This window comes from Pseudomonas sp. F007 (assembly GCF_057814275.1).
This window is the reverse complement of record NZ_JBVATA010000001.1, coordinates 559,692-617,362: the sequence shown is the minus strand read 5'-3', so window position 1 is coordinate 617,362 and position 57,671 is coordinate 559,692. Positions and strand designations below refer to the sequence as shown.

46 protein-coding genes (1 of these 46 only partly in view) are annotated in these 57,671 nt (G+C 61.8%); 17 read left to right on the top strand and 29 right to left on the bottom strand.

The window, feature by feature from the left end; genetic code table 11:
* The 6 genes from cmoA to ACZYR5_RS02895 form a co-directional block, all read right to left on the bottom strand.
* Positions 1-356: the 5' portion of a carboxy-S-adenosyl-L-methionine synthase CmoA gene (cmoA, locus tag ACZYR5_RS02920; protein WP_489087980.1), read on the bottom strand. It extends 388 nt beyond the left edge of the window; 356 of the gene's 744 nt are visible here — the first part of the coding sequence; its start codon is at positions 354-356; its stop codon lies beyond the left edge, outside the window.
* A gap of 188 nt (positions 357-544) precedes the next feature.
* Entirely contained in the window at positions 545-1,180 is a 636-nt protein-coding gene (locus ACZYR5_RS02915) for a lysoplasmalogenase (RefSeq protein WP_489087981.1), read from the bottom strand.
* Entirely contained in the window at positions 1,180-1,572 is a 393-nt protein-coding gene (locus ACZYR5_RS02910; RefSeq protein WP_489087982.1) for a protease inhibitor I42 family protein, read from the bottom strand. Before ACZYR5_RS02910 ends, ACZYR5_RS02915 begins: the two co-directional genes overlap by 1 nt.
* 202 nt (positions 1,573-1,774) lie before the next feature.
* A complete protein-coding gene (gene lon / locus ACZYR5_RS02905) occupies positions 1,775-4,195 on the bottom strand; it encodes an endopeptidase La (protein ID WP_489087983.1) in 2,421 nt (806 codons plus the stop codon).
* A 160-nt stretch (positions 4,196-4,355) separates the two neighbouring features.
* Complete coding sequence (locus ACZYR5_RS02900) at positions 4,356-6,767, bottom strand: glucose/quinate/shikimate family membrane-bound PQQ-dependent dehydrogenase (protein WP_489087984.1); 2,412 nt, start codon at positions 6,765-6,767, stop codon at positions 4,356-4,358.
* Between the two features lie 271 nt (positions 6,768-7,038).
* Positions 7,039-8,415 carry a carbohydrate porin gene (locus ACZYR5_RS02895; RefSeq protein ID WP_489087985.1) on the bottom strand — a complete coding sequence of 459 codons (1,377 nt, stop codon included), beginning with the start codon at positions 8,413-8,415 and terminating at the stop codon, positions 7,039-7,041.
* A 279-nt stretch (positions 8,416-8,694) separates the two neighbouring features.
* Between ACZYR5_RS02895 and ACZYR5_RS02890 the strand changes: the two genes are divergently transcribed.
* Together ACZYR5_RS02890 and ACZYR5_RS02885 are read left to right on the top strand one after the other, a co-directional pair.
* Positions 8,695-8,925, top strand: a complete 231-nt coding sequence (locus ACZYR5_RS02890; protein WP_027619688.1) for a VF530 family protein — start codon at positions 8,695-8,697, stop codon at positions 8,923-8,925.
* A 6-nt stretch (positions 8,926-8,931) separates the two neighbouring features.
* Positions 8,932-9,564: a Pr6Pr family membrane protein gene (locus tag ACZYR5_RS02885; protein ID WP_489088472.1), complete on the top strand. Its 633-nt coding sequence runs from the start codon at positions 8,932-8,934 to the stop codon at positions 9,562-9,564.
* Positions 9,565-9,622: 58 nt separating this feature from the next.
* Here the strand turns inward: ACZYR5_RS02885 and ACZYR5_RS02880 are convergent, their stop codons facing one another.
* On the bottom strand, positions 9,623-10,408 hold the full coding sequence (locus ACZYR5_RS02880) for a siderophore-interacting protein (RefSeq protein ID WP_489087986.1): 786 nt from the start codon (positions 10,406-10,408) through the stop codon (positions 9,623-9,625).
* Positions 10,405-10,983 carry a PadR family transcriptional regulator gene (locus ACZYR5_RS02875; protein ID WP_489087987.1) on the bottom strand — a complete coding sequence of 193 codons (579 nt, stop codon included), beginning with the start codon at positions 10,981-10,983 and terminating at the stop codon, positions 10,405-10,407. The genes ACZYR5_RS02880 and ACZYR5_RS02875 overlap by 4 nt, the downstream gene beginning before the upstream one ends.
* Before the next feature lie 551 nt (positions 10,984-11,534).
* On the opposite strand from ACZYR5_RS02875, the gene ACZYR5_RS02870 reads away from it, so the two are divergent.
* The 6 genes from ACZYR5_RS02870 to ACZYR5_RS02845 all read left to right on the top strand — a co-directional run bounded on the left by ACZYR5_RS02870 (position 11,535) and on the right by ACZYR5_RS02845 (position 18,559).
* Entirely contained in the window at positions 11,535-12,011 is a 477-nt protein-coding gene (locus tag ACZYR5_RS02870; RefSeq protein ID WP_489087988.1) for a CS1 type fimbrial major subunit, read from the top strand.
* Between the two features lie 111 nt (positions 12,012-12,122).
* Positions 12,123-14,645 (top strand): CS1-pili formation C-terminal domain-containing protein, encoded by a 2,523-nt coding sequence (locus ACZYR5_RS02865; protein WP_489087989.1) that lies wholly within the window; start codon positions 12,123-12,125, stop codon positions 14,643-14,645.
* A 35-nt stretch (positions 14,646-14,680) separates the two neighbouring features.
* Complete coding sequence (locus tag ACZYR5_RS02860; RefSeq protein ID WP_489087990.1) at positions 14,681-15,949, top strand: hypothetical protein; 1,269 nt, start codon at positions 14,681-14,683, stop codon at positions 15,947-15,949.
* A 44-nt stretch (positions 15,950-15,993) separates the two neighbouring features.
* Positions 15,994-16,737 (top strand): molecular chaperone, encoded by a 744-nt coding sequence (locus ACZYR5_RS02855; protein WP_489087991.1) that lies wholly within the window; start codon positions 15,994-15,996, stop codon positions 16,735-16,737.
* A 63-nt stretch (positions 16,738-16,800) separates the two neighbouring features.
* Complete coding sequence (locus tag ACZYR5_RS02850) at positions 16,801-17,304, top strand: CS1 type fimbrial major subunit (RefSeq protein WP_489087992.1); 504 nt, start codon at positions 16,801-16,803, stop codon at positions 17,302-17,304.
* 40 nt (positions 17,305-17,344) lie between these two features.
* Entirely contained in the window at positions 17,345-18,559 is a 1,215-nt protein-coding gene (locus ACZYR5_RS02845; RefSeq protein WP_489087993.1) for a hypothetical protein, read from the top strand.
* A gap of 63 nt (positions 18,560-18,622) precedes the next feature.
* On the opposite strand, the gene ACZYR5_RS02840 is transcribed toward ACZYR5_RS02845, so the two are convergent.
* Both ACZYR5_RS02840 and ACZYR5_RS02835 read right to left on the bottom strand, forming a co-directional pair.
* Positions 18,623-23,344, bottom strand: a complete 4,722-nt coding sequence (locus ACZYR5_RS02840) for a dermonecrotic toxin domain-containing protein (protein WP_489087994.1) — start codon at positions 23,342-23,344, stop codon at positions 18,623-18,625.
* Between the two features lie 162 nt (positions 23,345-23,506).
* Positions 23,507-26,620, bottom strand: a complete 3,114-nt coding sequence (locus ACZYR5_RS02835; protein WP_489087995.1) for a transglycosylase domain-containing protein — start codon at positions 26,618-26,620, stop codon at positions 23,507-23,509.
* 474 nt (positions 26,621-27,094) lie between these two features.
* On the opposite strand from ACZYR5_RS02835, the gene ACZYR5_RS02830 reads away from it, so the two are divergent.
* Positions 27,095-28,516, top strand: a complete 1,422-nt coding sequence (locus tag ACZYR5_RS02830; protein ID WP_489087996.1) for an amino acid permease — start codon at positions 27,095-27,097, stop codon at positions 28,514-28,516.
* 159 nt (positions 28,517-28,675) lie between these two features.
* On the opposite strand, the gene ACZYR5_RS02825 is transcribed toward ACZYR5_RS02830, so the two are convergent.
* Positions 28,676-28,981: a putative quinol monooxygenase gene (locus tag ACZYR5_RS02825; protein ID WP_489087997.1), complete on the bottom strand. Its 306-nt coding sequence runs from the start codon at positions 28,979-28,981 to the stop codon at positions 28,676-28,678.
* 57 nt (positions 28,982-29,038) lie between these two features.
* Positions 29,039-30,655: an FMN-binding glutamate synthase family protein gene (locus ACZYR5_RS02820; RefSeq protein ID WP_489087998.1), complete on the bottom strand. Its 1,617-nt coding sequence runs from the start codon at positions 30,653-30,655 to the stop codon at positions 29,039-29,041.
* Between the two features lie 219 nt (positions 30,656-30,874).
* Between ACZYR5_RS02820 and ACZYR5_RS02815 the strand changes: the two genes are divergently transcribed.
* Both ACZYR5_RS02815 and ACZYR5_RS02810 read left to right on the top strand, forming a co-directional pair.
* Entirely contained in the window at positions 30,875-31,297 is a 423-nt protein-coding gene (locus ACZYR5_RS02815) for an NUDIX hydrolase (RefSeq protein WP_489087999.1), read from the top strand.
* Between the two features lie 24 nt (positions 31,298-31,321).
* Positions 31,322-31,954 (top strand): LysE family translocator, encoded by a 633-nt coding sequence (locus tag ACZYR5_RS02810; protein WP_489088000.1) that lies wholly within the window; start codon positions 31,322-31,324, stop codon positions 31,952-31,954.
* Between the two features lie 158 nt (positions 31,955-32,112).
* On the opposite strand, the gene ACZYR5_RS02805 is transcribed toward ACZYR5_RS02810, so the two are convergent.
* The gene (locus tag ACZYR5_RS02805) at positions 32,113-32,796 is read right to left on the bottom strand and encodes a hypothetical protein (protein WP_489088001.1); all 684 of its coding nucleotides are present in this window, start codon (positions 32,794-32,796) and stop codon (positions 32,113-32,115) included.
* Between the two features lie 133 nt (positions 32,797-32,929).
* The gene (metR, locus tag ACZYR5_RS02800; RefSeq protein WP_489088002.1) at positions 32,930-33,847 is read right to left on the bottom strand and encodes a transcriptional regulator MetR; all 918 of its coding nucleotides are present in this window, start codon (positions 33,845-33,847) and stop codon (positions 32,930-32,932) included.
* A 106-nt stretch (positions 33,848-33,953) separates the two neighbouring features.
* Here metR and metE point away from each other — a divergent pair, with 106 nt between their 5' ends.
* Both metE and ACZYR5_RS02790 read left to right on the top strand, forming a co-directional pair.
* Positions 33,954-36,263 carry a 5-methyltetrahydropteroyltriglutamate--homocysteine S-methyltransferase gene (gene metE, locus ACZYR5_RS02795; protein ID WP_489088003.1) on the top strand — a complete coding sequence of 770 codons (2,310 nt, stop codon included), beginning with the start codon at positions 33,954-33,956 and terminating at the stop codon, positions 36,261-36,263.
* Positions 36,264-36,397: 134 nt separating this feature from the next.
* A complete protein-coding gene (locus tag ACZYR5_RS02790) occupies positions 36,398-37,432 on the top strand; it encodes an alpha/beta fold hydrolase (protein ID WP_489088004.1) in 1,035 nt (344 codons plus the stop codon).
* Positions 37,433-37,436: 4 nt separating this feature from the next.
* Here the strand turns inward: ACZYR5_RS02790 and ACZYR5_RS02785 are convergent, their stop codons facing one another.
* The 11 genes from ACZYR5_RS02785 to ACZYR5_RS02735 form a co-directional block, all read right to left on the bottom strand.
* Positions 37,437-37,775, bottom strand: a complete 339-nt coding sequence (locus ACZYR5_RS02785; RefSeq protein WP_489088005.1) for a GlpM family protein — start codon at positions 37,773-37,775, stop codon at positions 37,437-37,439.
* 18 nt (positions 37,776-37,793) lie between these two features.
* Positions 37,794-39,122 carry a two-component response regulator AauR gene (gene aauR / locus ACZYR5_RS02780; RefSeq protein WP_489088006.1) on the bottom strand — a complete coding sequence of 443 codons (1,329 nt, stop codon included), beginning with the start codon at positions 39,120-39,122 and terminating at the stop codon, positions 37,794-37,796.
* On the bottom strand, positions 39,119-41,020 hold the full coding sequence (gene aauS, locus ACZYR5_RS02775) for a two-component sensor histidine kinase AauS (RefSeq protein WP_489088007.1): 1,902 nt from the start codon (positions 41,018-41,020) through the stop codon (positions 39,119-39,121). Before aauS ends, aauR begins: the two co-directional genes overlap by 4 nt.
* A 172-nt stretch (positions 41,021-41,192) precedes the next feature.
* Positions 41,193-41,927, bottom strand: a complete 735-nt coding sequence (locus ACZYR5_RS02770; protein WP_489088008.1) for an amino acid ABC transporter ATP-binding protein — start codon at positions 41,925-41,927, stop codon at positions 41,193-41,195.
* Positions 41,924-42,595, bottom strand: a complete 672-nt coding sequence (locus ACZYR5_RS02765; protein ID WP_489088009.1) for an amino acid ABC transporter permease — start codon at positions 42,593-42,595, stop codon at positions 41,924-41,926. Before ACZYR5_RS02765 ends, ACZYR5_RS02770 begins: the two co-directional genes overlap by 4 nt.
* On the bottom strand, positions 42,595-43,341 hold the full coding sequence (locus ACZYR5_RS02760) for an amino acid ABC transporter permease (RefSeq protein WP_489088010.1): 747 nt from the start codon (positions 43,339-43,341) through the stop codon (positions 42,595-42,597). Before ACZYR5_RS02760 ends, ACZYR5_RS02765 begins: the two co-directional genes overlap by 1 nt.
* Positions 43,342-43,532: 191 nt before the next feature.
* The gene (locus ACZYR5_RS02755) at positions 43,533-44,447 is read right to left on the bottom strand and encodes a glutamate/aspartate ABC transporter substrate-binding protein (RefSeq protein ID WP_489088011.1); all 915 of its coding nucleotides are present in this window, start codon (positions 44,445-44,447) and stop codon (positions 43,533-43,535) included.
* A 340-nt stretch (positions 44,448-44,787) separates the two neighbouring features.
* The gene (gene glpD, locus ACZYR5_RS02750) at positions 44,788-46,323 is read right to left on the bottom strand and encodes a glycerol-3-phosphate dehydrogenase (protein ID WP_489088012.1); all 1,536 of its coding nucleotides are present in this window, start codon (positions 46,321-46,323) and stop codon (positions 44,788-44,790) included.
* 199 nt (positions 46,324-46,522) lie between these two features.
* Complete coding sequence (locus ACZYR5_RS02745) at positions 46,523-47,278, bottom strand: DeoR/GlpR family transcriptional regulator (protein WP_489088013.1); 756 nt, start codon at positions 47,276-47,278, stop codon at positions 46,523-46,525.
* Between the two features lie 94 nt (positions 47,279-47,372).
* A complete protein-coding gene (gene glpK / locus ACZYR5_RS02740; RefSeq protein ID WP_489088014.1) occupies positions 47,373-48,878 on the bottom strand; it encodes a glycerol kinase GlpK in 1,506 nt (501 codons plus the stop codon).
* 77 nt (positions 48,879-48,955) lie between these two features.
* Positions 48,956-49,807 (bottom strand): MIP/aquaporin family protein, encoded by an 852-nt coding sequence (locus ACZYR5_RS02735; protein WP_489088015.1) that lies wholly within the window; start codon positions 49,805-49,807, stop codon positions 48,956-48,958.
* 369 nt (positions 49,808-50,176) lie between these two features.
* On the opposite strand from ACZYR5_RS02735, the gene ybaK reads away from it, so the two are divergent.
* Together ybaK and ACZYR5_RS02725 are read left to right on the top strand one after the other, a co-directional pair.
* Positions 50,177-50,647 (top strand): Cys-tRNA(Pro) deacylase, encoded by a 471-nt coding sequence (ybaK, locus tag ACZYR5_RS02730; protein WP_489088016.1) that lies wholly within the window; start codon positions 50,177-50,179, stop codon positions 50,645-50,647.
* Positions 50,648-50,746: 99 nt separating this feature from the next.
* Positions 50,747-51,529 (top strand): PhzF family phenazine biosynthesis protein, encoded by a 783-nt coding sequence (locus ACZYR5_RS02725; RefSeq protein ID WP_489088017.1) that lies wholly within the window; start codon positions 50,747-50,749, stop codon positions 51,527-51,529.
* Between the two features lie 128 nt (positions 51,530-51,657).
* Here ACZYR5_RS02725 and ACZYR5_RS02720 read toward each other — a convergent pair whose 3' ends face one another.
* Positions 51,658-52,767 (bottom strand): ABC transporter ATP-binding protein, encoded by a 1,110-nt coding sequence (locus ACZYR5_RS02720; RefSeq protein ID WP_489088018.1) that lies wholly within the window; start codon positions 52,765-52,767, stop codon positions 51,658-51,660.
* Complete coding sequence (gene argF / locus ACZYR5_RS02715) at positions 52,764-53,684, bottom strand: ornithine carbamoyltransferase (RefSeq protein ID WP_489088019.1); 921 nt, start codon at positions 53,682-53,684, stop codon at positions 52,764-52,766. The genes ACZYR5_RS02720 and argF overlap by 4 nt, the downstream gene beginning before the upstream one ends.
* Before the next feature lie 452 nt (positions 53,685-54,136).
* Here argF and ACZYR5_RS02710 point away from each other — a divergent pair, with 452 nt between their 5' ends.
* Together ACZYR5_RS02710 and grxD are read left to right on the top strand one after the other, a co-directional pair.
* Complete coding sequence (locus ACZYR5_RS02710; RefSeq protein ID WP_489088020.1) at positions 54,137-56,245, top strand: molybdopterin oxidoreductase family protein; 2,109 nt, start codon at positions 54,137-54,139, stop codon at positions 56,243-56,245.
* 97 nt (positions 56,246-56,342) lie between these two features.
* Positions 56,343-56,678 (top strand): Grx4 family monothiol glutaredoxin, encoded by a 336-nt coding sequence (gene grxD, locus ACZYR5_RS02705; RefSeq protein ID WP_489088021.1) that lies wholly within the window; start codon positions 56,343-56,345, stop codon positions 56,676-56,678.
* Between the two features lie 86 nt (positions 56,679-56,764).
* Here grxD and bfr read toward each other — a convergent pair whose 3' ends face one another.
* Complete coding sequence (gene bfr / locus ACZYR5_RS02700) at positions 56,765-57,241, bottom strand: bacterioferritin (protein WP_489088022.1); 477 nt, start codon at positions 57,239-57,241, stop codon at positions 56,765-56,767.
* Between the two features lie 198 nt (positions 57,242-57,439).
* Complete coding sequence (locus ACZYR5_RS02695; RefSeq protein WP_489088023.1) at positions 57,440-57,658, bottom strand: bacterioferritin-associated ferredoxin; 219 nt, start codon at positions 57,656-57,658, stop codon at positions 57,440-57,442.
* Between the last annotated feature and the right edge of the window lie 13 nt (positions 57,659-57,671).

Below are 57,671 nucleotides of genomic sequence, written 5' to 3'. Positions count from 1 at the left end.
ATCACCTCCACCGGCAGCAACTCCTGGAACATCGAATCCTGGCCATTCAGGTACTCGCGGCAGCGCTCGACCATGGCCGCCGAGTTATCCACCGCGATCACCCGGCAACCGTCGGTACGCACGTGACGGCGCAGGGCCTGGGTCACCGCGCCGAGGGACGAGCCGAGGTCGTACAGCACGCTGTTGGGCTGGGCGAACTGCGCGGCGAGTACGCCGAGGTTCTCGACAATGGTCGGATAACCCGGCACCGAGCGCTTGATCATGTCCGGGAACACCCGCACCACATCCTCGTTAAAGGCGAAGTCAGGCACCTGGGCCAAAGGCTGGGCGAAAAGGCGATCGGGTTCTTTGCTCACGGCGGTTCCAGCGGCGGATATGGAAAGGCCGGCATTTTAGCCAAGTTGGCGAGGGGATGCGCGGCTTGTCTGATAAAGCGGTGGGGCCAGTCCGGATTCTTTGTTGTCAGTGAGACCGCTTTCGCGAGCAGGCTCGCTCCTACAAAGATTGCGCTGTACCTGTGGGAGCGAGCCTGCTCGCGAAGAACTCAGCGCGGTTTTGTGGCAAATGCTGACGCCGCAATACCCCATTGCCCCAGCCAGTAACTGATGATGATCACATAAGGCGCGGCCGAAAACGGCAGGGCAAAGCGGTCGATGCCGATCACACTGTCGGAAAACACAAAGGCCAGGGCACCGCCGGCGGCCAGCAAGGCCGAGCGCTTGGGCACGTCGGTTCCGAGCCGGGCCAGGGCGCGCCAGAGCATGGCGCTGATGGCGGTGCCGTAGACAATCACCGGGATCAGCAGCGGGCCGAGGCCGTGGGCAATCAGGATCCCCAGCAGTATTGCGCCGACACCGAGGGCAATGATCAGCGCGGGCAGCGCCGGACGCCGGCAATCGCTCAAGTAAGCCTTCAGATAGGCCAAGTGCGCCACCAGGAACGCGCCCAGGCCAAACACGAACAAGTCGCCCGGCCAGGCCAGCAGCACGTCGCCGAGCAGGGAGAAGATCAGGCCCAGGCTGATCCAGCGCCGGTATTCACTCGGCGGTGCATCGTGCAGCCAGCCGAGCAGTGCCAGTACCGGCAGCGGCTTGACCAGCAGGCACAGCAGTTCGGCGTGCACGCTTACCCCGTAAAGGAAGGTCACCGCCCCCATCAACGCCAGAATGAACCAGCCCATCAGTTCACCGTGATCGCGCAGTCGAAGGTCTCGACCGGATCCACTTCCGGTGCCCAGGGCTGCTGCGAGGTCAGGCGCAGGCGGCCGTTACCGCTGCTGAACGCCTGGAAGCGCCAGGTGGAAATGCCGGCGCTGCCCACCAGACCGCTGTTTTCCGGGTTGCTATAGACCTCGGGGCTGATCGCCCGCAACACCCCGCCGGCCGAATCCTGGATTGCCCAGCGATAACCCGTGGTCGGGTTGCTCGGCAGGGTCAGGATCAGGTTTTGCCCGGTGTGCAATTGCACCGGGCACTGGCTCTGCTTCTCAACCGTCAGGTTTTGCTTCGGTTGCGAGGCACAGGCGGCCAGCAGGGCAAGGCTCAGGGGCAATAACAGGCGGGTGGGGGACATCAAAATCAGGCACTCCGGAATTTCGCGACGAACGGCGAGCATAACCGAAGATGAGACAAATTGTGACAGTGGGACATGGATGTCTGGGAAATGGATTAGCAGGTCAGGCCTCTCGCGGGCAAGCCCGCTCCCACAGGGTAAGCATGGACCCTGTAGGAGCTGGCTTGCCAGCGAAAGCGTCGGAGCAGGTACTACATGATCATCAGAACAACACCTTCGCCACATCCGCAAAGCGCTTGGCAAAGTGCACGGTAATCCCTTCCTTCAGATAGTCCGGCAGTTCTTCGAAGCTGCCGCGATTAGGCTCCGGCAGGATCAACTCATGGATCTTCTGCCGCCGCGCCGCGATCACCTTCTCGCGCACTCCGCCGATCGGCAGCACATGCCCGGTCAGGGTCAGTTCGCCGGTCATGGCCACGCCTTTTTTCGGCGGCTGGTTGCGCGCCAGCGAGAGCAGGGCGCTGGCCATGGTCACGCCGGCGCTCGGGCCGTCCTTGGGCGTGGCGCCTTCCGGTACGTGCAGGTGGATGAAGGCTTCGTCGAAGAACTTGGCATCGCCACCGAACTGCTTGAGGTGCGAGCTGACGTAGCTGTAGGCGATCTCCGCCGATTCCTTCATCACATCACCCAATTGCCCGGTGAGCTTGAAGCCACGGTTGAGGGTGTGGATGCGCGTGGCTTCGATCGGCAGGGTGGCGCCGCCCATGCTGGTCCAGGCCAGGCCGGTGATCACCCCGGTGCCCGAGAGCACCTGCTCGTTGCGGAACACCGGGATGCCCAGGGACGCTTCCAGGTCCTTGGGTGCGATCTTGATCACTTGCTGCGGATCATCCATCAGCTTGATCACCGCCTTGCGCACCAGTTTGCCCAGCTGTTTTTCCAACTGACGCACCCCGGCTTCACGGGCGTACCCGTCGATCAACGCCTTGAGCGCGCTGTCGCTGATGGACAGGCTGGTTTTTGCCACGCCTGCTTTCTCCAGCTGCTTGGGCCACAGGTGACGCTTGGCGATCGCGACTTTTTCTTCGGTGATATAGCCCGACAGGCGAATCACTTCCATGCGGTCGAGCAACGGCCCGGGAATCGAGTCGAGGGTGTTGGCGGTGCAGACGAACAGCACCTTCGACAGGTCGAGGCGCAGGTCCAGGTAGTGGTCGAGGAATTCGACGTTCTGTTCCGGGTCGAGGGTTTCCAGCAGCGCCGAGGCCGGGTCGCCCTGGAAGCTCTGGCCCATCTTGTCGATCTCGTCGAGCATGATCACCGGGTTCATCACCTCGACGTCTTTCAACGCCTGCACCAGCTTGCCCGGCAGCGCGCCGATGTAGGTGCGGCGGTGGCCCTTGATCTCGGCTTCGTCGCGCATGCCGCCGACGCTGAAGCGATAGAACGGCCGCCCAAGGGATTCGGCGATGGACTTGCCGACACTGGTCTTGCCCACGCCCGGCGGGCCGACCAGCAACACGATGGAACCGGCGATTTCGCCCTTGTAGGCGCCGACGGCGAGGAATTCGAGAATGCGGTCCTTGATGTCATCCAGGCCCGCGTGGTGTTTGTCGAGCACCTTGCGTGCGTGCTTGAGGTCGAGCTTGTCCTCGCCATAGACGCCCCAGGGCACGGCGGTCGCCCACTCCAGGTAGTTGCGGGTGACCGCGTATTCCGGCGAGCCGGTTTCGAGGATCGACAGCTTGTTGAGCTCTTCTTCGATGCGTTTTTGCGCCTGCGGCGGCAGGACTTTACCGGTCAGGCGCTGTTCGAACTGCTCGACATCGGCGCTGCGGTCGTCCTTGGTCAGGCCCAGCTCCTGCTGGATGACCTTGAGTTGTTCCTTGAGGAAAAACTCGCGCTGGTGTTCGCCGATCTTGCGGTTCACTTCGGCGGAAATTTCTTTCTGCAGGCGCGCGACTTCGACTTCCTTGCGCAGCATCGGCAGGACCTTTTCCATGCGCTTGAGCATGGGCACGCAGTCGAGCACTTCCTGCAGGTCATTGCCGGTGGCCGAAGTCAGCGCGGCGGCGAAATCAGTCAGCGGCGAAGGGTCGTTGGGGCTGAAGCGGTTGAGGTAGTTCTTCAGCTCTTCGCTATACAGCGGGTTGAGCGGCAGCAGCTCCTTGATCGCGTTGATCAGCGCCATGCCGTAGGCCTTGACCTCATCGGTCGGCTCGCTCGGCTGGTGCGGGTATTCGACTTCCACCAGGTACGGTGGGCGATGGTGCTTGAGCCAGGTCTTGAGGCGGACACGGGTCAGGCCCTGGGCGACGAACTGCAGTTTGCCGTTCTCACGGCTGGCGTGGTGAACCTTGACCAGGGTGCCGTAGAGCGGCAGGGCGCTGGTGTCGAAATGCCGGGGATCTTCCTGCGGGGTGTCCATGTAGAACAGCGCCAGGGAGTGGTGCTCGGACTTGGCGACGAGGTCCAGGGTCTCGGCCCAGGGCTCTTCATTGACGATGACCGGCAGCACTTGCGCCGGGAAGAACGGCCGGTTGTGGATCGGGATGATGTAGACCTTGTCCGGCAGGTTCTGCCCGGGCAGGGCCAGGCCTTTGCCGGAGTGGGCGGGGTGTTCGGCGTTCTGCGGATCGGCGTATTCGCTGAGGTCTTCGGGGAATGCTTGCTGGTCGCTCATGGGGCACCTGCGCAATGGGGTATGGGTCTTAGATGGGGCAGGTGGCCAGTGGTTTCAATGGTGGGCGAGGGTTTGTTTGGTAAGCGTTTTGTTACGCGAAGCGCGCAGAAAAAAGGCGACTACCTCGCGGTAGTCGCCTTTTTCATCGCGCCGGGGAAGCTTATTCCGGCAGTTTGTAGGCGATCACGTAGTCGCCCATTTTGGTGCCCAGGGAGCCGTGACCACCGACTACCAGCAGCACGTACTGCTTGCCGTCCTTGCCGGTGTAGGTCATTGGTGTCGCTTGACCACCCGCTGGCAGGCGGGCTTTCCACAGTTCCTTGCCGCTGTTGACGTCATAGGCGCGCAGGTACTGGTCGAGGGTGCCGCTGAGGAAGCCGACGCCGCCGGCGGTGACGATCGAACCGCCCATGCTTGGCACACCAATCGGCAGGCCGATAGGCAGTGGCGAGCTGTCGCGGCTGGTGCCGTTCTTGCGTTTCCACACCACTTTGCCGTTGGTCAGGTCGATCCCGGCCACGTAGCCCCAGGCCGGCGCCTGGCACGGCACGCCGAATGGCGACATGAACGGGTGCATGATCACGGCGTACGGCGCGCCGGTGTTCGGTTGCACACCAGCGGTTTCGCTCTCGCGCTTGCTGCCGGCGGCGACTTGCGCACGCGGCACCATTTTCGAGACGAAGGCCATGTAGTTCGGGCTGGTGAACAGCATCTGGCGCACGGGGTCGACCGACACGCCGCCCCAGTTGAACACGCCAACGTTACCCGGGTAGATCAGGCTGCCCTGCTCCGACGGCGGGGTGTACTGGCCTTCGTAGCGCAGTTCCTTGAACTGGATGCGGCACAGCATCTGGTCGAACGGGCTGGCGCCCCACATGGCTTTTTCGGTCAGTTCCGGGGCCAGCAGGTTGAGGTCCGAACGGGCCTGGGTCGGTGCGGTGTGGTCACCTTTCACCGCGCCCTGTGGAACCGGGATCTCGCGGATCGGGATGATCGGCGTACCGTCACGACGGTCGAGCACGTACAGGCTGCCCTGTTTGGTCGGGGCGATCAGCGCCGGTTTCACACCGTCGGCGGTTTTCATGTCCAACAGGGTTGGCTGGCTGCCAACGTCCATGTCCCACAGGTCGTGATGGGTGAACTGGTAGTTCCAGCGCACCTTGCCGGTGGCCAGGTCGAGGGCTACCAGGCCGGCGCTGAATTTCTCGGCGCCCGGGGTGCGATCGGCGCCCCACTGGTCAGGGGTCTGGTTGCCCAGTGGCAGGTAGACCATGCCGAGTTTTTCGTCGACGCTGGCCAGCGACCACATGTTGGCCGAGTTGCGGCTGTAGTGCTCGCCGGCTGGCAGCGGCTCGGTGGCGTCCGGGTTGTTGCTGTCCCAGTTCCATACGAGGTGACCGTCGTGAACGTCAAAGGCGCGGATCACGCCGGACGGCTCGTTGGTCGATTCGTTGTCGGTCACGTGGCCGCCCATGATCACCAGGTTACGGGTGATCGCGGCTGGCGAGGTGGCGTAGTAGCCGCCCGGAGTGAACGGGCCGATACCGGTGGTCAGGTCGACCACGCCCTGGTTGCCGAAGCCTTCGCAAACCTTGCCGGTGTCGGCATTCAGGGCGATCAGGCGCGCGTCGGCGGTGGGCAGGTACAGGCGGCGCGGGCAGGCCTGGGCCACGGCCTTGCCGGCCTCGGAAATGGCTACGTTGGAAACGACATCCGATTGGGCGTAGGCGTTTTCGTCATAGTAGGAAACGCCACGGCAGGTCATGTGGGCAAAGCCCTTGAAGCCCACCGGGCTCTTGATCTGCGGGTCGAAACGCCAGATTTCCTTGCCGGTGTCCGGGTCCAGCGCCAGCACCTTGCTGTGGGCGGTGCAGGCATAGAGCATGCCGTTGACCTTCAGCGGGGTGTTTTCGTTGGTCAGCTCCACCGGGTCGCCTGCGGTTGGCAGGTCGCCGGTGCGGATGCGCCAGGCTTCCTGCAGCTTGCCGACGTTTTGCGGGGTGATCTGCTTGAGCGGCGAGTAGCGGTCGCCGAACTCAGTGCGACCATAGGCCTGCCAGTCGCCGTCCGGCATGGCCGGGGCGGTGCTGGTCATGTCGGCGCTGTCGCGACCCAGTTCGCCGAGCACTTCGCCCGGGTTGGTGAACTGACTGCCCACGGCAGCGGCGCCGGCGATCACCACGGCCACGCTCAAGGCGGCGGTGCCCAGCGGTGCCGGGCCCTGGCGCAGCAGCGGACGACGGAACCACGGCAGCAGCAGGACCACGCCAAGGGCGAACCACAGCGACAGACGTGGCACCAGTTGCCACCAGTCCAGGCCGACTTCCCACAAGGCCCACACGGTGCTGGCGAACAGCACCAGCGCGTACAGGCCCAGCGCCGCACGACGGGTGGCCAGCAACAGCAGGCCGGTCAGCGCGATGCCAATACCGGCCAGCAGGTAGTAGAGCGAGCCGCCGAGCAAGCTCAGCTTGATCCCCCCGGCCAGCATGGCCAGGCCCATTAGCAGAAGCAGAATGCCGAGCAGCCGCGGTAGCAGACGGCTCTGACTCGAAGCACCTTCAGTGCTCATAGTGTGGTTCTCCGTGACGTTTCAAATTGTTTCGCGCAAGTTCACTGTAGATGACGATCTTGCGCAGGCATGGTTCAGATGAATCGGGTGTGGCCAATGCAAGCTCCCCTGTAGGAGCGAGCTTGCTCGCGAAAAACCTGAGAACGACGCGTGCCTGAACGTTGCGCGTTATCGTTCGCGACCATCGCGACCATCGCGACCATCGCGACCATCGCGACCATCGCGACGGTGCGACGATTCGACAGGCTCGCTCGCACAGGGGGCCTCAGCATCAGAACGAAGACTGAATCTTGATCCCGCCGATCAGCGCGTCATCCACCTCGTTCACGCCACCGGGATGGCGGATGTACTGCAGGTTCGGGCGCACGGTCAGCCAGTTGGTCAGGTGCACGCCGTAATAGAGTTCGGCGCTGTACTCGGTGTCCTGCGGCGGCAGGTAGGCCGGGTTGTCGTAGTCGAACACCGCATGGGCCTGGTTGCTGGCTTCGGCGTTCTTGCGATAGGCCGGGTTGACGTGGACGCGGGCCATGGCAAAGCCGATATCGTCTTTGGCGCGGGCATCGAACAGGCCTTTGTAGACCAGACCCGCCTGGACGTAGTTGTCGATGGCGTTGGTCTTCTTGTCGTGCATCGTGCCGTTGGCGAACAGGCTCAGGCCGCGCGAGTGGTCGCTGGCAACGCTGGTCACCTGTTGCTGCACGCCCAGCCACACCCCGTGTTTGCTCGATGCGCTGCGATACGCCTCGCCGCTGAGGGCGGCGGGCTGGCCGTGGCTGTCTTTATAGACGTCGCTGGCCTTGGCGCTGCTGTAGTAGTAACCCGCGCGGTATTCGCCCGGCAGGCCGTTAAGTTTCGGCGTCCACACCAGTTCCACCGGCACCACGGTGCCCTGGGTGCCACTGCCGCTGAGCTTGAAGCTGTTGTCCTTGTCGAGGTTGGACGGGTTCTGCTCGTAGGCGCCGATCTGCGCGTAGAGCTCAGGGGTCAGGTGATATTTGGCCCGCAGCGCCCATTGGCTGACCGGCCAGTTGTACCAGATGGACCCGGCCCAGTTGCCGACCTGGGAACCGCAGAACGCCAGGTTCTGGAAGTCGCAGGGGAAGCTGTTGAAATCTTCGCCCTGGCCGAAGCGACCGGCCTTGATGTCGAGCTTCTGGTCGAGGAATTTCTGCTGGTACCACATCTGCGTCAGGCGCGTGGTCTGGCCTCGGCCCCAGACTTCCTGGGCCGAGGTGAAACCGCCGACGCGCGGGTCGTTGATCCGGTCGTTACTGATGTTGTTGCCGCTGCGCTTGGTGATCGTCAGCTGAAACTCGGCGTCGTCCCAGCCGAGGATCTTCTGCAGGTCCAGATGGGTGCCCAGGCCGAACTGGTCGCTGTAGCGCGCGGTGCGATCATGGTCGTAGCCGCCGTGCAGGTTGCTGCCCATCTCGCCGGTGTAGTCGAGCTTGAACTCGTAGCCCTTGGCGGCGAGTTCACTGCGCGTGCCATTCCAGTCACCGAGCATCCACGGCGAGCTGCTGTCGAAGGCCGGTGCCGCCTGGATACCGCTCGCCAGGCCAAGGGCGGTGGTGCCGGCGATCAGGCTCAGGGTCTTTCGGCGGGCTGTTGAGACAGCGCTGTCTCGGGAAATCTGCAAGTAAGGCATAAAGAACAATGTCGGGGTCTTTTTCTAATGGAATGAACTGCGCGGGCAGGGCATGCAGTGTCTGGCGGAAGCGTTTCAGCTTGAGGGTGCAAAGGATAATGTTCTGTTACAAATAGAGAAAGGGCTTTTCTCGACATGCTGCCTTTCGTAATCGGTAACAGTCGTCGAGTGTCCGGCGGTGGCCTACATTGAGTGAATTGCGCACAGAATCCTTCCACCGGGAGGGGGCGTCGGCTAAGGTGCGCGCCTTTCCGTCCATTCTTCATCCATAGGCCCGGCATGACCGAACACAACACCGACCCGCTGCACGGCGTGACGCTGGAACAGATCCTCAACGCGCTGGTGCAGCACTACGAGTGGTCGGGGCTGGCCGAACGCATCGACATCCGTTGCTTCAAAAGCGACCCGAGCATCAAGTCGAGCCTGACCTTCCTGCGCAAGACCCCCTGGGCGCGCGAGAAAGTCGAACGGCTCTACGTCAAACTGATGCGTACCAAGCGGCCGGTCTGAGGTGTGTTGACGCGACTTTCACCGCTCGAGCAGCGCTGCGTCCAACTCGCTGCGGTGCTCGGCTGGCTGGGCCTGAGCATTCAGTTGTACCTGGTGTTTTATGCGCGCTGGAGTGTCGAGGCCAGCCTGTTGGGCGGGCTGGTGAGTTACTTCAGTTACTTCACGGTGCTGAGCAATACGCTGGTGGCGGCAGTGCTGACTTGCGCCGTGACCACCCGTGAATCGCGAGGGCGTCGCTGGTGGCTGCAAGCCTGGGTCAGCAGTGGCATTGCCGTGAGCATTGTCGTGGTCGGGCTGGCCTACAACCTGTTACTGCGCCACCTGTGGCACCCGCAAGGCTGGCAGTGGCTGGCGGATGTGTTGCTGCACGATGTCATGCCCGTGCTGTTCCTGCTCTATTGGTGGCGTTGCGTGCCCAAGGGCCGGCTGCGGCTGGGGCATGTCGGATTGTGGGTGATCTATCCGCTGGTGTATTTCGCCTACACCTTGCTGCGCGGACATTTACTGGCGGTGTATCCCTACCCGTTCATTGATGTGCAGAAGCTGGGTTATCTGCAGGTGTTCATCAATGCCGGGGGGATACTGCTGGGGTTTGTTGCCGTGGCGCTGGTGGTGATCGGAGTGGACCGGCGTCGTTGAGCGCAATGCTGTTTCGAATTGGCTTTTTGTGGGAGCAGGCTCGCTCCCACAGGGGGCCTTATTCCTCCGGTGAATCGTCCAGGCGCCAGTAACCCGCGGCCTTGACGAACTGCTCATCCAGCCCGTGCTCATCGAGCAGCACCCGGCGAATCTGCCGCGACAGCTTGCTCTCGGTGGCGACCCAGGCGTACAGGCTGCCGCCGGGTAGCTGAATCTGGCGGACGGTGGACAGTAAGTGGTCCTTGCCACCCTCACGCAGGACCCAGATCACATTGACCTCGGCGGCGCTCTCCAGCACTTGCTGCTCCTTGCCATTCTCCACCTCGATAATTACCAGCGCCCGACGATTCGCTGGGAGGCCTTCAAGGCGGCGGGCGATGGCGGGCAGGGCGGTTTCGTCGCCGATCAGCAGGTAGCTGTCGAACATGTCCGGCACCACCATCGAGCCACGCGGCCCGGCAATGTGCAGGAACTGGCCGGGCTGCGCCTGCTCGGCCCAGGTCGAGGCAGGGCCGTCGCCGTGCAGGACGAAATCGATGTCCAGCTCCAGGCGGTCGAGGTCATAGCGGCGCGGGGTGTAGTCGCGCATCGCCGGCTTCGGTCCCTGATCCTTGCTGGCGCCCGGAGCGAAGCTGTCCAGGGCGGCCAGTTCCTCGGCGTTCTGCGGGAACAGCAATTTCACGTGGTCGTCAGTGCCCAGGCTGATGAACCCGGCCAGTTCCGGGCCGCCGACGGTGATGCGGCGCATGCGCGGCGTCAGGTCGACCACCCGCAGCACCTGCAGGCGGCGGCGTTTGATTTCGTGCATGACGCGGTGAATGGCCGGGGTGTTCACTTCAGTCATTGCGGGTTCTCCTGAACCGGGGACGACAGGGGGCCGTCGACGATGGCCTTGGCGGTGTTGTTGAGCAGGTCGCGGACCCGCAGGATTTCTTCGGCGCTCCAGCGACCGTGATGCATCTGCAGGGCGTGGCGCAGGTTATGCACCGCCTCGTGGATCTCGGCCGGGCGGTCGTGGCCGCGCAGCGAGCGCTTGCTGACTTCAATGCGCATGCGCACGCCATCCAGGGCCACCGCCTGTTCGCTGAGGGACTGTCGCCCCGCGTAGGTGATGGCGTAGCGTTTTTTGCCGCCGTCGGCGTCGCCGGTGATCATTTCGCTCTCTTCAAGGAACGTCAGGTTCGGATAGATCACCCCGGGGCTGGGGCTGTAGGCGCCATCGAACATCGTTTCGATCTGGCGGATCAGGTCGTAGCCATGGCACGGCTGCTCGGCGATCAGCGCCAGCAACAGCAGTTTCAAGTCGCCGGGGGCGAACACCCGCGGGCCGCGGCCACCGCGTTCGCGGCCGGCGCCCGGGCGTTTCTCGAAGCCGTCGCGGCCTTCGCTGGGGTGATGATGGGAATGATGGTCTCTCATTTTCAGCTTCTCTCGTCGTGTTTAGATACAACTTAAGATATATCTTAATGCGAAAGCAAGCCCCCCGGACCAGCGGTGTCCCACCAACGCAACCCCCTTCATCAGACCGAACAAAAATTGGCTGAGCCGGGAAAAGCGCCATTTCGACGAAAACCCAGGGCCTTGAAATAATTATTTAACACTTGCGCCGATAAGGGCTTTTAGTGCTAACTCTCTAATTGTATGTTTTCAGCCTTTATTTATTGGAAGTGCAAATCCGGTCTTCGGAAAGTTCCACATTGTTTGCCATCTGTATGGGATTCTGCGCTAATCTGTATGTAGCCGTGCTCTTACGGATAATTTCATTAATTATTGATTTATATGGTTTTTTCGCTCGAGCTCTATGCCTGTTCAGCTACATGAAAGGGGGAATTTGCCTGCTTACTTTCATGGGTGAATGGTCGATGATTTGTCGGCGTTGGAAGTTGAGACAAAGCGCCATCACGGCGCAGTTTGTTGTAGTCGCTTTCAATCAAACGAATCGATCCTTCACATAAAGACAGGTAGAAATGATGTTCAAGAAAATTGCGTTCGCAGCTCCCCTGGCAGTCCTGGCCCTCAGCTCCTCGATGGCCTTCGCCGCCACTGAGGCCCGACACTCGATTAACCTGATCGCTCACGTTCCCTCCGACGACTTCTATGCCGTGCCGGTTGACTACGACCTGGTCAACAAGGATCAGGACATGAGCTACGACCCGGGCACCGACTCGATGCGCACCGTCAATGGCCACTTTGACGTGCTGCACACCGCCGGCAAGGTCCACGCCTACCTTGAAGGTGCGCCGAAGCTGATTGCCGGCAGCACCACGGTCGATCTGAAAGTTGAACTCAACGGCAAGACCCTGACCACCACCTCCCAGGAAGTAGTCGGCGAGACCGAGTCCAATGTGCGCTTCCGCGCTCCGTTCAAGATCAGCGCAATCGGCGGCAAGCCGGCTGCCGGCGACTACACCGGTGTCGCGATGCTGGTGATCGAGCCTTCCGCCTGAGTGATCTGGCGACGCTGAAAACGCTTACTTGCTCCAAGTAACGCGACGGTCGGCAAGCTGTCCGGTTTGCCGACCGTGCTCTGACTATTCCTGCCGATAGAGAATTTGTTCATGTTCCCGATGACGCCCATCGCGGCAGCGCTTGCGCTGCTGTTATGTAGCAGTGCATTTGCGGCACCCACACCCGTTGATCACACGCCACGCAGTTTGTTGGCTCAGGCCAAGGGGTTGCCGGCCGAATTCGAGGAGCATTTCTTTGATGTTCCGCTGACGGTGCGGGTCGAGCTCGATCAGCAGCCGCTTGGCGAGGCCGCCATTGTGTTGTCCCGCGATGACCGGGTGACCCTGCTCGAATTCACCGACACCCGTGAAAGCCGTTTCAGCGCCAGCGAACGCGACGCCTGGAGCGACATTCTCAAGCCCGGCGTGGCACTCGGCGCGTGCAGCGGGCAATGCCCGGAGCAAATGCTGGCAGTGCACTACAACCTGGAAAATTCCCTGTTGTCGGTCGTCACCGAACATGCCGAGCGCGACAGTGAGGCCAAGCGCTTTCACGATCAGCCAGAAGGCGGCAGCAGCGGCCTGATGGTACGCAACCAACTCAATCTCAACGGCGGCCAGGATCAGGACCTTGGCGGGCGTTTTGGCCTGGAGGCCAGCGGCAGCCTGGGCAACTGGAGCCAATCTTTCAACATGCAACTGGCGCGTCTGGGTGGCCCCGACGACAAGACCTACCACGCCGTGCATGAGCTGTTTACCCAGCGCGAATTGCAGAGTCGGTTCCTGCGCCTGGGCCTGTTTACCCCCAACTCCGAAGGCCTGGTGCGTGAGCCGCGCGCCTTCGGCACCAGCCCCGACACGGCGATTGGCGTGATGTTCGGCAGCTCCGACAGCCTGGCCATCGACAGCAGCAAACCGAGCGTGTACCCGGTGTACGTCACCGCCAACCGCCAGGCGTCGGTGGAAATCTATCGCGACGGCCTGCTGGTCAACACCCAGTCGGTGCCGGCCGGTTTGCAGACCCTCGACACCCGGCCGCTGCCGGGCGGCATCTATGAAGTGGAAGTGCGCCTGATCGAGGACGGGCAGATTACCTCGACCACCCAGGAGCTGATCTACAAGCCCAACAACTGGCGCAACCATGACGAACGCTGGCGCTACAACCTGTTCGCCGGCCAGGAAACCAAGGTGCTGAGCAACTGGGACGAGCAGGTCAGCGGCGACGCGACCGCAGGCGTTGCGCTCAACTACCTGCTGCACCCACGGGTGATTCTTGGCCTGTCGGCGCGGCAAGTGCGCGACACCTTGCAGTACGGCAGCTCCATCGATTGGGCCGTGGGCAACAGCACCAGTGTCTACGCCAACCTCTACCAGACCGAGGACCACGGCACCGGCGCCGATCTGCAAGGCCTCTACAACTACGGTTCCGGCAGCCTGGTGGTCAGTCACAACCGAAGTTGGCTGGACACCACCAACACCTACGAAACCCTGCCCGACGGCACCCGCGTGCGCCAACGCAATGTGTTCACCGGCCAGACCAGCAATTCATCGCTGGCGCTCAACCATCGGCTCAGCCGCAAGAATTCTCTTAATGCGCGGGTTTCCCACAGCGAAGGCAACGTCGAAGGCGTCGGTTACGACCTCGGCTGGACGCAACGCACCGAGTTGTTCGGCAGCGATGCCAACTGGCGCCTGTCGCTGTTCGACCGCCCCGGCAGTTTCAGCAGTGGCGATGAGCGCAATCGCGGGGTCGACCTGAGCGTCAACGTCGCCCTCGGCGGACCCGGCCAGCAGATTTCCGGGAGCATCGGCAGTCGCACCGCCCGCGAAGGCGGCCGCGACACCAATGCCTCGCTGGGGTATCGCAAGGACCTGCAGGACCACGTGCTGCAGAGCGTCTCGGTGACTGCGTTGACCGACACCTATGGCGTCGGTCTGTCGAGCCTGGCGAACTTTCGCACCGATGAAGTCAACGGCGACGGCTTTGTCCAGCGTTCCTCCTACAACAACAAATTCACCGGCGGCCTGAACCTCGACAGCACTCTGGTGGTGGGCGCGCAGCACATGGCCTTGACCAGCCAGCATCAGGGCCGCGGCGCCGGGATGATCGTCGACGTCGAGTCGGATATCGACGGCATTGCCCTGCGCGCCGATGACCTCAGTGGCGGCAGTTCGGCGTTGCGTCCAGGGCGCAATTTCATTCCGTTGACGGCGTACCGGAACAGCTCGGTGAGCTTCGACTTCGAAGGCACTGATGTGCCCGCAGCGAGCATCGAACCGGCGCGTAGCCGCTATCACCTGAACAAGGGCGGCGTGGAGTACCGCAAGGTGCGGGTGATGAAAACCCTGACCGTGCTTGGCCGCCTGGTCGACCCCCAGGGCCGGCCGCTCAAGGGTCATCACGTGATCAACCACGCCAGCCGTGGGGTCAGCGAGGTCGACGGTTTCTTCTCGATGGAAATGAACGCCGGCTCGCCGACCCTGGAGGTGCGTTTCGCCGACCAGTTGCTCTGCCAGTTCCGCCTGGATGCTGACCAGTACCGCCGAGAAAACAACGTGCTGATGATCGGCGATTTGCGCTGCTCGCCGGACACCCTGGCGGACGCCACTGATCACCGGCAGTCGGCGGGCTGAATGGCTGCCCTGTCGATTCTTAATGGAGTGCAATCATGAATCCGACGATTTTTGCGCCGGGTCTCGGACGCTGTGGCCGTTGGCTTGGGTTATGGGCGGTGTTTGCCGTGAGCCCGGCCGAGGCGATTGTCCAGGAAATCAGGGCGACCTTTTCGCCTGATCCGGCTTTTCCGCATCGCAATATGTTCATCAACAAGACACCGGTCAGTGGTTACTGCGCCGACAAGCCCGCCGAATGTGAGCAGCAGGAAATGTTCAGTATCCGCCTGCCGGTGCGGTTTGACTCCGTGAGAGCCATGCAACCCAATGGATTACCGCGAGACAGCGCCATGTTCAGCGTGCCAGCTCAGTGGCGTCCATTGTCGGTGATGAACAGCGCCACCGGAGAAACAGAAACCGTCGAAGTGCGTATTGCAGGTATCGGTTCCCAATATGTGCTGAGTGACACGGCCATGAAGTTGACGGGGGCCCCGACAACTCTTCAAGGGCATCAGAACCTGTGGGGAGGCCCCCGCTATAGCTGGGTATATGCAGCACCTCCGTGTGACTACAGTGGTGTCGGACTGTACGGCGAAAATCAATACAGCTTTTTCTGGAAGACCCCGGTTCAAGGGGCCTGCGTCAAGACCGCCAGTTTTACCATTCCGTCCATGGCTTATCACTACCTGGATTTCGCCTATGAGCTCAAGACACCTAACCCGCTGAAGATGTCATCGGGCGTCTACACCGGGGATCTGAGTTACCGAATCGGCTCCGGCGGTGACTTCGACATGGGCGATGTGATGGTGCCGAACGATACCAATCTGACCCTGAGCTTCACCCTCGACATTCAACACACCCTCAAAGTCGACATCCCCCCCGGCGGCGAGGCGATCCAGCTGGTGCCGGTCGGTGGCTGGCAGAGCTGGCTGCACGCCGGGCGCAAGCCGGTGCGGCTGGTGCGTGACCAGACCTTCAATATCTCGGCGTCATCACGCTTCAAGATGTACATGGAGTGTGAGCAGAGCTCCTTTCTTTACGATTGTCAGCTGCGCGACAGCGTCGCCAGGCGCGGGGTGGAGTTGCGGGTCGGCGTCAGCCTGCCCAACGGCCTGACCGACATGGCCGGGCAGCCTGTGCGGAAAATGCGCCTGCGCTCCGGCGCGGCCAACGCCCTGTATTTCCAGCCGGGTTTCTATGTCGACCGCGCGCCGGGGGTGCTGCACTTCGAAGTGCCGCCAGACCAGATGGCCTTCATGTTGGAGCCGGGCGTCGGGCCTGTGTACCGAGGCCAGGTCACGGTGATCTGGGATTCGGAAGTCTGATGGGCCGCGCCGGTCCTGTATTCAATGTCATGAGGTTCAAGGGTATGAAACGACTGTGGGTATTGTTGGTTTCGAGTGTTTTTTCGATGGCGCTGCAGGCTGGGCCGCAGATCAATGTCGGCACGGTGTATGACTATCTGGACGGCGACAAGAGCACCTACCTCAAGCGTGTGTACAACAGCGGCGACAGCACCGCGTTCGTCAAGGTCAACATCCTCGAAATCATCTATGACGCCGATGGCGGTCACCGCGAGATACCGGTCGCGACCCAGGCCGATGGCAGCGGCCGCGACGGCTTGATGGCAAGCCCCGCGCGGCTGATCGTGCCGTCCAAGGGCGTGCAGGGCACGCGCTTGTTGCTGATGGGCAATCGCGACACTGAGCGCTATTTCCGCGTGCGCTTCGTCCCGGTGGTGCCGGAAAAGGAGGACGAGTTCGCCGTCTCCAGCGAGGAACGCGAAGCCTACAAGGACACCCTGACGGCGGGGGTCAACGTGATGACCGGGTTCGGCACGGTGTTTTTTGTCCGACCGAAAAACAGCCGTTTCGACACTGCGATCGAAGACAGCGCCGGCCTGTACCGGCTGCGCAACAACGGCAACACAGTGGTGGTGGTCGATGAGTTTCGCAACTGTTCGCGCAGCAACGAAACCGAGTGCGAGCCAACCACCAAGCACCATGTGCTGGCGGGCAAGACGTTCGAATTCGAGAAGAAGCCCGGCCGCGAATACCGTTTCAATCTGGTCGAAGGCGCCGATAAGAAAGCGCTGCGTGTGGCCAGCCAATAACCGCACCCGGGACGAGCCGGTGTTCCCGGCTCGCGGCTTTTTTTGAGGCAACAGGTACCTGACATGATCAAGCAAACGACCATGGCCGTCTGTGCGGGCGTGATGACGCTGATGAGTGCCCAGGCGTTCGCAGCGCGCGAAGAGCACACCTTCGAGGTGTCGGTGGATATTCCGGCCCTGAGCTTTTATGTGCTGCCGGCGGAAGCCAACTGGCTGCATCTCGAGCAGGCCTTGCCCTGGAACCCTGCCACCAAGCGCCTGGGAGGACTGCGCAAGAACTTCGACGTCAAGCACGACACCAGTGCCATCGAGGCCCGGCTGGAGGCCGAGCCTTTTCTGTTCAACGGCCGGGACGAGCAGAACATCTATTTGCGCGTCAGCTTCAACGGCCAGGAACTGAGCCACGACCCCAAGGCCCGCCAGGTGGTGTCGGCTGCGCAAGCCATGGCTGGGGGGCGCTTTCCCCTGGAGATCGAGCCCAAGGTGCCGGCCGGCGGCTACAAGCCGGGGACTTACTACGGCAGCGTCAATCTGATGTTCAGTGCGGCGGCGCCAGCCGGTAGCTGAGGGGGAATGAGTGATCAAGACTTCAGGAATATCCATCACGATGAAGAGCGTCTTTACCCTGTTGCTGGCGTTGTCCGCGTGCTTGCCGCTGTCTGCCGCAGCGGTCAACCAGCAGATCCGGGCGATTTTCAAACCCAACCCGGCCAACCCGCTGTTCAACCAGTTCGAGAACATGACGCCCACCAGCGGCTTCTGCCTGGACAACCCACCACAATGCGCCAATGAAAAGTTGTTCAGCCTGCGCCTGCCGATTCAATCATGGTCCAACGCGACGATCCAGGGCGGGCACAGCAACCCGCGCCGAGGGGCAATGTTCAACATTCCATCGCAATGGCAAACCATCACCCTGTCTCATCCCACGGCGCCGCCGCAGGTCGTGGAGTTTCGGGTGGCCGGCATGGGGGTGGCCTACAGGCTGCCCAAACCGGCGCCGCAATTGACCGACGGGCTGGGGCATAACTATCTCTGGGAGGGTGGAATCTGGAGTTATGCCGGGCCTCCCTGCGCCGGCCTGGGCGGTGCCGGCAACGACATCGGTTTCAACAGTTTCTGGAAGCATCCGGAGAATGCAGGGGCTTGCACCAAGCGGGCGGTGTTCAGTATCCCCCAGCCATTCAAGTACGAAACCTTCGACATCACCTACCAATTGAGAACCCCAGATCCGCTGAAAATGCCCGCGGGGCAATACACCGCACAGCACGTAATGCGGGTGGGGCCGGGGCGTGACTTTGATCTGGGCGATGTCATGGAACCCACTGACGACGTGATCGTCCTGGATTTTCTGCTCGACGTGGTGCATGAGTTGAGGGTCGAGGTGCCGCCGGGCGGTAACAAGGTCCAGTTGGTCCCCAGCGGCGGTTGGCAGAGCTGGTTGCAGGCCGGGCGCAAACCGGTGCGGCTGTACCGCGACCAGACCTTCAATATTTCCGCCAGCTCGCGCTTCAAGATGTTTTTGCAGTGCTCGCGCTCCGATGGCCGGGTCTGCCATTTGACTGACCCGGGGAATCGCCTGTTTTTCCCTTTGAAAGTCAGTGTGAGTTTGCCGGGTGGCTTGACCGATCAGCTCGGCAGACCGGTGAGCCGCCAGGAACTGCTGACCGAATCCGGGGCAGTGATTTTTCAGCCCGGGCATTTTGTGGACCGTCAGCCGGGCATGCTGCACTTTGAAGTCGAGCGCTTCGATTACCTGTTGGCGCCTGGGTTGCCCAGGCAATATGCCGGCGATGTCACGGTGATCTGGGATTCGGAGATGTAAGCCGGCACGACCTTGAACCTGACGGCATGCATCGCCGTCAGGTGGACGGTCATCGACTCGTGGTTACAGACCTGCGCGTTTCATGGCTTCGCGGGTCAGGCGTCGCGCCAGGGCTTTCTCTTCATCGCCGAGGTCGACCAGCAGACGGTCGTAGGTGGCATCGCTGAACGGCTGATCGGCAAACACCACGGTGTCCGGCACCGGTAGGTCGCGGGTCAGTGCCCTGAGCTGGGCGCGCAATTCGGCGCGCTGGCTATCCGATGACGCTTGAGTCCACTCGCGCTGGGTGGTGCGCAAGGTTTCCAGCTGGTCGGCCAGCGCCTGATACCGTTGTTTGTTGAGCTCCATGCGCACCGGATAGTGCTCGTTCAAGTAATTTTGCCAAAAGTCCTGCTCCAGCATGCGGTCCACCAGGCCATCGCCTGCGCTGAGGTCCAGCACGGTGTCAAAGGCCTGGTCGATCATCGCGTCAGTGACCCCGGAAACGGGGCGGAACAGCATGCGCCTGGATTGCCAGGGCAGGTCCAGGCGATCGGCCAGGCCGGTCTGATAGGCCAGATAGACCTCCACGTCGTCCGGATTTCCCCCACGACTGGCAACGTCGGCGCGGGCGATTTCGTTGACGAACGCCAACCGCGCCGTGCCTTTGGCCAGGGACACCAGCTTCTGTTCCACTTCTGCCGGGCTGACGGAGTACGAGTAGGCCTCGGACACCAGTACCTGCACCCCCATGCTGTTGAACAATTGCGCACCGGCATCGGCGCAGTCCACCGGAGCGACGGCCATGGTGAAGAGTTTTTCGCGCAGGGCGCTGTCGATGTGCACGGCATCGAGCATGCGCCAGGTGCGCTGGACCAGTTGAGCTTCTGCCTGGCCGCCGGCGCGAGTGTCAGCGGCGTTGATCTGGTTTTCATACAACCGGGCCAGGAAGGGCACGGCCCCAGGTTCATGGGCCAGTTCGGCGCGCATGGTGGCTCGACTGACGCCCCAGCCCGGCACATCGTTCCATTGTTCGTCGCTGTAATTGGCGAGGACTTCCTCGATCTGGCTGTCCAGGGACTCGACGGGCTCTTGTGGCAGTTGAAGCGAGCGGCGGTACTGCTGGTAGTGCACCTGGTTCAAGTCCGTCAGGCGGCCGACGTCCAGGCGGGTGCGTGCGATCACCCAGGCATCGGCCGAGGCGGGGACCACTTCGGGAATCTGGCTGATCGGATTGTTTCGCAGGTCGAGGAGAAAACCGCGCGGCCTGGGTTTATTGAACGTGCCTTGGGGCCAGGTGCGGCTGCCGGTGTCGCGCAGGCCCACGACTTTCAGACGCGGCATGCGGGAAATGTCCACGGATTGGCCCAGAGGGTTTTTATCCAGGCGCAGGATTTCCAGGTAGGTCAGGTCCTTGAGCTTTTTTACGCTCGGCTCATCCAGGACGATCTGGTTGTCACTCAGGCGCAGGCGCTCGATCCGCTGCAGGTTGCCGATACCTTCCGGCAGGCGGGTCAGCTCGCAGCCGCTGGCACTGAGTTCGCGCAGGTTGGGGAAGTCTTTCAACAAGCCGTTGGTCTCGGCGGAAAAGCGCGTGTTGTCGAGTTTCAGGTGGCTGACTTTCTCCAGGAACTTGCTCAGCCGCGGACGCTGCGACCACCAGGTATCCAGGTTCAAAGGCAGCAACTCGCTGGACAGGTCGAGGCTGTAGTGCAGCGGATCGGTGCGATTGCCCAGTTCGGTTCCTGTGCGCTTGAAGCAGTCGATCAGACCATCGGCGATGCGCCTGCCACCTCCTCGCAGGAATCCCTGCGGGTCTGGGCCCCATGTCGGGGTCTGGGCGTTCTCCCAGTCATTGAGGATCACCTGCAGTTCCTTCAGGTCGTTCTCCAGTTGCTCAATGGCTTGCATGGGCTCGCCCTTTTCGGTCAGGGCCGCGGCGAACCGGTTGACCTCTGCCTCGCTGAAATGCGGGTGAAGGTCGTAGATGCGCTCGTGCAGAGTCATGCCTTCCTTGCTGTAGCCGCCGCCACGCACCAGCAGCAGCGTCGCAGGCTCGGCGACCGGGCGGATCGGCGCGCTGGCGAGCAGGGTCCGGCGTTCGCTCGGTGGCTCTGATTTGGCAAGCAGCCATTGCCTGAACTTTTCGGCATCGCCGGGTTTGTAGCCGAGGACGTTTTGCCCGTTGTCCTGAGTGGCCTGCAGCAGCGCCGGGATGAAATCATCGGCGTCGTCGAGCGGCTGGCCCTCGCCATCGCGCAGCGCATACTGCCCGGCGTCGTCGCGGATCAACACCCGGACCCGGGCTGCATCATCGGGCCCGGCGCTGCACCTCAGTTCGCCAGCGAACGTGGACTGGCGCACTTCCACCCGCAGGTTGCCGAAGGTGTCGCTGTTGATTCGGAGCGTGCCCAGCGCCAGGCGCTCGGTGTCGACTGTCACGGCCGCGCCCGGGTACAAGCCCTGGGCCGCGCGCACCGCCTGGGTTTCGAACTGCAGCTCGCGGGCCTGGGTTTTCAGGCGCAGGGGCAGGCGTTTTTCCTGCTCGATGCGCTGGCTTTCGGACTCGCTAGCGCCGGCGATGATTTTCTCTGCCACAGTCGCCGGCAGCTCCGGAAAATCGTTGAACAGCGGCGCAGCCTCGGCAGACAGCGCAGCCGGCGCAATCGCCGGAGTCGCCAGGCGTTGCAGGCTGTCGCTGAGCAGCGGTGGCGCTGGCGTGTTATCCACATGCACCCGGCGCAGCGTGGCTTCAGTGGTGCTGCTGATCTGCCGGATCTGCTCCAGTTGAGTGTTGCTGAAACCATCGGTGCTGTGACCCAGGCGACGCATCAGGGTCGAGCCTTGCCAGTCCCGCGGGTTTTCAGTCTCACAGACCCAGGCACCCTCGCCATTGTGGCGCAGGGTCGGTGCGTAGGCATCGGGGCGCTGTGGATGACGGATGCGCTGTTGTTGGGTGACCGGATCTTCCAGCACTTCGAAGGGTTGGTCGTCGATGCGCACAATACGTCGGCCCTGATGCAGGTGAATGCCCTGGGCATCCGGTCGTGCATCTGGGGCGAGCGCCAGGTTGGACTGTTGATACGGGGTCAGATCGGGGTTCCACAGGCGCGTCTCGCCGTTCGCCAATTGCACCGGCTTGAGGCCTTCGAAGAAGGGCGAGAGTCGGGTCTGGGCAATGCTGCCGACCGCGCCCGCCGCCGCGAACGCGCCCAGTTGCACGACACTTTCCAGCACCCCGAGGATCTGCAGACCGGCCTCGGCCAGGCGTCCTTCCGCCAGGTCGACGATGCCCTCCAGGGTGTCGTAGGTCAGTTGGAACGCGGTGTAGGCCATCATCAGTTCGCCCAAGCCCGGTACGAACGGCGTCGCCACCAGGACCGCGACGTTGAGGATGTCCGAGAGGATTTTTTCCAGGTTGTCCCACCAGGCCCAGCGCGCCATGCGGTCGACGTATTCAGTGGAAATCGCCAGTTCCCGGGCGTCGTTGAAAATCTTGTTGAGCTTCTGCCGATAGAAGTAGGCCCACAGGTCTTTCTTGAACACCGTCTCGCGATCGTCCTGAATCTTCACCGCGCGAAATTCCAGGTTGGGCTTGTCCAGCGGGGTTTCGCGCCAGGTCGGCAGGCTCGAACTGGGCGGCACCGGCTGCCATTTGATCTGGCTCAGGCGGTCGTTGAGCCCGGCAAAAAAATGCCCGCGCTGCTGCTGGGGCACGAACTGGCTGAAGAATTGCTGATAGCTGTTGCCCGAGCCGCCATCGCGCAACTGGCGCGTCAGCTCGATCATGAACGCCAAGGACGACGGGTATTGCTTGAGCGGATGCTCCGGGTCGTGGGGCACGTAGGCGATCACCGGCAGCGTCTGGGCAGCGGCAGGAGGGCTCGTCGGGTCGAGCACCGGCAGCGGGCCGGTGGCGGTGAGCGAGTCGGCGGCGATCAGGACGATCCCGATCAGCTGCGTGTCCATCATTTGCAGGTTGTGATAACCGACGGCCTGGCCTTGCCATTGCAGTCCGGAACGTTCATCGAGCATGCCCTGGATAACCGTAAAGGCCGCCTGGTCGATGTCCTTTTTCATCAGTGCCATGTGCGCGGCGACGTTCAGTGCACTTTTCTGGCTGAGGATGATGCTGTTGCGCAGGACATTGCTCGCAGCTTTATCGGTAGGCAGCAAATGATCTTTCAAGTGCTGCTGGTAGCGCGCACCGATGTCCAGTTCGCGGCACAGCGCCTTGAACTGTTCGAGGCTCAACCTGGCGCGGTAATTTTTCTCGGTGTAATGCTGGAGTGCGTCGGGACGGGTGATGAAGTTGGAGTCCGGGTGAAACACCTCGTCGGCGGAAAAGTTATGCAGCGCGGCGTCGAGCATCGAGATGAAACGGCTGGTGGTTGCCCCGGAGTGGTCAACAACCCACCAGGCGCTCTTGACCGGGACGTACAGGTGCAGCCAGGTCTGCTCGACATCGTCTTCGATGCCGAAGCGTTCTTTCAGGGCGTTTTGCAGTTGGGCCTTGGCGAAGGTCGAGACGTCCTGCAGATCGCGCAGGGCGCTATCCACCTGATTCTGCGCGGCCCAGTTGCGTTCGACGGCGTCTCGCAAGCCCTGGCGAGCGCTGGTTCCAGCGTTCTTGTGCCAGTGCGGATCTTCGATCCTGGCCTTTTTCAGCGCGTTGACCCGCGCCGGCGACGTCGTGCGCAGCCAGTCCGGGAGGAGCTGGCTGACGGTTTCATGATGAATGCTTTTAGCGGGTGAAGCGGTGACCGGGACCTCGGATCCTGCGGTCGCCAGTGTGGGCGTGTTCATGGCGTGATCGTCCAATGATCAGGAGTGGAGCGATCAGACTAGGTAAACAGGTGCCTGGAAAAAAGCGCAAAAAATGGGGCTGAAAAGCCCTGATCAGCCCTGGAAACCTCCAGAAACAGAGACTGAAAAACATATAGTTACAGCCACCGGCGGAGGGTGGGTTCAGCGGCCTGCCGTGCGCGTGTCGGGCTGGCACAAAGTGTGGGTGCCGGGTTGCAGATAGGGCGTGAGAATCGGCGCCATGCCCTTGAGTACCTGGACCGGCAGCGCCGAGGTGAACTTGAAGTTTTCCGCCGAGCGCCCGGGCACGAAGGCGGTCAGGGTGCCGAAGTGGTGATCGCCGATGTAGAACACGAAGGTTGCGGTGCGGTTCAGCGACTTGGAGCTGAGAATCCGTCCGCCGGAGCCGATGGCCTCGATGCGGTTGTCGCCGGTACCCGTCTTGCCACCCATGGCCAGCGGTGTGCCGTCGGGCAGTTTGAAGCTGCCGGCGACCCGTTTGGCGGTACCGGCGTCCACTACTTGCGAGAGGGCTTCGCGCAGGGCGGTGGCGACCTCGGACGGCATCACCCGTTTGCCGACATCCGGATCATTGGTCAGGTGGGTTTCGTAGGGTGTGTCAGCGGCGAAGTGCAGGCTGTCGATGCGCAGGGTTGGCATGCGCACACCGTCGTTGAGGATGGTGCCGATCAGCTCCGCCAGCGCGGCCGGGCGGTCGCCGGAACTGCCGATGGCAGTGGCCAGCGACGGCACCAGGTGATCGAACGGGTAGCCGACTTTCTGCCAGCGTTGGTGAATGTCGAGGAAGGCTTCGATTTCCAGCATGGTGCGAATGCGACTGTCGCGAGCGCTCTTGTGCCGGCTCTTGAACAGCCAGCTGTAGACTTCCTGGCGTTCGAACACGCTGGCTTTGACGATCTCGCTGAAGGTCGCATCGGGGTGCTTGAGCAGGTAGCCGATCAGCCACAGGTCCAGCGGGTGAACCTTGGCGATGAAGCCCTGGTCGGGCAGGTCGTAGGCGCCGGGGCCATAGCTGGCGTAGAGCCGCTCGAGGCGTTCGTCGGTGAGTTTGTCCTTGTCCTTGAGCGTCTTGAGGTGCGAGCGCACGAAGGCATTGAAGCTCTCTTGCGGCGCTTCGGGCAGCAGGTAGCGGTGCACGGCGGCCAGGCGCATGGCGGTCGGGTGCATGCTGTCGAGGAAGGTGTCGAGCCGGGCCTGGGTGTCTTTCTTCTGGTACTTCTTCCAGAACTTCAGCAGGAACGAGGTGCCTTCACGGTCGGCGAACTGCGCCAGGTATTCCTGGCGCCGCGGGTTGATGTCGTCCTTGAGCAACTGGCCGCTGTTGTCCGGTCCCGAGTAGGTGGAGTAGCGCACCAGGTCGCGCATCAGGCGGATGAACGGCAGGTTGATCGACTCGCGCAGCGCATCGCGCAGGGTCGGCAGGCGAGCGTTATCTTCCTTGCGAAAATTGTGGAAGGTGTGCAAACCGCCACCGGTGAAAAAGGCTTCGCCGGGGCTGGCCGAGTATTTGCGATCCAGTGCCGCGCCGAGCATTTTCCCCAGGCTACGGTCGTTGTTCTGGATCAGGTAGTCGACGGCCCAGCGGCTCAGGCGGTCCTGGTCGGCGATCTCGACTTTTTTCAGTTCGGCCGGCGTCAGGTTGGCGTACTTGTCGTGCAGTTCGGCAATGATTTGCAGGTAGGTGGTGAGCACCCGCAACTTGGCGGTGGAGCCCAGTTCGAGCTTGCTGCCTTCGTTGATGTCGAAGGGTTGGTCGGTGCTGTCGGTCTGCACCCGCACCCGCGAGCCGTCGTCGGTCAGCTCGAGCAGGGTGAAGCTGTAGCGCACTTGCGCGGTGCTGGTGGGAGTCAGCAGGCGTTCGCCGATCAGCCCGATCTGGGTGGCGAAGGCCGGGTCGGCGAGGCGCTTGAGGTAGTCGCTGGCCTGGGTTTGCAGATCGCCCTGCAGGGTGCTGGTGGCGGACAGGTCGAGGCGGTCGAGGTCATACAGCGGCCGATTGAGCATCGAGGCCAGGCGACTGCGGGCAACGCTGATGCCTTTGTTGGTTTCAATCGGCTGGATGGTCGGTTGCTGCACCCAATCGCGGAACGTTGCCTTGCTGGCCAGCGCCGCAGCGGTCAGCGCCGGGCTGAGCACCGCGTTCTGTGCCAGCAGGCGGATGTGGCTGTCGGTGAGGTCGGCGAGGTCGTCGCGGCCCTTGGTCAGGTAATAGGAGGGGCGACGCTGGGCGATCATCAACGACAACACCTGGCGCAGGGCCAGGCCGCGTTGTGCCAGGCTCTGCGGGTCGCTGGCCTCGCTGGCCAGCGCCTGGTTGACCTGGTTGAAGTCGGCGCCATACCAGACGCGCAAGCCTTCAGCCATGCCGTGCACTTCGCCGTGGCCGGGCACCGCCGACAGGGGCACGCTGTTGAGGTAGTCACGCACGATGTTCTGCCGGGCAGCGAGGGTTTGTGGCCCGGCTTGATAGGCGCGCACGCTGGCGGAAATCATCTGGCGGATTTTCTCCCCGCCCGACACCGTCAGGCCGTCGGGGGAGTGGCGGTACTTCTCCAGTTGAGTCGCCAGGGTGCTGCCGCCGGCGGTCTGGCCGGGCAGGTGGAGCAACTTCGCCACCTGTGACCAGGCGGCCTTGGCAAAGCGCGGCCAGTCCACGGCGGGGTTGGACTTCGGCTCTTTGGGATCGAGCAGGTCGCGGTTCTCGATGAACAGCAGGCTGTGGGTCACCAGCGGCGGGATCGAGGCGAAGTCGGCATACAACTGCTGCGGGTACTTGTATTGATAGAGCGGGGCGGTGGTGCAGTCGGTGATCGACAGGCCGGCCTGGATCTTCTCCGCGTAGGGCACGAAGAAGCCGTTTTCGCTGTATTCGAGCAGTTTTGGCGAGAAGCGGGTCTGTGCGGAGATGACGTAGTCACGCTTGAGCAGGCGGGGCAGGAATTCACCCAGGGCGCTGTAGCCCAGGCGTTTGTCGAACGGGCCGGCACCGGGATAGAAAATCGAATCGCTGGGCCCCGGGTGCATCGAATAACTCAACGAGGCAGCAAAGCGGCTGAACTCACGGGCCTGGAACCGTGAGGTGCGGACTTCTTTTTCGATGGCGAACCCCAGCACGATCAGGATGATCACCAGCAATAGCCAGAATGACCGCCAGACAAAACGACCACGAGGCTTTTTTTTCGGTAGAGGCGCTTCGTCCACGCTTTCAGTTGGCACCACAGGTTTACTCGAATCGGTTTGCCACAGAGCGCCCATAGTCGATTGATCCATTCACGCAGATTGATCGGACTTGCCTGAAGCTTAGACGCTGGTGGCGTGGGGCGAAAAATTTGTAACGGTAGAATTTTTGACCTGGCTATCGGGAAGTGTCGTCGAAAGCCCCGTAGTAGAGCGATCTAGAGGGTAAATACGGCCTAGGTAGGGGCATGACGCTGGCAGTGCGCTGTGCAATACTCCGCGCCGCTTGGCACGTGGTAAAACGATGAAACACAGTAATTCCAGCTCTGCAGTAAGGCTTTTTGTCGAGAGTTCTTTCTGAATTTTGTCGTTTATAGAGTGAAAATAACTGCGGCAAGCTTTTTATACTGCGCCCCCCGCTGATCTTGCAGGTTTTGTCCTACAGGACGGTTCTACCTACGAAGTGGATCCGGTTTCAGCAAGCCCAGGCTTATCGGTCTGTGCTTCGACACTCGGTGGTCATATCCAATAACAAGACGAGGTTGTACCCCTATGCCAGTCGGCAATCACCAGCCACACGGCGAGACCGCTCAGGGCGGCCCGCTCAAACGCGAACTCGGCGAACGGCATATTCGCTTGATGGCGCTTGGCGCCTGTATCGGCGTCGGTCTGTTCCTCGGTTCGGCCAAGGCCATCGAAATGGCCGGCCCGGCGATCATGCTCTCCTACATCATCGGCGGTCTGGCCATCCTGGTCATCATGCGCGCCCTCGGCGAGATGGCGGTGCACAACCCGGTGGCGGGCTCGTTCAGCCGTTACGCACAAGACTACCTGGGCCCGTTGGCGGGCTTCCTGACCGGCTGGAACTACTGGTTCCTGTGGCTGGTGACCTGCGTCGCGGAAATCACTGCGGTGGCGGTGTACATGGGCATCTGGTTCCCCGATGTACCGCGCTGGATCTGGGCGCTCGCGGCGCTGATCAGCATGGGTTCGATCAACCTGATCGCGGTCAAGGCCTTCGGTGAGTTCGAATTCTGGTTCGCCCTGATCAAGATCGTCACCATCGTCGCCATGGTGCTGGGCGGTATTGGTGTGATTGCCTTCGGCTTCGGCAACGACGGCGTGGCCCTGGGGATCTCCAATCTGTGGAGCCAGGGCGGCTTCATGCCCAACGGCGTGCAAGGCGTGCTGATGTCGCTGCAGATGGTGATGTTCGCCTACCTGGGCGTGGAGATGATCGGCCTCACCGCCGGTGAAGCGAAGAACCCGCAGAAGACCATCCCCAACGCAATCGGCTCGGTGTTCTGGCGGATCCTGCTGTTCTACGTGGGTGCGCTGTTCGTGATCCTGTCGATCTACCCATGGAACGAAATCGGCACCCAGGGCAGCCCGTTCGTGATGACCTTCGAGCGTCTGGGCATCAAGACTGCCGCCGGCATCATCAACTTCGTGGTGATCACCGCAGCGCTGTCGTCGTGCAACGGCGGCATCTTCAGCACCGGGCGCATGCTCTACAGCCTGGCGCAGAACGGCCAGGCCCCGGCCGGTTTCGCCAAGACCTCGAGCAACGGTGTGCCGCGTCGTGCCCTGCTGCTGTCGATCGGTGCGCTGCTGCTGGGCGTGTTGCTGAACTACCTGGTGCCGGAAAAAGTGTTCGTCTGGGTCACCGCCATCGCCACCTTCGGCGCGATCTGGACCTGGGTGATGATCCTGCTGGCGCAACTCAAGTTCCGCCAGGGCCTGAGCGCTTCCGAGCGTGCGGCGCTGAAGTACCGCATGTGGCTGTACCCGATCAGCTCCTACCTGGCGCTGGCGTTCCTGGTGCTGGTAGTCGGCCTGATGGCCTACTTCCCCGAGACCCGCATCGCGCTGTACGTCGGCCCGGCGTTCCTGGTGCTGCTGACGGTGCTGTTCTATGCCTTCAAGCTGCAGCCGACCAATGAGTCGCAGGCAGCGCTGCGTCAGACGGCGTAAGCCTGTCGCGCGGCAAAACCGAAAAAACCCGGTCGAGATGACCGGGTTTTTTTATGCCTTTCGAGGGGTGGATACCGCGGGTCAGTCCAGGGTGATTGGCGCTTAATATGTGGCGTTTTGCGAGCGGGCCCCATGAAGATCTCGCTGCTGGACCTGGTATCAGACGTGCAGCGGCTCACCCCTGAACCCGTCCATTAAAATCACCACACCGTCCCGCGCCTGATGCCGATTGATCTGTGGCACCAACCGCCGGAAGTGCTCGGTCTGGCAATGCGCATCGAGTGCCGCCTGGTCCGGCCATTGTTCAATGAAGATGAAATGCCCCGGATCGCGCTGGTCGACGAACAGGTCGTAGGCGATGCACGCGGGTTCCTGACGGGTCTTCTCCACCAGTTCGGCGTACCACGGGCGCACGGTCTCGATGTGTTCGGGCTGGATGAAGTCTTCGGCAATGACTTTGAGCATGGGGTCTTCCTTGATGTTGACGCCCTTCGCCGGCGACGACGGGGCGTTGATAACGCGTCAGGCGGCGATGTCGTTGGGCTCGAAGCTGTCAGCCCGGGCCATCTGCCACATCCGTGAATAAAACTCGCCACTCACTTCACCGGTCAGCAATTCACCGGGCTTGAGGAACACATGCAGTTGCGAGAACAACTTGATCTCGGTGGCTGACATGCGTCGTACCAGGTGTTTGGCCGAGAGTTGTGAAGGGTGTTCAAGGCCGGCGGCGGCGAGCATTTCCGCCAGCGCCTTGAGGGTGCTGCGGTGGAAGTTGTAGACCCGCTGCGCTTTGTCCGGCACCACCAGGGCGCGCTGGCGCAGGGTGTCCTGAGTGGCGACGCCGGTCGGGCATTTGTTGGTGTGGCACGACTGCGACTGGATGCAGCCGATGGCAAACATGAAACCGCGCGCCGAGTTGGCCCAGTCGGCACCGATGGCCAGCACGCTGGCGATGTCGAAGGCGCTGACGATCTTGCCGCTGGCGCCAAGTTTGATCTTGTCCCGCAGGTTCAGGCCAACCAGGGTGTTGTGCACGAACAGCAGGCCTTCGCGCAGCGGCACGCCGATGTGGTCGGTGAACTCCACGGGCGCGGCGCCGGTGCCACCTTCCTTGCCGTCGACCACGATAAAGTCCGGCAGGATCCCGGTCTCCAACATGGCTTTGGCGATGCCCATGAATTCCCATGGGTGACCCAGGCAGAACTTGAAGCCCACCGGCTTGCCCCCCGACAACTCACGCAGTTGCTGGATGAAGTGCATCATTTCGATCGGAGTCGAGAACGCACTGTGCCGCGACGGCGACACGCAATCCTCACCCATGGGCACGCCACGGGTGTCGGCGATCTCGCGGGTCACCTTGTGCTTGGGCAGGATGCCGCCGTGGCCGGGCTTGGCGCCCTGGCTCATCTTGATTTCGATCATCCGCACCTGCGGAGTCTGCGCCTGGGCAGCGAAACGCTCGGGGTCGAAGCGACCCTCAGCGGTACGGCAGCCGAAGTAACCGCTGCCCAGTTCCCAGGTCAGGTCGCCGCCGTGCTCGCGGTGATAGGGGCTGATGCTGCCTTCGCCGGTGTCATGGGCAAAGTTGCCGAGTTTGGCGCCCTGGTTCAGCGCGCGGATGGCATTGGCGCTGAGCGAGCCGAAGCTCATGGCCGAGATGTTGAACACCGAGGCCGAATACGGCTGGCTGCACTGCGGCCCGCCGACGATCACGCGGAAGCTGTCCGGGTCGGTCAGCGGCGCCGGGCGCATCGAGTGGCCGATGAATTCGAAGCCCGACTGGTAGACATCGATCAGGGTGCCGAAGGGTTTGTCGGCGCTTTCGTTCTTCGCCCGTGAGTAGACCAGTGAGCGCTGGGCGCGTGAGAAAGGCAGGGCGTCGCTGTCGGACTCCAGCAGGTACTGGCGGATTTCCGGGCGAATGCCTTCGACCAGATAGCGGATGTTGCCCAGGATCGGATAATTGCGCCGCACCGCGTGGGGGCTTTGCAGCAAGTCGAAAATGCCCAGCAGGCTCAGCGCGGCGGTGACCAGGGTCAGTGGCCAGATCCAGTCGTATTCGAGAAAGGGCAGGCTGGCGAGGGTGAAGATCACACAGACAGCAAAGAAGGCGTAGCGGCTCAGGAGTGACAGGCTCATACGGGTTCCTTGGGTTCGGACTCGGTGGAGTGCAGCGCCAGTGAAGTGTCTGGGCACCCTGAGGATAGCGCTGCAATGGGCATTCGGGCGTCGTGGGCCTGATGCCATCTAGCTCGACATACTGGCCCACCCGGGCCGCTGGGGCAATCCAGCGAAGGTGGCGCTGTTGTCACGCGCATGTGATCCTTGCGCTTTTTTGCCTTGAGGCCAGCGTCCACCATGACTGTTTCAGCGCGCACTATCCGCATCGCCGCCGCCCTGTTGATCGCCGCCGATGGCCGCACGTTGCTGGTGCGCAAGCGTGGCACCGAGGCGTTCATGCAGCCTGGTGGCAAGATCGAAGCCCATGAGCAGCCGTTGCAGGCCCTGGTGCGTGAACTGCAGGAGGAGCTTGGGCTGATCGTTGATCCGGCCCAGGCCAGTTATTTGGGAGCGTTTGCCGCGCCGGCGGCGAACGAACCCGGTTTCACCGTCGAGGCCGAGGTGTTCCTGTTGCCGATCGAGCAGGCGGTCAGCCCTGAAGCAGAGATCGAGGAAGTGCTGTGGCTCGACCCACAGCAAGCGACTTCGGTACTGCTGGCGCCCTTGACGCGCGACCTGATCCTGCCGTTCTATTGCAACTCGTTACAGGTCCAGGCCTGACTGTTCATTCACAAGGATTACGTGATGATTCCTGTCCACGATTTGCTGATCTTCGCTGCTGCCTCGCTGTTGCTGGTCCTGACCCCGGGGCCGAACATGATCTACCTGATCTCACGCTCGATCTGCCAGGGCCGCAAGGCCGGCGTGACGTCGTTGATCGGCGTGGTCGCAGGCTTCTTCGTGCACCTATTCGCCGCCGCTGCCGGTCTGACCGCGGTGTTCCTGGCGGTGCCGATGGCGTACGAGGTGTTGAAGTGGGCAGGGGCGTTGTACCTGTTGTGGATGGCCTGGCAGGCGGTCAAGCCGGGCGCGCGCTCACCGTTCGAGGCCCGGCAATTGCCGCCGGACTCGTCGCGCAAGCTGATGCTGATGGGCTTTTTCACCAGCGCGCTGAACCCGAAAATTGCGGTGTTCTACCTCTCGGTGTTCCCGCAATTCATCAATCCGGAACACGGCTCGATCTTCTTTCAGAGCATCGCCCTGGGCCTGACCCAGATCAGCGTGAGCTTCACCGTCAACCTGCTGATCGCCCTGTTCGCGGCGGGTATCGCCTCGTGGTTCGTCAACAACCCGACGTGGCTGGCGGTGCAGCGGTATTTCATGGGGGCGGTGTTGGCGGGGTTGGCGGTTCGGTTGCTCGCTGAGCAGAAGCGTTAAAAGCGGTTTCGAACTGCGAGCGATGTTAGTGCTGATTGACCTGACTAGGCTTTGTAGGTATGTTTGTTCCCACTAGCCACGGGACTTGCGGGCGAAAGCCTCCCCCCGAGGACAGATGAAAGTAAACAAACAAACCGCCTTTTGGCGGTTTTTTTGTTTCAGAAAGGTTTGGCACCGATCAGCGATTGAACCTGCTGAAATCCCATCATCCAGCTCGAAGAAACTGTGCATCGCGATTCAACCAACCGCGTGATGATTCGAAGATCATCCTGCAGATTGCGTCGAAAAATCGGTTCGTGGTGTGCGATGCGATTGCGCAGCAGCCTGATTTTCTTCAGGTCGTTGTGGATTTCCAGGCGTAGCGTGGCGACAGGTTTCGCTTGATCCAGGTTAGGGAAGACGCGCAGCAGGTGCGGATTCCACACGCGACCATCGTGACGACTCGTGAGCATTTTTTCCCAGAATACGAATTTGAGTTCGGTTATCACTTGGCCAGTCGGCGGCGATTTGTTTCTAGCCTGCTGCAAGTCATTCAGGGCGTTGTAGCCGGGGCCACCCTGCCTGGGAAGGCTTCGCTCAAAGGTAGGGTTCCATGGCCAGCGAACACCATAAAGCGCCTCCAAGGCTTGCGATACGGCATTCCTGATAGCCACTTCGCACAGATGAAGCGGGGGGAGGAGCGCACCAGAAATCAGTGCATTCCAGGCGTACAGGGATACCACTGCTTCAGCATCTCGGCCCGCAGCGGTTGCGATAGCCTCATAGGTACCAAGCCGTGCGGCGGAAAGCGTATTTCTTACGGCTCCCGCGATTTGTATTTGCGCTACCTGCGTTATCGACATGGACGATCATCCTTGATGGTCGATATCACCTTAGCAGAAGCGGTGAGAGCAGCTTCAAGCCGCAAGCTGCAAGCTAAAACCATGCGCGCTACGCTTTTGCTTGAAGCGTGAAGCTAACAACTCACCACTGCTACTAACGCACCACACTGACCCCATCCAGCGTCGAAAACGACGTGTCCTTGGCCGTCAGCAGGAAGTCGCGCATGTAGGGGGCATCGAGCATGTCGGTGCGGATCGCCGCGTACAGCGTAGCGAACAGTCCTTTCTCGCCCAGGCGCTTGGCCTTCACATAACCCCGTGAACTGTATTCATGCAGCGCCCAGTGCGGCATGCCGCAGACGCCGCGGCCGCTGGCCACCAGTTGCATCATCATCACCGTGAGTTCCGAGGTGCGCACTTGTGCGGGCTCGATGTCGGCCGGCTCGAGGAAGCGGGTGAAGATGTCCAGGCGGTCGCGTTCCACCGGGTAGGTGATCAGGGTTTCGCTGAGCAGGTCTTCGGCGACGATGAAGGGCTTGCTGGCGAGGCGATGCTGGTTGGCCACGGCGAGCATGGCTTCATAAGTGAACAGCGGCACGTAGGTGATCCCGGCCAGGTCCAGCGGGTCGGAGGTCACCACCAGGTCGAGGTCGCCACGGGCCAGGGCGGGCAGGGGGGCGAAGGAGAAGCCCGAGGCCAGGTCCAGTTCGACTTCCGGCCAGGCGTCGCGAAATTGGTCGATGGTCGGCATCAGCCACTGGAAGCAGCTGTGGCATTCAATGGCCATGTGCAGGCGCCCGGCGGTGCCGCCTGCCAGCCGCGCGATGTCGCGTTCGGCGGCGCGCAGCAGCGGCAGTGTGGCATCGGCCAGTTGCAGCAGACGCAGGCCGGCGCTGGTGAAGCGCACCGGCTTGGTCTTGCGCACGAACAGCGGCATGCCCATGCGCTCCTCCAGTTCCTTGAACTGGTGGGACAGGGCGGACTGGGTCAGGTGCAGGCGTTCGGCGGCTTCGACCAGGCTGTCGGCTTCGCGCAGGGCGTGCAGGGTCTTCAGGTGACGGATTTCGAGCACCGTGGCCTCCATGAATAAATTTTATGATCAACACGAAAACGTTGAGTTTGTCTCATGATGGCTCGGCTGTCGACAATAGGCCATCTTTTACAGGGAGCAATTCACCATGGCTTTGGCCCACACCCTCGGTTTTCCACGCATCGGCGCCGACCGCGAACTGAAAAAAGCCCTCGAAGCCTACTGGAAGGGCGACCTCGACCAGCAGGCCCTGCACAGCGTTGGCCGGCAACTACGCGCCAGCCACTGGCAGTTGCAGAAAGACGCCGGCATCGACCTGCTGCCGGTCGGCGACTTCGCCTGGTACGACCAGGTGCTGAGCCATTCGCTGGCTTTCGGGGTGATCCCCGAGCGTTTCGACAGCACCCGCGACGAGCGCGGTCTGCCGACCCTCGACACCCTGTTCGCCATGGCCCGTGGTGCCAGCACCGGCTGCTGCGCGGAACACGGTACGGCGCAATACGCCCAGGAACTGACGAAGTGGTTCGACACCAACTACCACTACCTGGTCCCGGAGTTCAACGCCGATCAGCAGTTCAGCCTGAGCTGGGAACAACTGTTCGACGAAGTCGAGGAAGCCAAGGCCCTGGGCCATACCGTCAAGCCAGTGATCATCGGCCCGCTGACTTACCTGTGGCTGGGCAAGGCCAAGGGCAACGCCTTCGACAAGCTCGACCTGCTGGAGCGCCTGCTGCCGCTGTACAACGAAATCCTTGGCCGCCTGGCGGCCCAGGGGGTGGAGTGGGTGCAGATCGACGAACCGATCCTCACCCTCGATTTGCCCCAGGCCTGGAAGAGCGCCTTCGAACGGGCTTATCACATCCTCCAGTACTCGCCGTTGAAAAAGCTCCTGGCGACCTACTTCAGCGGCCTGCAGGACAACCTCGGGCTGGCGGTCGGCCTGCCAGTGCAGGGCCTGCACATCGACGCCGTGCGCGCGCCCGACCAACTGCTGCATGTGCTCGATCGCCTGCCGACCTACAAGATTCTCTCGGTCGGCCTGGTCAACGGGCGCAACGTCTGGCGCTGCGAGCTGGAGCCGGTGCTGGCGCAGCTGCAATTTGCCCAGGAGCGCTTTGGCGACAACCTGTGGGTCAGCAGTTCCTGCTCGCTGCTGCACAGCCCGGTGGATCTGGAGCGCGAAGACAAGCTCGATCCGGAACTGAAAAGCTGGCTGGCCTTTGCCGTGCAGAAGTGCGGCGAAATCGCGGTGCTGCGTGATGCCTTGAACGATCCGCAGGCCGCCAGGGTGCAAAGCGCGCTGGCCGAGAGCCGGGCGATTGCCGCCAGCCGTGCGGAGTCGCCGCGGATTCACAAGGCCGAGGTGCAACAGCGGATCAATGCGGTCACCGCTGCCGACAGCCAACGTCATTCGCCCTTTGCCAAACGTATTGAACAGCAACGCGCTCGCCTGAAGTTGCCGGCCTTTCCGACCACCACCATTGGTTCGTTCCCGCAGACCGGATCGATCCGCCTGGCGCGTCAGGCGTTCAAGCAGGGCAAGCTGTCGGCCAACGATTACACCGATGCCATGCGCCACGAAATCCGTCACGCCGTGCAGATCCAGGAGCGCCTCGGGCTGGACGTGCTGGTGCACGGTGAAGCCGAGCGCAACGACATGGTCGAGTACTTCGCCGAGCAACTCGATGGCTACCTGTTCACCCGGTTCGGTTGGGTCCAGAGCTACGGTTCACGCTGCGTGAAACCTGCCGTCATTTATGGCGACCTGAGCCGTCCGCAGGCGATGACCGTCGAGTGGATCAGCTACGCCCAGCAGCAGACCGACAAGGTCATGAAAGGCATGCTCACCGGTCCCGTGACCATGCTGATGTGGTCCTTCCCCCGTGAAGATGTCTCGCGCAAAGTCCAGGCGCAACAACTGGCCCTGGCCCTGCGTGACGAAGTGCTGGACCTGGAAGCCGCCGGGATCAAGATCGTGCAGATCGACGAAGCGGCGTTCCGTGAGGGCCTGCCGCTGCGCCGGGCGCAATGGCCGGAATACCTGGAGTGGGCGGTGGAGGCGTTCCGCCTGAGTGCCAGCGGCGTGCGGGACGAAACCCAGATCCACACCCACATGTGCTACAGCGAATTCAACGACGTGATCGAAGCCATCGCGGCCATGGACGCCGACGTGATCACCATCGAAACCTCGCGATCGGACATGGAGTTGCTGGAAGCCTTCAAGGCGTTCGATTACCCGAACGACATCGGCCCGGGCGTCTATGACATTCACTCGCCACGGGTGCCGGACACTGCCGAGATGGTCAAGCTGATGACCAAGGCTGTGCAGCGCATCCCGGCCGAGCGGCTGTGGGTCAACCCGGATTGCGGCCTGAAAACCCGCGGCTGGCCGGAGACCGAGGCGGCGCTGGTGAACATGGTGGCGGCGGCGCGGCAATTGCGCAGTCAGCTGGCCTAAGCAGGGTAAGCGGTCATGGTCAGCCATGACCGTTCGGCGCCCTTCATCAAACTGTCACGCAACTGTGGCAGCGCGCTTGAACAAACATCATCAGACTCGCGCTCTACTGGGGTTCTGCGTTTTGGTGTTTTTTCATGGGTGCTGGTTTCTTTTCAAAAATCTTCTTTCTCGCCGCGCTGTTGTTCGGCCTGCCAGTCCTGGCGGCCTCGCGTTGCGACGTCGACGTTCCTGTCGAGCGCGTCGATCTGGCTCAGGTCAGCCTGGCGTACCAGAGCATCGGGCGGGCGTCGGATCCGGCGTTGCTGCTGGTGATGGGCCTGGGCGGGCAATTGATCCACTGGCCGGACGAAGTGGTGGTGGCGCTCTGTGAGCAGGGCTTTCGGGTGATCCGCTACGACAACCGCGACGTCGGCCTGTCGACCTGGCGCCAGGCTCCGGCCAGCGCCAACCTGACCTTCGAGGCATTGCGCTACAAGCTCGGTTTGCCGGTTTCGGCGCCCTACACCCTGACCGACATGGCCGACGATGCCCTGGGCTTGATGGACGGCCTGCATGTCGAGCAGTTCCACGTGCTGGGCGCGAGCATGGGCGGGATGATCGCCCAGCATCTGGCCGCGATGGCGCCGCAGCGGGTCGAGAGCCTGACGTTGATCATGAGCAGTTCCGGTGCCGAAGGCTTGCCGGCGCCGAACGCGGCGCTGGTGCAATTGCTCTCGCGACGCAGTGCGCCGAACCGCGAAGTGGCGCTGGAGCAGCAGGCCGATTTGCTCGCGGCGCTGGGCAGTCCGCAAGTCACTGATGATCGCCAGGCGTTGCTGCAGCAGGCGGCGCAGTCCTATGACCGGGCGTTCAACCCGGAGGGGGTGAAGCGCCAGATCATGGCGATCCTCGCCGAGCCGAGTCGGGTTACCTTGCTCAATCAACTGCGGGTGCCGACCCTGGTGGTGCATGGCACCGCCGATCCGCTGCTGCCGGTGATGCACGGGATTCATCTGGCGGCGCACATCCAGGGCAGCCAGTTGAAACTGATTCCAGGGCTCGCCCACCGTTTCCAGGAGGCGTTCAAGGCGCCGTTGCTGGCAGCGGTGTTGCCCTATCTGCAGCAGCACCGCGAGGACACTTCGCATTGGGCGCAGATCGAGCCTGTGCGCGGGATCAACCTGCTCTGACGTCTCAGGCGTGGACCCTGACCCAGACGCTGACCAGCACGGTCGCGGCCATCAACCAGGCCACCGCGGCCACCGCCAGCGATGCTTCCAGGCGCATCTTGTCGACCATCACGTACAGGGTCGCGAGGTAGACGAAGTAGGGAATGATCGACCACATGCCGAAGACGATGGTGGTCTTCAGGTCGTCCAGCGAGCGGCCCTTGCCGACGATGTAGTGGGCAATCAGGGCGAAGGTCGGGAACAATGGCACCAGCCCGGCGATGTAGTAGTTCCTGGTCTTGGCCAGTGCGGCGAGAATCACCACCACGGCGGCACCCAGTGCCGCTTTCAATAACAGATCCATGGGTATGCTCGCTGCGGGTTAGTGGCTGAGGCCGTACTTCTTGACCTTGTCGAACAGCGTGGTCTTGGCCATGCCCAATTCCAGGCTGGCCTGGGTCAGGTTGCCACCGCTGCGCTGCAGGGCGTCGTTGAGCAGGTTGCGCTCGAAGGCTTCCACCGCTTCGGAAAACGCCAGGCCCTGGGCTGCACCAGTATTTCCAGATTTCTTGAACGCCGGCAGGCCGAGGGCGAAACGCTCGGCGACGTTGCGCAGTTCACGCACGTTGCCCGGCCAGTCGTGGCTCATCAGGTTCGACAGGGTCTGGTTATCCAGCTCGGGCGCAGCCCGGTCGAAGCGCAGGGACGACTGCTGCAGAAAGTGCTCGAACAATTGCAGGATGTCTTCGCGGCGCTCGCGCAGCGGCGGCAGTTCCAGGGTTACCACGTTGAGGCGGTAATACAGGTCGCTGCGAAACTGCCCGGCGCGTCCCAGTTCGTCGAGGTCGGACTTGGTGGCGGCAATCACCCGGCAGTCGACTGCCACGCTCTGGTTCGAACCCAGGCGTTCGAGGGTGCGCTCCTGCAGGACCCGCAGCAGTTTGATCTGCAGCGGCAACGGCATGCTTTCCACTTCATCGAGGAACAGGGTGCCGCCGTTGGCGTGTTCGATCTTGCCGATTCGCCGTTTGCCGGCACCGGTGAAGGCGTTGGCTTCGTGGCCGAAGATTTCGCTTTCGAACAGGTTCTCCGGCAAGCCGCCGCAGTTCAGGGCGACGAAAGGTTGAGCCTGGCGCCGACTGAAGTCGTGCAGGCAGCGGGCAACCAGTTCCTTGCCGGTGCCGGTCTCGCCTTCGATCAGCACGTTGGCCGAGGTATCGCCGACGTTGGCGATCAATTCGCGCAGGTGCTGCATGGCCGGCGAGCGGCCGATGATCCGTCCTTCAAGGGAGTCACGCTCGGCCAACTGGCGGCGCAACGAGCTGACTTCCCGGGCCAGGCTGCGTTGCTCCAGGGCGCGGCGGGCGACGTCCACCAGGCGTTCAGGGGAGAAGGGTTTCTCCATGAAGTCGTAGGCGCCTTTCTGCATGGCGTCGACCGCCATGGAGATGTCGCCGTGACCGGTGATCAGCACCACCGGCAGGCTGCGGTCGCGGGCCTTGAGACGGCCGAGCAGTTCCAGGCCATCGATGCCGGGCAGGCGAATGTCACTGATGACGATCCCGGCGAAGTTGTCGCCGACCAGTGCCAGGGCCGCTTCGGCGCTACCGACACCGGTGCAGGGGATGTCTTCCAGGGCCAGGGCCTGCTGGCATCCGAGCAGGACATGGGGATCGTCTTCGACGATCAGCACAGTTAAGTCGTTGTTCATATCGGCTCGGCAGGATAAGGGCTTACCAACGGTAAACCGAGAACGAAAGCGGTACCACCACTGGCCGGGTGTTCGACGCCGAGGCTGCCGCCGGTGGCGGCGGCCAGGCTCGCCGAGAGGGTCAGGCCGAGGCCCAGCCCCTGCTCGCCGGGTTTGGTGGTGAAAAACGGTTCGAACAGATGCTTGCGCGCCTCGGCGTCGATGCCGTGGCCATTGTCGCGAACGCGCAGGCGGTACTTGCTCTCGACCAATTCGCCTTCAAGCCACAGTTCGGGCTGCGGTTGCGCCTGCATGGCGTCGAGGGCGTTGCCGATCAGGTTGACGAGGATTTGCTCGAGGCGCGTCTGGTCGATCTGCACTTGCTGGTCGGTGAACGCTCGATGGATCTGCAGGTGACTGCCTTCCAGGCGTGCGGCGAGCAATTGCAGGGCGGCGTCCACGGCCTTGCCGAGGCTGGCCTGGCCCTTGTCGTCGCCGCGCCGGGCAAAGGAGCGCAGGCTGGCGGTGATGCGGCCCATGCGATCGATCAATTCGTTGATGGTCTTCAGGTTGGCACTGGCGATGTCCAGTTGCCCGCGTTCGAGGAAACGCACGGTATTGCCCGACAACGTGCGCAGGGCCGCCAGCGGTTGGTTCAATTCGTGGGCGATGCTGGTAGACATCTGGCCGATGGCGGCCAGCTTGCCGGCCTGGATCAGTTCGTCCTGGGCGCGGCGCAGGGTTTCTTCGGCCAGGCGCCGCTCGCGAATCTGCCCCTTGAGGCGTTCGTTGCTGGCGCGCAGGTCGCTGGTGCGTTCGGTAATCCGTCGCTCCAGTTGACTGTTGGCTTCCTGCAGGGCTTCCCGGGCGGCGAGGCGGGTGGCGATGACCTTGCGCCGCTCGTTCCAGGCAATCAGCAGGAACGCGACCAGGGCGAAGGCCACGGCCATCAGGATGCCCTGGTTGATGGCTTCGCGCCGCAGGTCTTGCAGCGGCGTCAGCAGGGTGAAGTTCCACGGCGTGTCACTGAGCGGGCGGGTCTGTGACAGGTAGCTGATGGCTTCACCGTCGGACACCACCTCGGCATTGGCCGGGAAGGTGAGTTTTTCCATGCCCTCGGCCAGGCGCTCACGGGCCAGCGGTTCCAGTTCGTTGAGGGTGAACCAGTAGTATTGCAGGCTGCGGGCCAGGCGTTCCTTGGTGTCGTCGCTCAGGGGGCGTACGGCCTTGAGGCGGCGCGCCGGATCGCTGGAGAGAATGATGATGCCGTTCTCGTCGCTGACGAACGCCTCCAGGCGCGCGCGCTGCCAGCGTTCCTCGAGGGCTTCGAGGCGCACCTTGACCACCGCGACACCGATGATCTTGCCCTGTTCTTCGAGACCGTGGGCCAGGTAGTAGCCGGGCTCGCCGTTGGTACTGCCGATCCCGTAGAAGCGGCCGGGCTGGCCGCGTACGGCGTTCTGGAAGTAGGCACGGAAGGACAGGTCTTCGCCGAGGTAACTGTCGACGTCGCGCCAGTTGCTGGTGGCCAGCACCCGGCCGGTGGTGTCCATCACGTAGATAGCCCGACTGCGGCTACGCCGGTTCAGGCCTTCAAGGTAGGTATTGACCGCTTGCCGGTGTTCCGGCGTTGGCTCGGCCAGCAGTTGCGAAACACTGGATTCGAGTTCCAGCAGGCTGGGCAGGTAGGTGTATTTGCTGATTTCGCTTTCGACCGCACGGGCGTGCAGTTCGAGCTGGCGTTGGCCGTTTTCGCCGAGGCTGCGAATGCCGTTGTGCTCGCTGACCCAGAAGCCGAGGTAGCCCAGGGCGCTCATCATCAGGATGATCAGCGGCGGCAGGAACAAATGGCGAATCAGACGAGGTTTCACGGCAAGTGATGGCGGTGCGGCGCGATAAAGATTGGGGTCGCATTTCATCACAGTTGCCTTGGGTCAACCACAACACTTGTAAAGCCGCCACAGCCCCCCTGTAGGAGCGAGCTTGTCGAGGCGTCGAACCGTCGCGATGGCGGTGTGTCAGACACATTGCCGTTGAATGTGCTGCCGTCTTCGCGGGCAAGCCCGCTCCTACAGGGTTTGTGTGTATCGCTTAGTGCTGCAAAATCTTGTTGAGGAAGTGCTGGGTGCGTTCGGCGCGGGCGTTGATGTCGCCGAAGAACTCTTCTTTCGGGCAGTCCTCGATGATTTTGCCGGCGTCCATGAAGATCACTCGGTCTGCCACTTTGCGCGCAAAGCCCATTTCGTGGGTCACGCACATCATGGTCATGCCTTCGTGGGCCAGTTGCACCATCACGTCCAGTACTTCGTTGACCATTTCCGGGTCGAGGGCCGAGGTCGGTTCGTCGAACAGCATGACGATCGGGTCCATGGCCAGGGCGCGGGCGATTGCCACACGCTGCTGCTGACCACCGGAGAGCTGGCCAGGGTGCTTGTGGGCGTGCGCCGAAAGGCCGACCCGGTCGAGCAACTGCAGGCCTTTCTTGGTCGCCTCTTCCTTGCTGCGGCCAAGGACCTTGATCTGCGCGATGGTCAGGTTTTCGGTGATGGTCAGGTGCGGGAACAGCTCGAAATGCTGGAACACCATGCCCACCCGCGAACGCAGTTTCGGCAGGTTGGTCTTCGGGTCGGCAATCGAGGTGCCATCGACCACGATATCGCCTTTCTGGAACGGTTCCAGGGCGTTGACACACTTGATCAGGGTCGACTTGCCGGAGCCCGACGGGCCGCAGACCACGATCACCTCACCTTTCTTGACGTCGGTGCTGCAGTCAGTCAGCACCTGGAAGTCCCCATACCACTTGTTGATGTTCTTGATAGAGATCATACGGCGAACCTTTTTTGCAGACGCTTGACCAGCTGCGAGGCGGCAAAGCTGATGATGAAGTACACGAGACCGGCGAATACCAGGAACTCATTGGAGCGGCCAATGATGTCGCCACTGGCGCGCGATGCGTTGAGGAAGTCCACCAGGCCGACGGTATAGACCAGCGAGGTGTCCTGGAACAGGATGATGCTCTGTTGCAGCAACAACGGCGTCATCTTGCGGAACGCCTGCGGCAGGATGATCAGGCGCATCATCTGGCCGTAGGTCATGCCCAGGGCCTTGGCTGCACCCATCTGGCCCTTGGGGATCGACTGCACGCCAGCCCGGACGATTTCGCAGAAGTACGCGGCTTCAAACATCATGAAGGCCACGATGCACGAGGTGAAGGCGCCGATCGGCGTGTCTTCGCCGGTGATCCAGCGCAGCACGAACGGGACCGCCAGGTAGAACCAGGTGATCACCAGCAGCAGCGGAATCGAACGGAAATAGTTGACGTAGGCACCGGCAAAGTTCGACAGCAGCTTGTTGTGGGACAAGCGCATCAAGGCCAGCACAGTACCGATGATCAACCCGCCAACGACGCCGAGCGCCATCAGCTTGAGGGTCATCACCATGCCGTTCCACAGACCGGGAATGGCCGGGATGATGCCACTGAAATCGAGTTCCATTATTTACCCCCCACGGAGATCAGGCCGGGCACTGCGACTTTCTTCTCGACCAGGCGCATCAGCAGCATCAGGCTCATGTTCAGGGTGAAGTAGATCAGGGTGGCCAGGGTGAAGGCTTCGAACAGGTTGGCGGAGAACTCGGCGGTCTGTTTGGTTTGCGCGAGCAACTCCATCAGGCCGATCAGCGAGGCGACGGACGAGTTCTTGAAGACGTTGAGAAATTCCGAGGTGAGCGGCGGAATAATGATCCGGTAGGCCTGGGGCAGCAGCACGTTCCAGTAGATCTGCGGCAGGCTGAAGCCCATGGCACGGGCAGCGGATTCCTGGCCACGTGGCAGCGCCTGGATACCGGTACGTACTTGTTCGCAGACGCGGGCGGCGGTGAACAGGCCCAGGCACACAACAACGCTCAGGTAGGCCGAGGTGGTCGGGTTGAGGTCCTGCTTGTACCAGTCCTGCAGGTTCTGCGGCAGCAGGTCGGGCACCAGGAAGTACCAGATGAACAGCTGGACCAGCAGCGGTACGTTACGGAACAGTTCGACGTAGCAGGTCGCGATGCCGGCTACGATCCGGTTCGGCACGGTGCGCATCACGCCCAGTATCGAGCCCAGCAGCAATGCAATGATCCAGGCCACGATAGCAATGGCGATGGTCCAGCCCAGCCCGGAAATGAACCAGTCGAGATAGGTCTCGCTGCCCACGCCGGTGGACTTGAAGAACACGCCCCAATCCCAGTTGTAATTCATTAGGGTCTCCCCTCAGATCAATCGATGTTCAAGCACCTGCCTGGGGGAACTCCGTTCCCTCCTGGCGTGACAGCCAGGCACACGCGAGCGGCTCGACAGCCACCGGTTCGAGTGTTTCCAAAAATGCCAGCAGGTAGTGACAGTCTCCTGGAAGGGCAGGCGCCCTTTCAGGAGATAAGGTTAGTCAGAAATCAGGATTTCTTGTCGTCAGCCGCTTTGTCGGTCGGCGTGGCGATCAGGGCCTTGAGCTCGTCGCTCATCGGGAAGTTCAGGTTCAGGCCTTTTGGCGGGATTGGCTGCAGGAACCATTTGTCGTAGATCTTGGTGATCTCGCCCGACTTGTAGGTGGCGACGATGGCGTCGTCCACTGCCTTCTTGAACGAAGCATCGCCCTTGCGAACCATGCAGCCGTAGATTTCGAACGACTGTGGGGTACCGGTCACGGCCCAGTCGGTTGGCTTCTTGGCCTTGGCCATTTCACCGGCCAGCAGCGCGTCGTCCATCATGAAGGCTACCGCGCGGCCCGATTCCAGCATCTGGAACGATTCGCCGTGGTCTTTGGCCGAGATGACATTCATGCCCATCTGCTTGTCGGCGTTCATCGACTTGAGGATGCGCTCGGACGTGGTGCCCGCGGTGGTCACGACGTTCTTGCCTTTCAGGTCAGCGAAATCCTTGTAGGTCGAGTCCTTTTTGGACAGCAGACGGGTACCGATTTCGAAGATGCCGACGGAGAAGTCAACTTGCTGCTGACGCTCGACGTTGTTGGTGGTGGAGCCGCATTCCAGGTCCACGGTGCCGTTTTGCACCAGCGGAATACGGGTTTGCGAAGTCACCAGGTTGTACTTGACCTTCAGGTCCGGCATGTCCAGGTCTTTTTTCAGCGCTTCGACGACGGCCAACTGGATGTCGTGGGAGTAGCCGACCGGTTTGCCGGAAGCATCTGCAATGTAGGAAAACGGGATGGAAGCGTCGCGGTGGCCCAGGGTGATGGTGCCGGACTCTTTGATCTTCTTCAGAGTGCCGGTGAGCTCGGCGGCGAAAACTGGCGTGCTGATCAGTGCGGCAGCAATGGCTGCGCCCAGGATGTGGGGAACGATACGCATCAAATTTTCCTCGACATTGTTTTTTTTATGGGACCAGTTCTTCGGTCCTCTTGTGCAGCGGAATGCCTGTCGGGCTCCTGAAGTGTTGGCACATCAGGCATTCGTGCAGAGTGTAGAGCATGAGTCGTGCCAGCCCAGTAGTAAAAGCTCAAGCTACTGATTTATAAGGATATTAAATATTTGTGGCGGGATAAATGCGGACATTTGGTCCGGTTAACCGAATTGACTGCCGGGTCGCGTTCGGAAAACCGAATGCATTCGCCATGGGTATGTTTTACAGGATGTAAAAAGCCCCCGGGTCGCGGGATCCGGGGGCTTGGTTTTTATCGGCTGGAGTCGCTCAGGCAGCTTCGATCTTGCTGCGGTTGACCTGCACCTTGTCCAGGTAGCGCTGCACGCTGGCCTGCTCGTCGGCGGTAGTGAACAAGCCCAGCTTGCTGCGCCGCCAGAGGATATCGTGGGCGGTGGTGGCCCATTCATCACTGCACAGGTAGTCGACTTCACGGCTGTACAGCCCGCCGCCCAGGTGTTCGCCCAGGTCGTCGAGGTTTTCGACGCCTTCGAGCATGCGCCAGGTGCGGCTGCCATAAGTAGTTGCCCAGCGCCGGGCAATTTCCGTCGGGACCCAGTCGTACTTGTCGCGAATCAACGCGCACAACGCCTGCGGGGTGCTCATGTCCTCGCCGCCAGGCAGGGTGGCCTGGGCGGTCCAGCTCGATTTCATCTGGGTGAAATACGGCGCCAACTGTGCCATGGCTGACTCGGCCAGTTTGCGGTAGGTGGTCAGCTTGCCGCCGAACACCGACAGCAACGGTGCCTCTTCGCCATTGCCGGACAGTGCCAGGGTGTAGTCGCGGGTCACGGCCGAAGGGTTGTCGGATTCGTCGTTGCACAGCGGACGAACACCGGAATAGGTGTGCAGGATGTCGTCACGGCTGATCTGTTTCTTGAAGTGCGCATTGACCACCTTGATCAGGTAGTCGGTCTCGCCTTCGGTAATCGCCACCTTGGCCGGATCGCCGGTGTATTCGCGATCGGTGGTGCCGATCAAGGTGAAGTGGTTGAGGTAGGGAATGGTGAAGACGATGCGCTGATCTTCGTTTTGCAGGATGTGCGCGTGTTCGCCTTCATACAGTTTCGGCACGATCAGGTGGCTGCCCTGGATCAGGCGGATGCCATAGGGCGACTCCATCTTCAGGTCATCGCGGATGAACTTGGCCACCCACGGGCCGGCGGCGTTGACCAGCGCCTTTGCGCGGATCGACAGCAGGCTGCCATCGGCGCGCTCCAGATGCAGGTGCCACAGGCCCTTGCTGCGACGGGCGCTGACACAACGGGTCTGGGTGTGGATGTGAGCCCCCTTTTCGCGGGCGGCCATGGCGTTGAGTACCACCAGGCGGGCGTCGTCGACCCAGCAATCGGAGTACTCGAAACCCTTGGTGATTTCGCTTTTCAATGCGCTGTCGGCGCCGAACTTGAGGCTTTTCGAGCCGGCGAGCTGTTCGCGCTTGCCCAGGTTGTCATACAGGAACAGGCCGGCGCGAATCATCCAGGCCGGACGCAGGTGCGGGCGGTGCGGCAGCACGAAGCGCATCTGCTTGACGATGTGCGGGGCCTTGCGCAACAGGACTTCCCGTTCGGCCAGGGCTTCGCGCACCAGGCGGAACTCGTAATGTTCGAGGTAGCGCAGCCCGCCATGGATCAACTTGCTGCTGGCGGACGAGGTGTGGCTGGCCAGGTCGTCCTTTTCGCAAAGGAACACCGAAAGCCCGCGGCCTGCGGCATCTGCTGCAATCCCGACGCCATTGATGCCGCCACCGATTACGGCAACGTCATAGACCTCGGCGAGTGGGGGCGTCAGGGAAGAAGTGGGCATCGGCAAGCCTCAGGCATTTTGATTATCTGTATTGGAATTCGAACATTAATGTTCATTTGTGAAAATGGTAGCCGATAAATACGCCCACAGCCAGTCGCCTTCGATTGAAAAAACTCATCGCAGGGCAGGTAAAGGAAAATTTTCGAACATGAAATGCCGCGACATGCTCCCGGGAGGGAGCATGGACGGGAGGGGAGGGTTAAACGACTTCCAGGCGGATCTTGTGCTGGTTGAGCAGTTGAGCCAGTGCAGGCACCGGTTGCTGATCGGTGACCAGGCAGTCGACCAGGCTGATGGGACCCAGGCGAATCATGGCGTTGCGCCCGAATTTGCTTGAGTCGGCGGCGAGAATCACCTGCCGGGCATTGGCAATGATCGCCTGGGAGACCCGTACTTCCTGATAGTCGAAGTCGAGCAGGCTGCCATCTTCGTCAATGCCGCTGATGCCGACCAGGGCGTAGTCAACCTTGAACTGATTGATGAAGTCGACACTGGCCTGGCCAACCACGCCACCATCGCGGCGCACAGTGCCGCCGGTCAGCAGGACATCGAAGTCGTCCTTGGCGCTGAGCATCGAGGCCACGTGCAGGTTATTGGTGATGATCTTCAGGTGGCTGTGGTTGAGCAGCGCCCGGGCGATGGATTCGGTGGTGGTGCCGATATTGATGAACAGCGAGGCGTGATCGGGGATCTGCCGGGCGATGGCTTCGCCGATCCGCTGTTTCTCGTCGCGCATCTGGTCCGCGCGCATGGCGTAGGCGGTGTTTTCGACGCTGGAGTCATAGGCTGCGCCGCCATGGTAGCGACGCAGCAGATTGTCTTCGGCCAGTTGATTGATATCGCGGCGGATGGTCTGCGGGGTGACAACGAACAGTTGGGCCATTTCCTCGATGCTGACATAGCCGCGCTCGCGGACCAGTTCGAGAATTTGCTGCTGACGGGGAGGCAGATTCATGGGCGTCCTTTGGGCTGCCGTGCAAAATTTGCCCATGATGCCGCAGGAATCTGCTGCCGACCAGTTACATGCCGATACGAGTCCGCTGGATGGCTTATTCAGCGCCTTCGTGGGGTTCCCATTCGCGTGTCCGACTGACCGCTTTTTTCCAGCCAGCGTAGAGTTTTTCCTTCGCCGCTTCGTCCAGTTGCGGCTCGAACTCGCGTTCGATCACCGCCTTGCCGCGCAATTCGTCGAGGCTGCCCCAGAAGCCGCAGGCCAGGCCCGCCAGGTACGCCGCGCCGAGGGCGGTGGTTTCGCGCATCTGCGGGCGCTCGACCTGGGTGCCGAGAATATCGGCCTGGAATTGCATGAGGAAGTTGTTGGCTACCGCGCCGCCATCCACGCGCAGGGCCTTGAGGCGTTCGCCGGCGTCCTGTTGCATGGCATCGAGTACGTCGCGGGTCTGGTAGGCAATCGACTCCAGCGCTGCACGAATGATGTGGTCGACGCGTACGCCACGGGTCAGGCCGAACAGCGCACCACGGGCGTAGGGGTCCCAGTACGGCGCGCCAAGACCGGTGAAGGCCGGCACCAGGTAGACACCGTTGCTGTCCTTGACCTTGTTGGCGAAGTACTCGGTGTCGTGGGCGTCATTGATGATCTTCAACTCGTCGCGCAACCACTGCACGGTGGAGCCGCCGTTGAATACCGCGCCTTCCAGGGCATAAGCCACTTCGCCGCGGGGGCCGCAGGCGATGGTAGTGAGCATGCCGTGGCTGGATTTCACCGCCTTGCTGCCGGTGTTCATCAACAGGAAGCAGCCGGTGCCGTAGGTGTTTTTCGCCTGGCCTGGCTCAACGCACATCTGGCCGAACAGGGCGGCCTGCTGGTCGCCGGCGATACCGCCGATGGCGATGCCGCTCTTGGTGTGGCCGTAGATTTGCGACGAGGATTTCACTTCCGGCAACATCTCGCGAGGGATGTCCAGCAGCTCGAGCATCTTCGCATCCCACTCAAGCGTGTGGATGTTGAAAAGCAGGGTGCGCGAGGCGTTGGTGTAGTCGGTGACGTGGGTCTTGCCGCCGCTGAATTTCCAGATCAGCCAGCTGTCGACGGTGCCAAATAGCAACTCACCGTTGCGCGCGCGCTCGCGGCTGCCTTCGACGTTGTCGAGGATCCATTTCAGCTTGGTGCCGGAGAAGTACGGGTCGGTGACCAGGCCAGTGGTTTCGCTGATGTATTGCTCGTGGCCGTCACGTTTGAGCTGCTCGCAGATTTCGGTGCTACGTCGGCACTGCCAGACGATGGCGTTGTAGATCGGCCGGCCGGAAGTCTTGTCCCAGACCACGGTGGTTTCACGTTGGTTGGTGATGCCGATGGCCGCGACCTGATCATGGTGCAGGCCAGCTTGCGCCAGGGCCTCGACCATCACTGCGCTCTGGGTGGCGAAGATTTCCATTGGATCATGTTCGACCCAGCCGGCCTGCGGGTAATGCTGGGCGAATTCACGTTGGGCGGTGCAGACCACGTTGGCGTCACGATCGAAGATGATCGCTCGCGAGCTGGTCGTACCCTGATCGAGGGCAATGATGTAGTTCTTATTCTGTGTGTCGGTCATGTCGATTGCCTTGGACGAAATAAGGAAGTGGATCGGAGCGCGTAATCAATTCTGGGCAGGATCACGCGCCGCCGCTATCAGGAAATTCGAGCTTTGCCATCAATGGCTGTTTGTGCATCTGTTGTAGCGGCTTCGGCGCCCGGCAGGTGACGGGCAATCAGCCCGCGATAGGCGGCGGCGCCAAGGCATGCACCGACAATCGGCGCGAAAATCGGAATCAGGAAGTACGGGATATCTCGGCCGCCCGTCAGGGAGACTTCACCCCAGCCCGCAAAGAACGTCATGAGTTTAGGGCCGAAGTCCCGCGCCGGGTTCATCGCGAAGCCGGTCAGCGGGCCCATCGAGCTGCCGATCACGGCGATCAACAGGCCAATCAGCAGCGGCGCCAGCGGGCCCTTGGGCAAGCCGTTGTTATCGTCGGTCAGGGACATGATCACGCCCATCAGGATCGCGGTGATGATCATCTCCACCAAAAAGGCCTGGCTGGTAGACAGCACCGGGTTGGGAAAGGTCGAGAATACCGAGGCCAACTCCAGGCTCGCCTGGCTGCCACGTACCATGTGGTGGGTCTGTTCGAAATCGAAGAACAGGTTGCTGTAGAGCGTGTAAACCAACAATGCCCCGCAGAAGGCGCCGGCGATCTGCGCGAGTATGTAGAACGGCAGTTTGCGCTTTTCAAAGTCGGTGAAAATGCTCAGGGCGATGCTCACGGCCGGATTCAGGTGGGCACCGGAAACGCCCGCGGTGAGGTAGATCGCCATGCTCACGCCGACGCCCCAGATGATGCTGATTTCCCACAAGCCAAAGCTGGCGCCCGCGACCTTGAGCGCGGCGACACAACCGGTACCGAAAAAGATGAGCAGGGCAGTGCCCAGGAACTCGGCCATGCATTGGCTCGAGAGCGTGGGTTGGTGTAAAGCAGTCGTCATTGAAAACCTCGTTTTTTGTTGTTGTCTGCGCACACCCGACAGGGGCAGGGCGCGATTTTCACCTGGGCAGGATCCCCATCCTTTTCCAGGCTTACTGCTGGGGTGTCGCGTAGGAATCTTCGCATATTATTCAGATTCGAAAAAATATAGACAAGAAACGCTGCTGTCAAAGGTCGAAAGTGAACTGTCGGTCACAATAGAACTATTCGCCGGATGAATGGGCGAGTGTCCTACAGTTTGAATCAGCCCTCGCGGCCCTGTGCTGTTGGTTGTGGCCCCAGGTTTTGGGCCTCTGCGTAGAGCCTTTTGGCCTGCGATGGCCTAGAATCCGGCCCAGCATTTTTCTCATTCGCCAGGCTTGGAGCTGCCATGACCCCCGCATTGGACCTGCTGAAAAAAGTTCGCGCCGAACATCGTGTGCACAGTTACGAACATGATCCAAAGTCGGCGTCCTATGGCCTGGAGGCGGCGGAAAAACTCGGTCTGGATCCAGCGCAGGTGTTCAAGACGCTGCTGGCAGCCAGTGAAAAAGCCGAATTGCTGGTGGCAGTGGTGCCCGTCGCGGGCAGCCTCGATCTCAAGGCGCTGGCCCATGCCGCAGGGGTGAAGAAGGTCGAGATGGCCGACCCGGCGGCGGCGCAGCGGGCGACGGGTTACCTGTTGGGTGGCATCAGCCCGTTGGGGCAGAAGAAACGCCTGCGTACCTTTATCGACAGCAGCGCCCAGGGCTTTGCGACGATTCATGTGAGTGCCGGACGTCGTGGGCTGGAGGTTGAATTGGCGGCTTCAGTGCTGGCTGAACATACCCAGGGCAAGTTCGCGGATATAGGTCGCGTCTGACGCTCAGCCTGTATGGTGAAAAACGCCTTTCTCTGTCACTGTCTGGCGCCGTTTCAGTCCTGCATGCTTGCATTTGCCTACATAACAAGGAGAGCAATCATGGCGTTAGCCTTCCATCAGGTCGATGCATTCAGTGACCGTCCGTTCAGCGGCAATCCGGCGATGGTCTATCGGCTCGATGCCTGGCTCAGTGATGAGCTGATGCAACGCATTGCGGCCGAACATAACCTGGCCGAGACCGCGTTTGTCGTGCGTGAAGGCCAGGCCTGGCATATCCGCTGGTTTACCCCGACTACCGAGGTGCCGTTGTGCGGTCATGCGACCTTGGCCAGCGCTTATGTGTTGTTCAATGTCTACAAGGAGCCGGCCGAGCGTCTCGACTTTGTCTGCAAGTCCGGGCCATTGAGCGTGATGCGCGAAGATGGGCGCCTGTGGCTGGACTTCCCGGCGATCGCACCGCCCGCTGTGGCGGCCAATCCGCAGATCGCCGAGGCGCTCGGGGTGCAGCCGGTTGAAGTGCTGGGTACCAATCAATTGTTCGTGGTGCTGGACTCGGAGCAGGCGGTACGCGAGTGTCGACCGGACATGGCGGCGCTGGCGAAATTGCCATGGCTGGGCGCGATCGTCACCGCTCGCGGCGACCGGCATGATTTCGTCTCGCGGTTTTTTGCGCCGGCGATCGGCATCAATGAAGACCCAGTCACCGGTTCGACCCACTGCCTGTTGATTCCGTACTGGGCTCAGCAATTGGACAAGGACAGCCTGACGGCCTACCAGTGTTCGGCGCGGGGTGGGGAGTTGATTTGCCGGCTGGAAGGTGAGCGGGTGAAGATCGGTGGCGATGCGACGTTGGTGGCCAGCGGCACGTTGCACCTCAATTGACGCTTTGTGCCGTACGCTGAATGTGTAGGAGCTGGCTTGCCAGCGAAGATCGCCAACGATAACGCGAGCATTCCGAGTCGATGCGGTGTGCTGGCAATCTTCGCGAGCAGGTTCGCTCCTACAAAAAATCAGCTAGCGGTGCTGTACCGGCGCACGCCTGACTCAACTGCCGAAATCTGCGCCGCCGTACTGCCCGATGCCTGGAACAGCACCAGGTGTTCGGCCGCTACGCGAATGCCGACATCGGCCCCGACCTCGTGGTCGGCATGGCTGGGGAAAATCGACTCCAGTTGGCTGCCGGTGGGCAGTTGCAGGCGGTACAGGGTCGAGGCGCCGAGGAAGGTCTTGCCGACGATCCGCGCCTTCAACGCGCTGTCGGGCGCGTAGACGATATCGTCCGGACGCAGCAGTACATCCACCGCGCCGCCGGCCGGCCAGGTGTAGGCGCGATTGCCGCGCAATTCACCGAGCTCGGTCTGCACCGATTCAGGCGTGCGTAACTGACCACGAATGAAATAGCCCTGGCCGATAAAACTCGCGACAAAGGGTGTCGCCGGTTCGTGATACAGGTTGTAGGGCGTATCCCATTGCTCCAGGCGGCCCTCCTTGAAGACGCCGACCTGATCGCTGACGGCGAAGGCTTCTTCCTGGTCATGAGTCACCAGGATCGCACTGGTGCCGCGGCTTTTCAGAATATCGCGAACCTCATGGCTGAGCTTGCGGCGCAATTCACCATCGAGGTTGGAGAAGGGCTCGTCGAGCAGCAGCAGTTGCGGTTCCGGTGCCAGCGCTCGGGCCAGGGCCACCCGTTGCTGCTGTCCACCGGACAGCTCGTGGGGATAGCGCTTGCCGAGGTTCTTCAGGTTGACCAGTTCGAGCATTTCCTCGGTGACCCGGTCTTTCTGCGGATGCTTGCGAATGCCGAAGGCGATGTTGTCCGCCACGCTCAAGTGCGGAAACAGCGCGTAGTCCTGGAACACCATGCCGATCCGACGTTTCTCCGGCGCAAGGGTAAAACCGGCGCTGGAAATGGTTTCCCCCGCCAGTTGGATTTCCCCTTCATGCACCGGTTCGAAACCGGCGATCGCGCGCAGGGTAGTGGTCTTGCCGCAACCGGAGGAGCCCAGCAGGCAGCCGATATCACCGGCGTTGAGGTGCAGATTGAGGTTCTGCACCACGCGTTGGTCCTGGTAGCCGCAGGCGAGGTTGCGCAGGTTCAGCAGTAATGGATGGCTCATGCGTGGTGGTACGCCGGTGGCACGAGAAATTCGAGCAGGGCCTTCTGCGCATGCAGGCGGTTCTCGGCCTGGTCCCAGGCGACGGAGCGGGCATCGTCGAGCAGGTCCATGCTGATTTCTTCGCCACGGTGCGCCGGCAGGCAATGCATGAACAGCACGTCTTCGGCCGCGAGGTCGAGCAGGGCGCGATTGACCTGGTAGGGCGCGAACAGCTTGAGGCGCTTGGCGGTTTCTTCTTCCTGGCCCATGGAGGTCCAGACATCGGTGCTCACCAGGTGGGCGCCACGCACGGCGTCCTGCGGATCGCGAACGATGGTCACGCGCTCACCGGCCGCCGCGACGAACTGCGGGTTCGGCTCGTAGCCTTCGGGGCAGGCGATGCGCAGCTGGAAGTCGAACTGGATGGCGGCTTCTATATAGCTGTTGCACATGTTGTTGCCGTCGCCGATCCAGGCCACGGTCTTGCCCTGGATCGAGCCGCGATGTTCGAGGAAGGTCTGCATGTCGGCCAGCAACTGGCACGGGTGCAGGTCATCGGACAGGCCGTTGATCACCGGTACCCGCGAGTTGGCGGCGAATTCGGTCAGGGTGCAGTGGGCGAAGGTGCGGATCATCACCGCGTCGAGCATGCGCGACATGACGATGGCGCAGTCGCCGATCGGCTCGCCACGGCCCAGTTGGGTATCGCGGGGCGAGAGGAAAATGGCCTGGCCGCCGAGCTGGATCATGCCGGCTTCGAACGACAGGCGAGTACGGGTCGAGGATTTCTCGAAGATCATCCCCAGGACGCGATTTTTCAGCGGCTCGAAGAGTACGCCGCGATTACGCAGGTCTTTGAGCTCAATGCCTCGACGGATCACGCTGACCAGCTCTTCGGGCGTGCAATCCATCAGGGAGAGAAAGTGCCTTGCGCTCATCATTGACTACCTTTTTGCAACGGACCGCAGATACTCAAAGCCTGGTTTATCTGAAAAACGGGCGAGACCTGCGGCGTAAGCCGCACGGGGCGACGAAATAGGGGAAGGCGCAATATTGACATTAAATGTCGCGTCTTGCCACGGGGCTACGGTTTTTAGGGGATTCGGAGGGGCTACGGGGTGACCGCAATAGCGCTTTTGAAGCCTGGTTCCTGACAGCAGCGGGTCCTTTGTACACTGCCGTCGCGCGCCTTGGCAATCGAGTCGGGCGTTCGCGCCAACGTACTGGTCGTTTTGCGGCCCGCCAGTCGCCAGCATCGGGGCCAGTATCGGCAGGCCTGATGGCGGCCGATTCACGGGACGAACGTCGCTGGTGCGTCACTCGATCACGGCCCATAGTTTGATTCCCGCGACCGTCCTTTGGTTGCCTGCGAATAAAACAGAGAATGGCCATGACCAAGACGCTTCATCACCGTGCCTGCCACCTGTGTGAAGCCATTTGCGGCTTGACCATCGAAACCACCGTCAGTGACGATGCCGGCCTGCAGATCACCTCGATCAAGGGCGATGCGCAGGACACCTTCAGTCGCGGCCACATCTGCCCCAAGGCCGTGGCCCTGCAGGATATCCAGAACGATCCCGACCGCCTGCGCCAACCGATGCGTCGCGTGGGAAACGACTGGCAGGCCATTGGCTGGGACGAGGCGTTCACGCTGGTGGCCGAGCGCCTGGCGAGTATTCAGGCCGAGCACGGGCAGAATGCTGTCGCGGTGTACCAGGGCAATCCCAGCGTGCACAACTATGGGCTGATGACCCACAGCAATTACTTTCTCGGGCTGCTGAAAACCCGCAACCGGTTTTCCGCGACCTCGGTCGACCAACTTCCGCAGCACTTGAGCAGCTACCTGATGTACGGCCACGGCTTTCTGTTGCCGATCCCGGACATCGACCACACCGACTTCATGCTGATCCTCGGCGGCAACCCGCTGGCGTCCAATGGCAGCATCATGACCGTGCCGGATGTCGAGAAACGCCTGCGGGCGATCCAGGCGCGTGGCGGCAAGGTGGTGGTGGTCGATCCACGGCGCAGCGAGACGGCGGCGATGGCCGACCAGCACCTGTTTGTGCGACCCGGTGGTGATGCGGCGTTGCTGTTCGGTCTGCTCAATACCCTGTTCAGCGAAGGCCTGACGCGTGATAGCCATTTGCCGGTCGACGGCCTGGATGAAGTGCGAGCGGCTGTTGCGGCGTTCAGCGCCGAAGCCATGAGCCCGTTGTGCGCGGTGCCGGCCGAACAGATCCGCCAGTTGGCCAGGGATTTCGCCGCTGCTCGCACGGCGGTCTGCTATGGCCGGATGGGGGTATCGACCCAGGCATTCGGTACCTTGTGCCATTGGCTGGTGCAGGTGATCAACCTGGTCACCGGCAACCTCGATCGAGTCGGCGGTGCGCTGTGCACCGAGCCGGCGGTGGACCTGGTGGCCAGCACGTCCGGCGGACATTTCAATCAGTGGCAAAGTCGGGTTTCCGGGCGTCCGGAGTATGCCGGAGAGCTGCCAGTGTCGGCGCTGGCCGAGGAAATGCTCACCCCGGGCGCCGGGCAGATTCGCGCGTTGGTCACGGTCGCCGGAAACCCGGTGTTGTCGACGCCCAATGGCCGGCAACTGGAGCAGGCGCTGGACGGGCTGGAGTTCATGGTCAGTATCGACCTGTACATCAACGAGACCACGCGCTACGCCGACCTGATCCTGCCCTCGACCTCGGCCCTGGAAAACGATCACTACGACACCACGTTCAACATGTTCGCGGTGCGTAACGTCAGCCGCTTCAACCGGGCAATTCTGCCAAAGCCGCAGGGCGCGCTGCATGACTGGGAGATCTTTGTCGGCCTGGCCCGAGCCTTTGCCGGCAGGACCGGCAAGGAACTCAAACCGACCATGGCGCCGGCACAGATGATCGACTTCGGCCTGCGCGCCGGGCGTTATGGTGATGGCGCGCCGCACAAGTTGTCGCTGGACACCCTGAATGACCACCCCCATGGGGTCGACCTGGGCGCGCTCAAGCCCAACCTGGCGCCGCGCCTGAAAACCGCCAATCAGCGGGTGCAGGCAGCACCCGCGGCGATTCTCTCCGACCTGGCGCGCTTTGCCTCCTTGCAGGTGCCGCCGGCCGGCGAGTTGCTGATGATCGGTCGTCGCCATGTGCGCAGTAACAATTCGTGGATGCACAATTATCACCGCCTGGTGAAGGGCAAACCGCGCCATCAACTGCTGATGCATCCGGATGACCTGGCCGCTCGCGGGCTGGTGGACGGGCAGCGGGTGCGGGTCAGCTCGCGGGTCGGGGCAATCGAGGTCGAGGTGTTGGGCAGTGCCGAGATGATGCCCGGGGTGGTCAGTCTGCCCCACGGCTGGGGCCACGCAAGGCCCGGGGTGCAGATGGCGATCGCCACGGCGCAACCCGGTTCGAGTGCCAATGACCTGACCGATGAGCGCCACCTCGACGAGCTGTCGGGCAATGCTGCGCTCAATGGCGTGCCGGTGACCGTGGCGGCGGCGTAGCGAAGTCTGTCGGGCAGATCGCGCATCGCGCCGGGCTTTCCGTTACAATGCGCCACCGTGCCGACAACTGAGTCGGAAAGTTCAGCCGAGGTGCTTCATGGATATCATCGAAACTATTAAAGAGCAGATCGCCAACAACACCGTTCTGCTTTACATGAAAGGCTCGCCGAATGCCCCGCAGTGCGGCTTCTCGGCCAAAGCTGCCCAGGCCGTCATGGCCTGTGGCGAGAAGTTCGCTTACGTGGACATCCTGCAGAACCCGGAAATCCGCGCCAACCTGCCGAAGTACGCCAACTGGCCAACCTTCCCGCAGCTGTGGGTAGGTGGTGAGCTGGTCGGCGGTAGCGACATCATGATCGAGATGGCTGCAGACGGTTCCCTGCAGAGCACTATCAAGGATGCGGTAGCGAAAGCAGCCAGCGCCCAAGCGTGATTCGGATGCAGGAGCCTGTCTCCTGCAGCCCATAAAAAAGCCCCGCGTCTCATCGGAGAGCGGGGCTTTTTCATTGGCGCGGTAACTTACTCGTCGTCGCCCATCTGCGATTGCAGGTAGTTCTCGATGCCGATCTTGTCGATCAGGCCCAGTTGGGTTTCCAGCCAGTCGATATGCTCTTCTTCGGACTCGAGAATATCTTCGAGCAGTTCACGGCTGCCGTAGTCGCCAACAGTTTCGCAATGGGCGATAGCGACTTTCAGATCAGCGTGGCCGGTCTTCTCGATACGCAGGTCGCACTCGAGCATTTCCTTGGTGTGTTCACCGATCTGCAGCTTGCCCAGGTCCTGGACGTTCGGCAGGCCTTCGAGGAACAGGATGCGCTTGATCAGCTTGTCCGCGTGTTTCATCTCGTCGATGGACTCGTGGTACTCGTGCTTGCCCAGCTTGTTCAGGCCCCAATCCTCGTACATGCGCGCATGCAGGAAGTACTGATTGATTGCGACCAGCTCATTGGCAAGGATCTTGTTGAGATGCTGGATGACTGTTACGTCGCCTTTCATGATGGGGCCCTGTCCTTAAGTTCGGTATATAAGCCGGAGTTTGAGCCGACATCAACTTAGTGTCAAACCTAAGTTATTGAATAATATATGAAAATTAATCGGAATAAGAATGTTTGTGTTCCGCATCCTGACGCTAAGCGATTGAATTACAGGCATAAAAAAACCGGACATGAAGTCCGGTTCTTTGAAATGCTGTCATTACGCTGCAGTAAATTCCACAGGGTAGGGAATGGCCGCCTGGCTCAATTGCAGGTCGGCGAGGGTCTCGCGGACCACCTGCTTGGCAAGGCAGGCACATTTGCCGCATTGGCTGGCTACGCCGGTGGCTTCGCGCACCTCGCGATAGCTGCAGCAACCTTCATAGATTGCTTCACGGATCTTGCCGTCGGTAACGCCAGTGCAAATGCAGACATACATAGAGTGAGAACCC

Bases quoted from the DNA above. Each gene is read 5' to 3' on its own strand.
- ACZYR5_RS02915 (WP_489087981.1), bottom strand. From the start codon at position 1,180: ATGGGCTGGTTCATTCTGGCGTTGATGGGGGCGGTGACCTTCCTTTAC.
- ACZYR5_RS02910 (WP_489087982.1), bottom strand. From the start codon at position 1,572: ATGTCCCCCACCCGCCTGTTATTGCCCCTGAGCCTTGCCCTGCTGGCC.
- lon (WP_489087983.1), bottom strand. From the start codon at position 4,195: ATGAGCGACCAGCAAGCATTCCCCGAAGACCTCAGCGAATACGCCGAT.
- ACZYR5_RS02900 (WP_489087984.1), bottom strand. From the start codon at position 6,767: ATGAGCACTGAAGGTGCTTCGAGTCAGAGCCGTCTGCTACCGCGGCTG.
- ACZYR5_RS02895 (WP_489087985.1), bottom strand. From the start codon at position 8,415: ATGCCTTACTTGCAGATTTCCCGAGACAGCGCTGTCTCAACAGCCCGC.
- ACZYR5_RS02890 (WP_027619688.1), top strand. From the start codon at position 8,695: ATGACCGAACACAACACCGACCCGCTGCACGGCGTGACGCTGGAACAG.
- ACZYR5_RS02880 (WP_489087986.1), bottom strand. From the start codon at position 10,408: ATGACTGAAGTGAACACCCCGGCCATTCACCGCGTCATGCACGAAATC.
- ACZYR5_RS02875 (WP_489087987.1), bottom strand. From the start codon at position 10,983: ATGAGAGACCATCATTCCCATCATCACCCCAGCGAAGGCCGCGACGGC.
- ACZYR5_RS02870 (WP_489087988.1), top strand. From the start codon at position 11,535: ATGTTCAAGAAAATTGCGTTCGCAGCTCCCCTGGCAGTCCTGGCCCTC.
- ACZYR5_RS02865 (WP_489087989.1), top strand. From the start codon at position 12,123: ATGTTCCCGATGACGCCCATCGCGGCAGCGCTTGCGCTGCTGTTATGT.
- ACZYR5_RS02860 (WP_489087990.1), top strand. From the start codon at position 14,681: ATGAATCCGACGATTTTTGCGCCGGGTCTCGGACGCTGTGGCCGTTGG.
- ACZYR5_RS02855 (WP_489087991.1), top strand. From the start codon at position 15,994: ATGAAACGACTGTGGGTATTGTTGGTTTCGAGTGTTTTTTCGATGGCG.
- ACZYR5_RS02850 (WP_489087992.1), top strand. From the start codon at position 16,801: ATGATCAAGCAAACGACCATGGCCGTCTGTGCGGGCGTGATGACGCTG.
- ACZYR5_RS02845 (WP_489087993.1), top strand. From the start codon at position 17,345: ATGAAGAGCGTCTTTACCCTGTTGCTGGCGTTGTCCGCGTGCTTGCCG.
- ACZYR5_RS02840 (WP_489087994.1), bottom strand. From the start codon at position 23,344: ATGAACACGCCCACACTGGCGACCGCAGGATCCGAGGTCCCGGTCACC.
- ACZYR5_RS02835 (WP_489087995.1), bottom strand. From the start codon at position 26,620: ATGGGCGCTCTGTGGCAAACCGATTCGAGTAAACCTGTGGTGCCAACT.
- ACZYR5_RS02830 (WP_489087996.1), top strand. From the start codon at position 27,095: ATGCCAGTCGGCAATCACCAGCCACACGGCGAGACCGCTCAGGGCGGC.
- ACZYR5_RS02825 (WP_489087997.1), bottom strand. From the start codon at position 28,981: ATGCTCAAAGTCATTGCCGAAGACTTCATCCAGCCCGAACACATCGAG.
- ACZYR5_RS02820 (WP_489087998.1), bottom strand. From the start codon at position 30,655: ATGAGCCTGTCACTCCTGAGCCGCTACGCCTTCTTTGCTGTCTGTGTG.
- ACZYR5_RS02815 (WP_489087999.1), top strand. From the start codon at position 30,875: ATGACTGTTTCAGCGCGCACTATCCGCATCGCCGCCGCCCTGTTGATC.
- ACZYR5_RS02810 (WP_489088000.1), top strand. From the start codon at position 31,322: ATGATTCCTGTCCACGATTTGCTGATCTTCGCTGCTGCCTCGCTGTTG.
- ACZYR5_RS02805 (WP_489088001.1), bottom strand. From the start codon at position 32,796: ATGTCGATAACGCAGGTAGCGCAAATACAAATCGCGGGAGCCGTAAGA.
- metE (WP_489088003.1), top strand. From the start codon at position 33,954: ATGGCTTTGGCCCACACCCTCGGTTTTCCACGCATCGGCGCCGACCGC.
- ACZYR5_RS02790 (WP_489088004.1), top strand. From the start codon at position 36,398: ATGGGTGCTGGTTTCTTTTCAAAAATCTTCTTTCTCGCCGCGCTGTTG.
- ACZYR5_RS02785 (WP_489088005.1), bottom strand. From the start codon at position 37,775: ATGGATCTGTTATTGAAAGCGGCACTGGGTGCCGCCGTGGTGGTGATT.
- aauR (WP_489088006.1), bottom strand. From the start codon at position 39,122: ATGAACAACGACTTAACTGTGCTGATCGTCGAAGACGATCCCCATGTC.
- aauS (WP_489088007.1), bottom strand. From the start codon at position 41,020: ATGAAATGCGACCCCAATCTTTATCGCGCCGCACCGCCATCACTTGCC.
- ACZYR5_RS02770 (WP_489088008.1), bottom strand. From the start codon at position 41,927: ATGATCTCTATCAAGAACATCAACAAGTGGTATGGGGACTTCCAGGTG.
- ACZYR5_RS02765 (WP_489088009.1), bottom strand. From the start codon at position 42,595: ATGGAACTCGATTTCAGTGGCATCATCCCGGCCATTCCCGGTCTGTGG.
- ACZYR5_RS02760 (WP_489088010.1), bottom strand. From the start codon at position 43,341: ATGAATTACAACTGGGATTGGGGCGTGTTCTTCAAGTCCACCGGCGTG.
- ACZYR5_RS02755 (WP_489088011.1), bottom strand. From the start codon at position 44,447: ATGCGTATCGTTCCCCACATCCTGGGCGCAGCCATTGCTGCCGCACTG.
- glpD (WP_489088012.1), bottom strand. From the start codon at position 46,323: ATGCCCACTTCTTCCCTGACGCCCCCACTCGCCGAGGTCTATGACGTT.
- ACZYR5_RS02745 (WP_489088013.1), bottom strand. From the start codon at position 47,278: ATGAATCTGCCTCCCCGTCAGCAGCAAATTCTCGAACTGGTCCGCGAG.
- glpK (WP_489088014.1), bottom strand. From the start codon at position 48,878: ATGACCGACACACAGAATAAGAACTACATCATTGCCCTCGATCAGGGT.
- ACZYR5_RS02735 (WP_489088015.1), bottom strand. From the start codon at position 49,807: ATGACGACTGCTTTACACCAACCCACGCTCTCGAGCCAATGCATGGCC.
- ybaK (WP_489088016.1), top strand. From the start codon at position 50,177: ATGACCCCCGCATTGGACCTGCTGAAAAAAGTTCGCGCCGAACATCGT.
- ACZYR5_RS02725 (WP_489088017.1), top strand. From the start codon at position 50,747: ATGGCGTTAGCCTTCCATCAGGTCGATGCATTCAGTGACCGTCCGTTC.
- ACZYR5_RS02720 (WP_489088018.1), bottom strand. From the start codon at position 52,767: ATGAGCCATCCATTACTGCTGAACCTGCGCAACCTCGCCTGCGGCTAC.
- argF (WP_489088019.1), bottom strand. From the start codon at position 53,684: ATGAGCGCAAGGCACTTTCTCTCCCTGATGGATTGCACGCCCGAAGAG.
- ACZYR5_RS02710 (WP_489088020.1), top strand. From the start codon at position 54,137: ATGACCAAGACGCTTCATCACCGTGCCTGCCACCTGTGTGAAGCCATT.
- grxD (WP_489088021.1), top strand. From the start codon at position 56,343: ATGGATATCATCGAAACTATTAAAGAGCAGATCGCCAACAACACCGTT.
- bfr (WP_489088022.1), bottom strand. From the start codon at position 57,241: ATGAAAGGCGACGTAACAGTCATCCAGCATCTCAACAAGATCCTTGCC.
- ACZYR5_RS02695 (WP_489088023.1), bottom strand. From the start codon at position 57,658: ATGTATGTCTGCATTTGCACTGGCGTTACCGACGGCAAGATCCGTGAA.